At 69.2% G+C, this 57,671-nt stretch carries 46 protein-coding genes and 9 pseudogenes (1 of these 55 running past the window's edge); 20 read left to right on the forward strand and 35 right to left on the reverse strand.

Annotated elements, in window-relative coordinates; all coding sequences use genetic code 11:
* Positions 1 to 439: 439 nt before the first annotated feature.
* Entirely contained in the window at positions 440 to 2,893 is a 2,454-nt protein-coding gene (locus ACWD4G_RS36555) for a Helicase associated domain protein (RefSeq protein WP_451301357.1), read from the reverse strand.
* A gap of 192 nt (positions 2,894 to 3,085) precedes the next feature.
* Between ACWD4G_RS36555 and ACWD4G_RS36560 the strand changes: the two genes are divergently transcribed.
* From ACWD4G_RS36560 to ACWD4G_RS36580, 5 genes and pseudogenes are all read left to right on the forward strand, one after another.
* Positions 3,086 to 3,268 (forward strand): hypothetical protein, encoded by a 183-nt coding sequence (locus ACWD4G_RS36560; protein WP_451301359.1) that lies wholly within the window; start codon positions 3,086 to 3,088, stop codon positions 3,266 to 3,268.
* A 179-nt stretch (positions 3,269 to 3,447) separates the two neighbouring features.
* Positions 3,448 to 4,008 carry a TetR/AcrR family transcriptional regulator gene (locus ACWD4G_RS36565; protein WP_451301361.1) on the forward strand — a complete coding sequence of 187 codons (561 nt, stop codon included), beginning with the start codon at positions 3,448 to 3,450 and terminating at the stop codon, positions 4,006 to 4,008.
* Positions 4,005 to 5,624, forward strand: a complete 1,620-nt coding sequence (locus ACWD4G_RS36570) for a CocE/NonD family hydrolase (RefSeq protein WP_451301363.1) — start codon at positions 4,005 to 4,007, stop codon at positions 5,622 to 5,624. The genes ACWD4G_RS36565 and ACWD4G_RS36570 overlap by 4 nt, the downstream gene beginning before the upstream one ends.
* An 855-nt stretch (positions 5,625 to 6,479) precedes the next feature.
* A pseudogene (locus ACWD4G_RS36575) lies at positions 6,480 to 6,569 on the forward strand (IS3 family transposase); the annotation flags it as partial.
* A 73-nt stretch (positions 6,570 to 6,642) separates the two neighbouring features.
* Positions 6,643 to 6,849 (forward strand): annotated as a pseudogene (locus ACWD4G_RS36580) (IS256 family transposase); the annotation flags it as partial.
* A gap of 238 nt (positions 6,850 to 7,087) precedes the next feature.
* Here ACWD4G_RS36580 and ACWD4G_RS36585 read toward each other — a convergent pair.
* The 17 genes and pseudogenes from ACWD4G_RS36585 to ACWD4G_RS36665 form a co-directional block, all read right to left on the reverse strand.
* Complete coding sequence (locus ACWD4G_RS36585; RefSeq protein WP_451301365.1) at positions 7,088 to 7,768, reverse strand: response regulator; 681 nt, start codon at positions 7,766 to 7,768, stop codon at positions 7,088 to 7,090.
* The gene (locus tag ACWD4G_RS36590) at positions 7,765 to 8,985 is read right to left on the reverse strand and encodes a sensor histidine kinase (RefSeq protein ID WP_451301366.1); all 1,221 of its coding nucleotides are present in this window, start codon (positions 8,983 to 8,985) and stop codon (positions 7,765 to 7,767) included. Before ACWD4G_RS36590 ends, ACWD4G_RS36585 begins: the two co-directional genes overlap by 4 nt.
* Before the next feature lie 129 nt (positions 8,986 to 9,114).
* Positions 9,115 to 11,466 (reverse strand): MMPL family transporter, encoded by a 2,352-nt coding sequence (locus ACWD4G_RS36595; protein WP_451301368.1) that lies wholly within the window; start codon positions 11,464 to 11,466, stop codon positions 9,115 to 9,117.
* Positions 11,467 to 11,747: 281 nt separating this feature from the next.
* Positions 11,748 to 12,720 (reverse strand): annotated as a pseudogene (locus ACWD4G_RS36600) (aldo/keto reductase).
* Entirely contained in the window at positions 12,717 to 13,652 is a 936-nt protein-coding gene (locus ACWD4G_RS36605) for a DedA family protein (RefSeq protein WP_451301370.1), read from the reverse strand. The pseudogene ACWD4G_RS36600 and the gene ACWD4G_RS36605 overlap by 4 nt, the downstream one beginning before the upstream one ends.
* A 64-nt stretch (positions 13,653 to 13,716) precedes the next feature.
* Entirely contained in the window at positions 13,717 to 15,207 is a 1,491-nt protein-coding gene (locus tag ACWD4G_RS36610; RefSeq protein ID WP_451301372.1) for an MFS transporter, read from the reverse strand.
* Between the two features lie 117 nt (positions 15,208 to 15,324).
* Entirely contained in the window at positions 15,325 to 16,509 is a 1,185-nt protein-coding gene (locus ACWD4G_RS36615; RefSeq protein WP_451301374.1) for an NAD(P)/FAD-dependent oxidoreductase, read from the reverse strand.
* The gene (locus ACWD4G_RS36620; protein ID WP_451301376.1) at positions 16,506 to 16,703 is read right to left on the reverse strand and encodes a ferredoxin; all 198 of its coding nucleotides are present in this window, start codon (positions 16,701 to 16,703) and stop codon (positions 16,506 to 16,508) included. Before ACWD4G_RS36620 ends, ACWD4G_RS36615 begins: the two co-directional genes overlap by 4 nt.
* Positions 16,704 to 16,747: 44 nt before the next feature.
* Positions 16,748 to 16,894 carry a hypothetical protein gene (locus tag ACWD4G_RS36625; RefSeq protein ID WP_451301378.1) on the reverse strand — a complete coding sequence of 49 codons (147 nt, stop codon included), beginning with the start codon at positions 16,892 to 16,894 and terminating at the stop codon, positions 16,748 to 16,750.
* A 45-nt stretch (positions 16,895 to 16,939) separates the two neighbouring features.
* Entirely contained in the window at positions 16,940 to 17,212 is a 273-nt protein-coding gene (locus ACWD4G_RS36630) for a cytochrome P450 (RefSeq protein ID WP_451301380.1), read from the reverse strand.
* Positions 17,213 to 17,453: 241 nt separating this feature from the next.
* Positions 17,454 to 18,647, reverse strand: coding sequence for a cytochrome P450 (locus tag ACWD4G_RS36635; protein WP_451301382.1), 1,194 nt, complete (start codon positions 18,645 to 18,647; stop codon positions 17,454 to 17,456).
* A gap of 893 nt (positions 18,648 to 19,540) precedes the next feature.
* A complete protein-coding gene (locus tag ACWD4G_RS36640) occupies positions 19,541 to 20,746 on the reverse strand; it encodes a cytochrome P450 (RefSeq protein WP_451301384.1) in 1,206 nt (401 codons plus the stop codon).
* A 183-nt stretch (positions 20,747 to 20,929) separates the two neighbouring features.
* Complete coding sequence (locus tag ACWD4G_RS36645) at positions 20,930 to 21,937, reverse strand: TIGR03620 family F420-dependent LLM class oxidoreductase (RefSeq protein WP_451301488.1); 1,008 nt, start codon at positions 21,935 to 21,937, stop codon at positions 20,930 to 20,932.
* A 17-nt stretch (positions 21,938 to 21,954) separates the two neighbouring features.
* Positions 21,955 to 22,170 (reverse strand): ferredoxin, encoded by a 216-nt coding sequence (locus tag ACWD4G_RS36650; protein ID WP_451301489.1) that lies wholly within the window; start codon positions 22,168 to 22,170, stop codon positions 21,955 to 21,957.
* A gap of 475 nt (positions 22,171 to 22,645) precedes the next feature.
* A pseudogene (locus ACWD4G_RS36655) lies at positions 22,646 to 22,849 on the reverse strand (cytochrome P450); the annotation flags it as partial.
* Positions 22,850 to 23,878: 1,029 nt separating this feature from the next.
* On the reverse strand, positions 23,879 to 24,001 hold the full coding sequence (locus ACWD4G_RS36660; protein WP_451301386.1) for a hypothetical protein: 123 nt from the start codon (positions 23,999 to 24,001) through the stop codon (positions 23,879 to 23,881).
* A gap of 218 nt (positions 24,002 to 24,219) precedes the next feature.
* Positions 24,220 to 24,699 (reverse strand): nitroreductase/quinone reductase family protein, encoded by a 480-nt coding sequence (locus ACWD4G_RS36665; RefSeq protein WP_451301388.1) that lies wholly within the window; start codon positions 24,697 to 24,699, stop codon positions 24,220 to 24,222.
* A gap of 152 nt (positions 24,700 to 24,851) precedes the next feature.
* Here ACWD4G_RS36665 and ACWD4G_RS36670 point away from each other — a divergent pair.
* The 3 genes and pseudogenes from ACWD4G_RS36670 to ACWD4G_RS36680 form a co-directional block, all read left to right on the forward strand.
* Positions 24,852 to 24,896, forward strand: a pseudogene (locus ACWD4G_RS36670) (hypothetical protein); the annotation flags it as partial.
* Between the two features lie 94 nt (positions 24,897 to 24,990).
* Positions 24,991 to 25,314, forward strand: coding sequence for an alpha/beta fold hydrolase (locus ACWD4G_RS36675; protein ID WP_451301491.1), 324 nt, complete (start codon positions 24,991 to 24,993; stop codon positions 25,312 to 25,314).
* A 40-nt stretch (positions 25,315 to 25,354) separates the two neighbouring features.
* Positions 25,355 to 25,777: an alpha/beta fold hydrolase gene (locus tag ACWD4G_RS36680; protein ID WP_451301390.1), complete on the forward strand. Its 423-nt coding sequence runs from the start codon at positions 25,355 to 25,357 to the stop codon at positions 25,775 to 25,777.
* 59 nt (positions 25,778 to 25,836) lie between these two features.
* Here the strand turns inward: ACWD4G_RS36680 and ACWD4G_RS36685 are convergent, their stop codons facing one another.
* The 10 genes and pseudogenes from ACWD4G_RS36685 to ACWD4G_RS36730 all read right to left on the reverse strand — a co-directional run bounded on the left by ACWD4G_RS36685 (position 25,837) and on the right by ACWD4G_RS36730 (position 38,993).
* The gene (locus ACWD4G_RS36685) at positions 25,837 to 28,029 is read right to left on the reverse strand and encodes an RICIN domain-containing protein (RefSeq protein ID WP_451301392.1); all 2,193 of its coding nucleotides are present in this window, start codon (positions 28,027 to 28,029) and stop codon (positions 25,837 to 25,839) included.
* Between the two features lie 279 nt (positions 28,030 to 28,308).
* A pseudogene (locus tag ACWD4G_RS36690) lies at positions 28,309 to 29,271 on the reverse strand (aldo/keto reductase).
* Positions 29,272 to 29,312: 41 nt separating this feature from the next.
* Positions 29,313 to 29,819 (reverse strand): annotated as a pseudogene (locus ACWD4G_RS36695) (PfkB family carbohydrate kinase); the annotation flags it as partial.
* A 95-nt stretch (positions 29,820 to 29,914) separates the two neighbouring features.
* Positions 29,915 to 30,376, reverse strand: a complete 462-nt coding sequence (locus ACWD4G_RS36700; RefSeq protein ID WP_451301394.1) for a bifunctional 4-hydroxy-2-oxoglutarate aldolase/2-dehydro-3-deoxy-phosphogluconate aldolase — start codon at positions 30,374 to 30,376, stop codon at positions 29,915 to 29,917.
* A gap of 327 nt (positions 30,377 to 30,703) precedes the next feature.
* Positions 30,704 to 32,017 carry an L-fuconate dehydratase gene (locus ACWD4G_RS36705; protein ID WP_451301396.1) on the reverse strand — a complete coding sequence of 438 codons (1,314 nt, stop codon included), beginning with the start codon at positions 32,015 to 32,017 and terminating at the stop codon, positions 30,704 to 30,706.
* Positions 32,018 to 32,031: 14 nt separating this feature from the next.
* Positions 32,032 to 34,347 carry a glycoside hydrolase family 3 N-terminal domain-containing protein gene (locus ACWD4G_RS36710; RefSeq protein WP_451301398.1) on the reverse strand — a complete coding sequence of 772 codons (2,316 nt, stop codon included), beginning with the start codon at positions 34,345 to 34,347 and terminating at the stop codon, positions 32,032 to 32,034.
* Positions 34,348 to 34,579: 232 nt separating this feature from the next.
* The gene (locus ACWD4G_RS36715; protein WP_451301400.1) at positions 34,580 to 35,398 is read right to left on the reverse strand and encodes a carbohydrate ABC transporter permease; all 819 of its coding nucleotides are present in this window, start codon (positions 35,396 to 35,398) and stop codon (positions 34,580 to 34,582) included.
* Positions 35,395 to 36,300 (reverse strand): carbohydrate ABC transporter permease, encoded by a 906-nt coding sequence (locus ACWD4G_RS36720; RefSeq protein ID WP_451301402.1) that lies wholly within the window; start codon positions 36,298 to 36,300, stop codon positions 35,395 to 35,397. The genes ACWD4G_RS36715 and ACWD4G_RS36720 overlap by 4 nt, the downstream gene beginning before the upstream one ends.
* Before the next feature lie 42 nt (positions 36,301 to 36,342).
* Positions 36,343 to 37,623, reverse strand: a complete 1,281-nt coding sequence (locus tag ACWD4G_RS36725; RefSeq protein ID WP_451301404.1) for an ABC transporter substrate-binding protein — start codon at positions 37,621 to 37,623, stop codon at positions 36,343 to 36,345.
* A gap of 323 nt (positions 37,624 to 37,946) precedes the next feature.
* Positions 37,947 to 38,993, reverse strand: a complete 1,047-nt coding sequence (locus ACWD4G_RS36730; protein WP_451301406.1) for a substrate-binding domain-containing protein — start codon at positions 38,991 to 38,993, stop codon at positions 37,947 to 37,949.
* 228 nt (positions 38,994 to 39,221) lie between these two features.
* Here ACWD4G_RS36730 and ACWD4G_RS36735 point away from each other — a divergent pair, with 228 nt between their 5' ends.
* Complete coding sequence (locus ACWD4G_RS36735) at positions 39,222 to 41,489, forward strand: glycosyl hydrolase family 95 catalytic domain-containing protein (protein WP_451301408.1); 2,268 nt, start codon at positions 39,222 to 39,224, stop codon at positions 41,487 to 41,489.
* Between the two features lie 27 nt (positions 41,490 to 41,516).
* Here ACWD4G_RS36735 and ACWD4G_RS36740 read toward each other — a convergent pair whose 3' ends face one another.
* On the reverse strand, positions 41,517 to 42,560 hold the full coding sequence (locus tag ACWD4G_RS36740) for a LacI family DNA-binding transcriptional regulator (protein ID WP_451301411.1): 1,044 nt from the start codon (positions 42,558 to 42,560) through the stop codon (positions 41,517 to 41,519).
* A gap of 527 nt (positions 42,561 to 43,087) precedes the next feature.
* Between ACWD4G_RS36740 and ACWD4G_RS36745 the strand changes: the two genes are divergently transcribed.
* The gene (locus tag ACWD4G_RS36745; protein ID WP_451301413.1) at positions 43,088 to 43,564 is read left to right on the forward strand and encodes a hypothetical protein; all 477 of its coding nucleotides are present in this window, start codon (positions 43,088 to 43,090) and stop codon (positions 43,562 to 43,564) included.
* A gap of 226 nt (positions 43,565 to 43,790) precedes the next feature.
* Here the strand turns inward: ACWD4G_RS36745 and ACWD4G_RS36750 are convergent.
* Positions 43,791 to 44,163: pseudogene (locus tag ACWD4G_RS36750) on the reverse strand (helix-turn-helix domain-containing protein); the annotation flags it as partial.
* On the opposite strand from ACWD4G_RS36750, the gene ACWD4G_RS36755 reads away from it, so the two are divergent.
* Positions 44,090 to 44,311 carry a hypothetical protein gene (locus tag ACWD4G_RS36755; RefSeq protein ID WP_451301415.1) on the forward strand — a complete coding sequence of 74 codons (222 nt, stop codon included), beginning with the start codon at positions 44,090 to 44,092 and terminating at the stop codon, positions 44,309 to 44,311. The pseudogene ACWD4G_RS36750 and the gene ACWD4G_RS36755 sit on opposite strands and share 74 nt — an antisense overlap.
* 131 nt (positions 44,312 to 44,442) lie before the next feature.
* Here the strand turns inward: ACWD4G_RS36755 and ACWD4G_RS36760 are convergent, their stop codons facing one another.
* Entirely contained in the window at positions 44,443 to 45,021 is a 579-nt protein-coding gene (locus ACWD4G_RS36760; RefSeq protein WP_451301417.1) for a TetR/AcrR family transcriptional regulator, read from the reverse strand.
* Positions 45,022 to 45,191: 170 nt separating this feature from the next.
* On the opposite strand from ACWD4G_RS36760, the gene ACWD4G_RS36765 reads away from it, so the two are divergent.
* From ACWD4G_RS36765 to ACWD4G_RS36785, 5 genes are all read left to right on the forward strand, one after another.
* A complete protein-coding gene (locus ACWD4G_RS36765; protein WP_451301419.1) occupies positions 45,192 to 46,421 on the forward strand; it encodes a cytochrome P450 in 1,230 nt (409 codons plus the stop codon).
* Between the two features lie 192 nt (positions 46,422 to 46,613).
* Positions 46,614 to 46,811, forward strand: coding sequence for a ferredoxin (locus ACWD4G_RS36770; RefSeq protein WP_451301421.1), 198 nt, complete (start codon positions 46,614 to 46,616; stop codon positions 46,809 to 46,811).
* Positions 46,812 to 46,945: 134 nt separating this feature from the next.
* Positions 46,946 to 47,914 carry an SDR family NAD(P)-dependent oxidoreductase gene (locus ACWD4G_RS36775; RefSeq protein WP_451301422.1) on the forward strand — a complete coding sequence of 323 codons (969 nt, stop codon included), beginning with the start codon at positions 46,946 to 46,948 and terminating at the stop codon, positions 47,912 to 47,914.
* A gap of 157 nt (positions 47,915 to 48,071) precedes the next feature.
* Complete coding sequence (locus ACWD4G_RS36780; RefSeq protein ID WP_451301424.1) at positions 48,072 to 48,977, forward strand: hypothetical protein; 906 nt, start codon at positions 48,072 to 48,074, stop codon at positions 48,975 to 48,977.
* Between the two features lie 95 nt (positions 48,978 to 49,072).
* Complete coding sequence (locus ACWD4G_RS36785) at positions 49,073 to 50,584, forward strand: MFS transporter (protein ID WP_451301426.1); 1,512 nt, start codon at positions 49,073 to 49,075, stop codon at positions 50,582 to 50,584.
* Positions 50,585 to 50,770: 186 nt separating this feature from the next.
* On the opposite strand, the gene ACWD4G_RS36790 is transcribed toward ACWD4G_RS36785, so the two are convergent.
* Positions 50,771 to 51,460, reverse strand: coding sequence for a TetR/AcrR family transcriptional regulator (locus ACWD4G_RS36790; protein ID WP_451301428.1), 690 nt, complete (start codon positions 51,458 to 51,460; stop codon positions 50,771 to 50,773).
* A 100-nt stretch (positions 51,461 to 51,560) separates the two neighbouring features.
* Here ACWD4G_RS36790 and ACWD4G_RS36795 point away from each other — a divergent pair, with 100 nt between their 5' ends.
* From ACWD4G_RS36795 to ACWD4G_RS36810, 4 genes and pseudogenes are all read left to right on the forward strand, one after another.
* The gene (locus ACWD4G_RS36795) at positions 51,561 to 52,232 is read left to right on the forward strand and encodes an SDR family NAD(P)-dependent oxidoreductase (RefSeq protein ID WP_451301430.1); all 672 of its coding nucleotides are present in this window, start codon (positions 51,561 to 51,563) and stop codon (positions 52,230 to 52,232) included.
* A gap of 801 nt (positions 52,233 to 53,033) precedes the next feature.
* Positions 53,034 to 53,981 (forward strand): annotated as a pseudogene (locus ACWD4G_RS36800) (glycoside hydrolase family 2 protein); the annotation flags it as partial.
* Positions 53,890 to 54,951: a DUF4982 domain-containing protein gene (locus ACWD4G_RS36805; RefSeq protein WP_451301432.1), complete on the forward strand. Its 1,062-nt coding sequence runs from the start codon at positions 53,890 to 53,892 to the stop codon at positions 54,949 to 54,951. The pseudogene ACWD4G_RS36800 and the gene ACWD4G_RS36805, both read left to right, overlap by 92 nt.
* Positions 54,952 to 55,312: 361 nt before the next feature.
* Entirely contained in the window at positions 55,313 to 56,017 is a 705-nt protein-coding gene (locus ACWD4G_RS36810) for an alpha/beta hydrolase (protein WP_451301434.1), read from the forward strand.
* 91 nt (positions 56,018 to 56,108) lie between these two features.
* On the opposite strand, the gene ACWD4G_RS36815 is transcribed toward ACWD4G_RS36810, so the two are convergent.
* The 3 genes from ACWD4G_RS36815 to ACWD4G_RS36825 form a co-directional block, all read right to left on the reverse strand.
* Positions 56,109 to 56,375 (reverse strand): winged helix-turn-helix transcriptional regulator, encoded by a 267-nt coding sequence (locus ACWD4G_RS36815; RefSeq protein WP_451301436.1) that lies wholly within the window; start codon positions 56,373 to 56,375, stop codon positions 56,109 to 56,111.
* A 217-nt stretch (positions 56,376 to 56,592) separates the two neighbouring features.
* Positions 56,593 to 57,165 carry a transcriptional regulator gene (locus ACWD4G_RS36820; protein WP_451301438.1) on the reverse strand — a complete coding sequence of 191 codons (573 nt, stop codon included), beginning with the start codon at positions 57,163 to 57,165 and terminating at the stop codon, positions 56,593 to 56,595.
* A gap of 27 nt (positions 57,166 to 57,192) precedes the next feature.
* Positions 57,193 to 57,671 carry the 3' portion of a helix-turn-helix domain-containing protein gene (locus tag ACWD4G_RS36825; RefSeq protein ID WP_451301439.1) on the reverse strand. It continues 1,087 nt past the right edge of the window, so the window shows 479 of its 1,566 coding nt (coding positions 1,088-1,566); its start codon lies off the right edge, out of view; its stop codon occupies positions 57,193 to 57,195.

Raw genomic sequence — 57,671 nt, forward strand, 5'->3', positions numbered from 1 at the left:
TCCGCCCTCCCGTCCGGGGCGTCCTGCTCCGCAGGAACGACGCGCCGACGCTACGCGTCGGATACCCGTCTCCGCTCCGCGGAGACGCCGGCCCCTCCGGGGCCGTGTGATCCGCTCCGCGGATCACTTGTTGGGTCGTCGGAGCGATGTCCCGCTCGCTCCGCGATCGGGCCTCCGCTCCGACTTCTCTGGGCTTACTCAGTACAAGTGGTTTCTTGCATAGGTGGGTTGAAGAGCCGGATCGCTCCGCGACCGGCTCAGATCAGCCAGCACGGCGGGGTGGGTTTCCGTCCTCTTGACTGTTCGTCAGATGTGATCGGCGCAGCTTGTTGAGGGGGTGTCAGGTTGGCGGGAGGTCGCTCTGCGTGGCTGCCGATGTTCGTGCTCAGCTTACAGGGTTGGCCTGCTTCCTTAGGGAAGAAACTATGGAAGGTTCGAATTAGAGGTCTTCCCTGTTGTTGGCTGAGCGACGGTCTTCTGTTCTGGTTGAGGGCTGGTCGGCTGGGAAGATCCCGTGCCCGCCGAGGGTCTCGGACAACAACTGGGCGTGTTTGCCGGGTAGTTGTCCGGCGTTGAGTTTGGTGCGGGCTTTGGCCAGCCAGGGTCCGATCATGACGCGCTCGCCGTCGACTTCGATCCACTCGCGGGCGCCGGGAGTGCGTCCCCATCGTTCGAGAAACAGGCTGAGGATGTGTGCAGTCTGCGCGAAGGTACGCCTCCGCGGGGTGGCGGCCGCGCCTGTTCCTTCCTGACGGTCTATCGGGATGCAGTCGGGGGTGAGCTCGAGGCAGGTGAGTAGGTCCCGCTGGCCGGGATCGAGTTGGTCCCAGGCCGTGAACTGGCGGTGCAGCCAGGTGCCCGCCTTCACTCCGTGGATCATTGTGTCGCGGGCCAGCGTGCTGGGGTGGTTGCCGGCTTCGATGTGGCGTCGCAGTACGTGGTATTTGCGGTGCCAGTCGGGGCCGTGCGGGAGTTTCCAGTCCGTGTCGAGGGCGGTGAGCCGGGCTTCGCGTTCGGGAGCGAGGCGGCCTTTGCGCGACAGTGCGCGCTGGTCGACGAGGAACTGGCCGCCGGGTTCTTGCGCAGGGATGGCGAGATGGCCCTGCTCAGCGCAGTAGGCCTCGACGGTGGCCATGTGGCCCTGCCAGGCGGCCTCATGCTCGTCCCAGATCATGCCGAGCGCCTGGAGTTCGGCGATCCAGCTCTCGTCCAGGGCGCTGGCCTGGTAGGCGGTGCGCTGGCCGGTGATGTAGGCGCCCAGACGGTAGCCGTAGGCGTCCTCGTAGTCGGATGGCACGCGCAGGTGGCCGTGCTCGGCTCGGTAGCGCAGGGCGGCGGCGAGCCCGGCACGGCGCGGGGCGGACAGGATGGCGCCGCCCGCGGGCCACACCAGCAGGTCCAGGGCGTGGGCGATCGCGGCGGGATCGAGGGTGAAGTCGAAGCGGAAGCGGCGGGTGATGTAGGTGTGGGAGTCCCGGGCGGGGTGGGTGTTCTTACCGCGCGGGGCGCGGGCGGCGATCGTCTGGTCGTGGTGGCGTAGGGCGGCGGTGACCAGCCAGAGCGCTTCGTACGGGGTGCCGAGCAGGTCGGTGGGATCAGCGCCGGGCGGGATGTAGGCGGGGATGACCAGGCTGGCCGTCTTAGCGGCGAGGGTGGGGGGTTTGCGCAGGGCACGGCCCAGGGCCTGGACGATGCGGCGAACGCTGCCGGTGCGGTCGGCGAAGACGACGGCGTCGACGGCCGGGAGGTCGACGCCCTCGCCGAGGACCTTGGCGTTGGCCAGCACGCCCCGCTCGGCGTCGGTGAAGCGGGCGAGGATGTCGGCGCGCTGGTGGGGGTTGTGGGTGCCGTCGATGGACTCAATGCTCAGCTGGTCGGCCCAGTCGGGGCGCTGGTCGTCGGGCAGGGTGCGCAGGGTGTGGCGGAGTTGGCGGGCGAAGTCGGCTGCGTCGGCGATCTGCTGGAAGTACACGAACACGTGCTTCAGGTCCTGCTCTTGCATGGCCTTGAGGATGGCGAGATGCAGGGCTGTGGTGCGGCGCGCGGTGGGCCCGGCTTCCGGATCGGTGAGCGCGGTACGCAGTTCAGTGTCAGTGACGGTGGGGACGACGAGCTGGTAGTCGGCCAGGACACCGTCATCGATGGCGTCGGCGTGGGAGTAGGTGTGCAGGCGGGGGCCGAAGATCTTCGGCTGGTCCATGGTCGCCAGCAGCGTGGGGTCGTCCCAGTGCGGGGCCGTCGCGGTCGTGCGCTTGGGCTGCGGGCCAGTGGTGGGTGGCTCGGCCAGGCGCGGTGCCTCCCACACGTAGGGGGTGGCGGTGAGATAGAGACGGCGGTCGGCCGGGATGCGGCTGTTGTCGTGCAGCACCGTCCAGTTCTTGGTCCAGGTGCCGGCCGTGGCGTGGGCCTCGTCGACGACCAGGAGGTCGAAGACGGGGGCGGGGAAGATGGCGGAGTGCTGGGCTTCCTCGATTTTGGACAGGGAGTCGAAGGTGAAGAACACCGTTGCTCGGGGGTGGCGGGCCAGCCAGTAGGCCAGGTACTCCCCCGCGTTGGTGGAATCGGCCTGGGCTGCGGCCAGGACCGGATGAGAGGCGGCGCGCAGCGACGAGACGGTGATCATCGGATCGCGGCGGAAGTCGGCGCGGGCAGCGGCCGCCCACTGGGCAACCAGGTCCAGGCTCGGCACTGCCACCGCCAGATGCCGCACTCCCAGCTCCTCAGAAGCGCGCAACGCCAGGAGGGTTTTGCCGGTGCCGCAGGCGGAGACGACGTGTCCGCGGGTGTGCGGGCGGCGCAGGTGACGGACCGTGTTGGCGATGCCCTCCTGCTGATCGGTACGCAAGGCCAGGCGGGCGGGGTGCTGGGGGTTTGCGGGGCTGGAGGGCGTCACCTGGGGGTCCTCGGCGTACGGCGCAGGCAGGGCAGGTGGCCATTCTGGCCTGACGGAGTGACTCCGTGCAGCACAACATTCCCGCGCTTGCGGGCGGTTGTCCAAGGCACGAGGTCCTGGATCGGTTTCACCGCAGTGGACACTGGTACGGCTCAACGAGCCTCTCGCCCACCGAGATCGAGCGCCGCAAGGTTGAGGCCGCCCATCCTCGACGCCGCCGCTCCCGGCAGCGTGGATCTTCATGTGGACCCCGAGGGCGTCTTCGACATGCTCCTCGGTGCGGTCCTCATCCACGTCATGCTGCCCAGTGCCAGCTCACGCCGCCGGTCTGTGGAGCACTCCGTGGACATGATCATGAGGCTGCTGCGTCCTTGACGGGGATGACGTCACCGCCCGTGGCAGCCGATCACGGATTGCCCCGCGACAAGAGTCGCCATGGAACAGAAAGAAGAACACTTGCCCATTTAGTAACACGTGTGCAGAATCTCGATATGCACTTGAGGGAGCCTGAGCCGGCGCGTGATCGCCGGGTACGTCGTTCACGTGCCGCCCTCATGCGGGCGGCGTTCGCCCTGGTGACCGAGCAGGGCACGGCGGCGGTCGCGCTCTCCGACATCGCCGAGGCGGCTGACGTAAGCCGCCGGTTGGTGTATGAGCACTTCGGCGACCGGGACACACTGTTGCTGGAGGCAGGCCTCGATCTCGCACGGCGGGAACTGCTGCCACGTCTCCAGGACGGCACCGATCAGCTCACCGCGCGCGAGCAGACGCTCGCGTTGTGCCAGCACTTCGCGGAACACCGGACGTTCTACCGCGCCCTGCTGACCAGCTCCTGCGGGGTCGCACTGAACCGTGGACTGATCAGCCTGTTGGTCCCGGTCAATCGGGAGAGCCTGCGACGGCTGTACGGCAACCGGCTCGCACCGGACACCGTCGACGATCTCGCCACCCTACTGTCCGGTGGCGGATCCGCGTTCTTCACGACCTGGGTGGTCGAAGGGGCCGATCCCCTCGACCCCGAGGCGTTCGCCGACCGGTTGCTGCGGGTGACGTCCGTCCTGATGTCCGACATCGCGCCGACCGCCGGCGCTCCCGACACGGAGAATCGTCCATGAGCCTGATCAGCCGCATCGTCCAGCGCCAACTGAAGCTGTCCCCGCCGGTGACCCGGAACGTCGTGGTCCAACGGGATCTACGGGTGCCGATGCCCGACGGGGCCGAACTCCTGGCCGACCGCTGGACACCACGGACCGGCGGTGAGGGCCTGCCGACCGCGCTGGTCCGCTCCCCGTACGGGCGGCGCGGGCCCATCGCCACGATGATGGCGCGGCCGCTGGCGGAGCGTGGCTACCAGGTCCTGTTCCAGAGCGTGCGCGGCACCTTCGGCTCCGGCGGGACGTTCGACCCGATGCGGCAGGAGGACGCGGACGGCTTGGCGACGCTCGACTGGCTGCTTGAGCAACCCTGGTGCGGCGATGCGCTCGTGCTGTACGGCATGAGCTATCTGGGATACGTGCAGTGGGCGGTCGCCGACCAACTCCCGCCCCAGGTCAAGGCCGTGATCCCGGTCATGAGCGAGTCGGCCCTGTCACTGGAGTTCGTGCGCCCTGACGGCCTGTCGCTGGAAGCGCCGTTCGTCTGGGGCGTGCACATCGGCACGCAGGAACGACTGCCCGTGCCACTGACCGTGCTCCGCCAGTCCGCCCAGGCGAGGAAGACCGCCCGGGCGCTGCGGACACTGCCGCTCGGCGGGGCGGACGTCGCCGCGCTCGGCGAGCGCTCCGCGTACATCCAGGACATCCTCGCCCATGACGCGCACGCCCCGCGCTGGGACGGCTTCGACCACCGTGACCGGGTGGCCAAGGTGACCGCGCCGGTCAGCTCGATCGGCGGCTGGTACGACATCTTCCTCCCCGGCCAACTGCGCGACTTCCGGATCCTCCAGGACGCGGGGCGTCCGGCGCGGCTGACCGTCGGACCTTGGACCCATATGCGGCTCGACAACGGAATGGCCGACGAGGCCATCCAGTTCGGACTCCCCCTCGCCCGCGGCGAACAGCCGCCCGAGCGGGCGCCGGTCCGGCTGTACGTCATGGGCGAGGAAGCCTGGCGCAACTTCGAGTCCTGGCCGCCCGCCGGCTATGAGCCACAACGCTTCCACCTGCACCCCGGCGGCACGCTGTCGAACGAGCAGCCCGCCAAATCCGAGCCCGACCACTACCGCTACGACCCCGCCGACCCCACGCCGGCCGTGGGCGGCGTCCGCATGGTCAAGGACTCCGGCCGCGTCGACAACACCGCGCTGGAGGCTCGCCCGGACGTCCTCACCTACACCACTCCCGCCCTCGACCAGGACGTCGAGGTCGTCGGTGAGGTCAGCGCCGAGATCTGGTTCCGCTCCAGCCTGCGTCACGCCGACGTGTTCGTCCGGCTCTGCGACATCGCCCCCGACGGGCGCTCCTGGAACGTGTGCGACGGCCTCGTCAGCCTGACCGGCGCCGAGCAGGAACAGTGCGCCGACGTCCAACTCTGGCCCACGGCCCATCGTTTCAAGCGCGGTCATCGCATCCGCGTCCAGGTCTCCAGCGGCGCCTTCCCGCGCTACAACCGCAACCCCGGCTCGGGCGAGCCGAGGGCGACGGCGACCGCCCTGATCCCCGCCGACCAACTGGTCTTCCATGACCCGTATCACCCCTCTGCGGTGATCCTGCCGATGCGGCGGGCAGACTGACGTGGCATCAGAAGTTGACGGCGGTCTTGGTCTCCTGCCGGATCTCCGGCACGTCGCCCGGCCAGCAGCCAGCCCCGGCGCTCCAGCCGGTTCGCCTCACGGACGACCCTCTTCACGTACGACGCCTTGCTGCCCTGCAAGAAGGGCTCCCGGTCGTCGGCGCTGCTGGGAAGGCGGCGAGGTTTCGCGCTTCCCGGACCAGTTCTCCAGGCGGGTTCGAGAGGACTGGAAGGTCTGGTTGAAGGAGAAGCGGCCGACGTCGTAGTCGCAGGCGAAGGAACCGGTGGTGAGGAAAGCGTCCGGGGTCTGGCCGTAGGCGCGGGGCGCCCGCGACCTCCCTAGACACTGTAGTAGGGGCCGTCCGGGCGGCGCGGCGGTACTCCTCCTGGGGGCCGGTGAGCAGCACGATGACCGGGACGTCGAGATCGCGGACCCCTCTGGCGCGGGTCGTTTTTCGCGACGGCCGGGGGAGTCAGGTCCGGTTCCTCAGAAGCCGTGCTGACAGCGGAAGGTGCCGCCGGTCATCGCGAAGGCCACTCCCGGTCCGGAGCAGCTCCCGGTGTCGGCGTCGTGGGTCGCGATGGCGCTCACCCCTCACTTTCCACCGTCCCCGCCGAGATCGGAACAGGGCTGGACCGAGACGGCGCCCGAAATGGCACAGACCTCCGCCTAGCCGGACACTGTTGCCGTCTTGGTGCGGCTTTCGTTCCACAGGGCGGCGCAGGTGCTGCCTGTGGTCCAGCCCACGCAGCACTCCGTGAATCTGACAACTCGACTGCTGAGAGCGGGAGTTCAGGCTTCCATGGGATCTCCGTCGGAAACTCGTATGACAACGCCCTCGCGGAGAACCTCTGGATGCTCATCCAAACCGAATGCGTCCGCGGCCGCACCTTCACCACCCGGGCCGAGGCCAACCTCGCGCTCTTCGAGTACATCGACGGCTTCTACAACAGCCGGCGCATCCAGAAGCGGCTCGGCTACCTCAGCCGCGTCGAGTTCCAGGAGAGAGCCTGTACGCGAGAGCATCAACGCGCGGAGCCGCAAGGCCGTCCGGGCCCGGGGGCGCTTCCCCACCGACCAGGCCGCCCTCAAGTGCGTCTGTCTGGCCGTCATGAGCCTGGACCAGACCGGCACCGGATGCAAACGCTGGATCATGCGCTGCAAGGCCGCACTCCAAGCCTTCGGCATCGCCTTCGAGGGCTGGCTCATCGCCGGACGCCTCTGAACGAAACCCACTGGGTTTACCGTTCACTACACAGACCCAGCCTTTGCTGCTCTGGCGTCGGACGTGCACTGGCACTGCGCGTTTCCCAGCTGGCCGGCCCCCATGCGTCCCCCAAGAGCCTGCTGATGTATCAGCAACATCGAAGCATGCATGTCACCACACTTGCGGGAGCACAGAGCAGGCGCGCCATCAAAGCGGCTGCTCTGTTGCGTGCTTCGCTGACCGCACTGTGTCGTGGTCAGAAACTGGATGATTCCGGGCGTACGAGTCCGGTCTGGTAGGCGATGACCACGAGTTGGGCCCGGTCGCGGGCGCCGAGCTTGGCCAGGGAACGCTGGATGTGCGTGCGGACGGTGAGGACGCTCAGGACGAGTTCGGCGGCGATCTCGTCGTTGGACATGCCCTGGGCGGCCAGCGCGGTGACTTCCCGTTCGCGGGGTGTGAGGTCGCTCAGGCGCTCCGGGGGCGCGAGGAAAGCGCCCTGGACCGGGGTGGCGAGAAAGCGGTTGACGAGGGCTCGTGTCGCCCCCGGCGACAGCAGGGCCTCACCGGAGGCGACCGTGCGGATTCCATCGAGAAGTGCGTCTGTGGTGACGTATTTGCCAAGGAAGCCGCTGGCGCCCACGCGCAGCGCCTTGGCGACGTACTCCTCGGTCTCGAACATGGTCAGTACGAGGACCCGGGTCCCGGTGAGGTCGGGGTCGTCGCAGATGGTGGCGGTGGCGGCCAGTCCGTCCGTCCCGGGCATGCGGATGTCCATGAGCACCACGTCGGGGCGGTGGGTGCGGGCGAGGTGCACCGCTTGCTCACCGTTGGCGGCCTCGCCGACCACCTCCATGTCGGCGCAGGAGTCGATCAGGAGCCGGAAAGTGCCGCGCAACAGGGCTTGGTCGTCGGCGAGCAGGACGCGGGTGGTCACTGGGGGGCCTCTTGTGGTTGTGCCAGGGTCTCTTCCTGGGCGTGGGTGTGGAGCGGCAGTGCGGTGGTGACTTCGAAGCCGCCTTGGGGGCGGGGGCCGGCGCGCAGTTCGCCGCCGACGGAGTGGGCGCGTTCGCGCATGCCCATCAGGCCGTAGCCGCCGCCCGGGACCGCCGGAGCCACGGCGGTCCCGTCGTTGGTGACCGTGATGAGCAGGCGGGAGCCCGAGTAGGTGAGACGGACCTGGGCCGCGCGGTCAGCGGCGTGTTTGGTGGCGTTGGTGAGGGCCTCCTGGATGATCCGGTACGCCGTCAGGTCGACACCAGGTGACAGTGGCTGCGGTTCGCCTTCTGTGGTGACGGTGACGGCGAGGCCGGCCGACTCGCACGCGGAGATGAGCTCGGGGAGGCGGTGCAGGCCGGGGGCCGGTTCCAGGCAGTCGGATTCGGGGTCGTCGGCCTGGCGCAGGACACCGACCGTGGCGCGGAGTTCGAGCAGCGCGGACGATGTGGTGCGGGCCAGGTCGGCGAGGATCTTCTGGGCCTGCTCGGGGTGGGTGGGGGCGAGGTGGGCGGCGGTGCCGGCCTGGGCGTTGGCCACGGCCATGTGGTGGGCGACGACGTCGTGGAGTTCGCGGGCGATGCGCATGCGTTCCTCTGCTACGCGCAGGCGGGCCTCCTCCTCGCGGGTGCGCTCGGCGTGCGCGGCGCGCGCCTGGACGGACTCCGTGTAGGCGTGCCGCAGGCGAGACCTGCCGCCGCCGACCATGGGCAGGAGCAGCCACAGGACGGGGCCGAGGGTGCGGAGCAGGAGCATGTCGGTCGTGGGTTTGTCGAGCAGTGTCGTGATCACCACCATGGCCATGACCGTCACGCCGTACATGCGCGTGGTCCTGGGATCGGTGCTGAGAGCCAGCCAGTACAGCGCCATCATCAGGGGCGCCAGCAGCAGAGGGGTGAGCAGGTAGCCCAGGGCGCCGGTGGCCACCGTGCAGGTCGTGGCCACGGCGAGGGCGCTGCGCGGGTGGATGCGTGCCTTCAGCAGCCCGAGGCAGGAGATCCCGGCCAGGAGTACGGCAGGCCAGTCCTTCTTCGGCAGGTCCATCCCGGGGAAATCGAGCGAGGCGCCAAGGGCCACGCAGCCGAACAGTGCCAGGTACATCACCGTGTCCACGACGCGCGGACGACGTTCCGAGTGACGCTCGAGGTTGCTCGTCATCGTGTCTCTCCCTGCACGGATTCTCCCGGTGGGGGTGCTAGGTCCATGATCGCCGACTTCCCGGGACGACGGTCCCCGGGCCGCCCGAGGTACTTGCCTCGGGCGGCCCGGGGACGCGTGGATGCCGGGTCAGACACCCGCACCGACCGGCTCGTCCGGCGTCGGGTCCAGGTCCGGGGCAGGGCTCTGGGCGTCGGCCGGTCGGCGGCTGAGGGCCTCACCCTCCACATCGACGTGGGGCAGCACGCGGTCCAGCCGCTTAGGCAGCCACCACGCCTTGTCGCCGAGCAGCGCGAGCACGGCGGGCACGATCGCCATCCGGACGACGAACGCGTCGAGCAGGACGGCGGAGGCGAGCCCGAACCCGATCATCTTGATCATGGAGTCGCTCTCGCCGACGAACCCGGCGAACACCGCGATCATGATCAGCGCTGCGGCCGCCACCACCCGGGCGCTGTGGCGGAACCCGGACACCACTGCCTGACTGGCCGTCTCGCCGTGGGTGTACGCCTCCCGCATACGCGAGACGAGGAAGACCTCGTAGTCCATCGCCAAGCCGAAGACGATGCCTACCAGGAAGATCGGCATCATGCTCATGATCGGGCCGGTGGTCTCCGCACCCAACAGTTCCGCACCGTGCCCTTGCTGGAAGACCAGGACGACCACACCGATGGACGCCAGCACCGACAGCAGGAAACCCAGGGCCGCCTTCAGTGGGACGAGCACCGACCGGAAGACCACCAACAGCAGCACGACCGCGAGACCGACCACCACGATCAGGTACGGGACCAGCGCCGCCTGGACCTTCTCGGCGATGTCGATGTTCAGCGCGGTGGTACCGGTGACCTCGAAGGAGGCGTCCGTCGCCGACTCGACGGCGGGACGTTCGTCACGGATGGTCGTGACCAGGGTCTTGGTCTTCTCGTCGGTCGGGCTGGTGGACGGGGTGGCCATGAACACCGCGGTGTCACCGGCCTCGTTGAAGCGCGCCTGCGAGACGGAAACGATCCCCTTCGTGGCGCCGATCTCCTCGCCGATCGTGCTCACGGCGGCCTTCGGGTCCTCGGCTCCCCTGGCGTCCACGACGATGGTCAACGGTCCGTTGAAGCCGGGGCCGAAGCCCTCGGCGAGTGCGTTGTAGGCGCGGCGCTCGGTGGTGGAGGTGGACTTGGCCTCGTCGCCTGGCATGCCCAGCTGCAGACCCGTCGCCGGAAGGGCGAGGCCACCGAGTCCCACGACACCGAGGATCAGCACGGGAAGCGGGCGGCGCAGGACGAAGCGGGCCCAGCGGGTACCCAGGTTGTCCCGCTGCTTCTTGTCCGTCTCCCCGCCCCTGAGGGCCACGACGGCGTCGTCTCCGGAGTTGCTGGGGGCCACGGCCTGCTTCTTTCGCCGCAGGGGCCTCCTGCCGCGCAGGGTCCTCCCGCGCGTTTCGGCCTTGTCGTCCGGCTCGGTTCCCTTGCGTGTACGACGTGACATCACCGCGTTCGGCCAGAACCCCAGGAATGCCGGGACGAGGGTCAGGGCGATCAGCACGGCGACGACCACCGCGCCCGCCGCGGCCAGGCCCATCTTCGCCAGCATCGGAATGCCGACCACCGAGAGGCCCGCCAGCGCGATGACCACGGTCAGTCCGGCGAAGACGACCGCCGACCCGGCGGTGCCCACGGCCAGCCCGGCCGCCTCCTCGGGCGTACGGCCCCGGTCGCGCTCCTCGCGGTAGCGGGAGACGACGAACAGCGCGTAGTCGATACCGACCGCCAGGCCCAGCATCATCGCCAAGGTGCCGGTGCTGGTGGAAAGCCCGAGCGGGTCGGCCAGGGTCAGGATCGCGAACAAGCTGATACCGACGCCGACGATCGCGGTCAGCAACGGCAGCCCGGCGGCGGCAAGTGACCCGAAGGTGAGCAGCAGCACGAGAGCGGCCACCGAGATGCCGATGATCTCGGCCACCCCGCCGGGGCCCTCGCCGCTGTCCATCGCGGACCCGCCCGCCTCGACGGTCAGGCCGGCCTCCCGCGCCTGGTCGGCGGCCTTCTCCACCGCCGTGCGGCTGGCGTCGGTGACACCGTCCGACGTCACCTTGTAGGTAACGGTCGCGTACGCCGTCGAGCCGTCCTCGCTGACCGCCCGCGACTCGAACGGGTCCGCCACATCGGCGACCTGCGCGCCGCTGGCCAGGGAGTCCATCGTCTCCTCGACGGCCTTCCTGTTGTCGGTGGCGGTCACCTTCTGCCCGTCGGGGGCGACGAAGACGACCCGCGCGGTGGCGCCGTCGGCCGCCGCTCCGGGGAAACGCTCCTCCATGAGGTCGAACGCCTTCTGGGATTCGATCCCCGGCATCGAGAACTCCTCGTCGGAGCCTCCCGGCGCCTGCAGCGCGCTCAACCCGACGGCGGCCAGGACGGCCACCCACATCAAAACGGCGTAGCCGCGCCGCCGGAAGGCCAGACGGCCCAGCCGATAGAGAAAAGTAGCCACGTCGGGAACTCCACATCCTTCTCGATTGCCCGCCCAGGCTGTCTTGTCAGTGCCGGTCCCGTCGTCGTGCGGCTGTTGGCACTGCCGCCTACCGAAATCGGACGACCTAGTACTGAAATTGCAGTACGCGTGCAGGCCAGGGTGGAGGTGTCGACGTGACGAAGCCGACTGTCCCGCGGCTTTGTGCCTGTGCCGTGCGGCAAGGGCTCGTGTCCCGCGCCACCGCCGACGACGGGCACCGCCCACGTCGGCTTGCAGCGAGGTGCACGGCAGACGTGGCCTCACCGCACGCGCTCGCCCGCCTCCGCCAGCCGCTCGAGCTCCTTCTCGGTGAGCGTCAGGGCCATCGCGGCGGCGGCTTCCTCGGCCTGGCGTGGCCGGGAGGCGCCGGGGATCGCGACGACCGTGTCGCCGTAGTAGGTGATCAGCCAGTTCAGAGCGATCTGGGCGACGCTCGCGCCGTGGGCGTGCGCGATCGCGCGCATCTCGTCGATCAGCGGCGCGGTCCGGGCCAGGTCATGTCCTCGCAGATGAGGGTTGCGTCGGCGCCGACTGCTCGACTGCGTTCGCAGCCGTTCCGGGTCCTCGTGGAGCTTTCCGGTGAGCACGCCGCGGCACAGTGGCGAGTAGGCGATCAGGGTGATGCCGAGGTCACGGGCGGCCCGCAGGACGCCGTTGTGCTCGATGTCGCGGTCCAACAGGCTGATCCGGGTCTGGTTGGCGGCGAGGGTGACGCCTTCCTGGCGGAGGATCTCGGCGGCCTCGCGCAGCTGCGGTGCCGAGAAGTCGCTGACCCCGATCGCCCCGATGCGGTGCTTCCGGGCGAGCCGGGCCATAGCCTGTAGCTGCGCCCGCATCGATGGCAGGCTGCCGCGGGGGCCGTGGATCTGGTGAAGGCCGATCGGGTAGCCCTGCAGCGCCTGGAACCGGTCGGCGAGCGTGCGCTCGATGCTGGCCCCCCCGCCCCCAGGGGGCCCACTTCGTGGCGACCAGGACCTCCCCCGGCTCCACCCCGTTGTCGCGGAGCCCTGCGGTCAGGGCCTGTTCGGATGCGCCGCGGCCGTACATCTCGGCGGTGTCGAACCAGTTCACCCCGTCGGCGAGTGCGGCGCCGACGATCCCGGCGGTGGTCGCCGGGTCCAGCGGGGAGAAGATCCGGCCCGCCACGCCCTGGCCTTGAGCGAACTGCAGACAGCCCAGTCCTATGGGGCTGATCTCGTGGTCGGTCGAACCGAGTCTGCGCCCGTTCCTCACGGCTGGGTCACCTCGGCGGGCTCACGGTCGGCCTCCGCGGCCGCGGCCTCCTGCTTGCGGCGGCCGAAGCGCCTGACCAGAGGGAGGCCGACGATCGCGGCGGCGGCCCGCTGCTTACGACGGCTGCGTCGCCGTGCGGGAGAGGACTCCACGACCCCAGCCACGGCCCCCTGCCTGCGGCGGCCAAGACGCTTGACCGGGGAGAAACCGGCGATCGCGGCCGCGGCCCGCTGCCTGCGACCACCACGGCGCCCACTGGAAGAAGACTCGACGACCTCCGCCACGGCCTGCTCCATCCCGCCTCGGCCGCGGCGCTTGATGACGTAGCGCACCGCGAACAGCACGAGCGCGACGCCCAGGACATAGGGGATGTAGCTGAGCGCGTCGGTCACCCTGTGCCAGTTCTCACCGAGCAGGTATCCGCAGAGAAGCAACACGGAGTTCCACATCAGACCACCCAGCGCGCTGAGCGCCACGTACTTCGGCAGCGGCATCCGCTCCACTCCGGCTGGTATGGAAATGAAGCAACGGACACCAGGCATCATCCGCCCGAAAATCACCGCCTTCGCACCGTGACGGGCGAACCACGCCTCGGCGCGGTCGACTGCTTCCGCCTTGATGCCCGGGATCTTCGTGACCAATACGCGTGCACGCTCGCGGCCGAGTCGCGCCCCGACGAGGTACAGGCCGAGATAACCCACAGCCGATCCCATGGTGGCGGCGGCAATGGCGGCACCGATGTGCATTCCGCCCTGGGTGGCGGAGTACCCGACCAGCGGGAGCAACATGTCGACGGGCAGGATCGAGGTCATGCTGTCCAGGGCGGTGAGCAGGAAGAGTCCCAGCGCGCCGACCGAATCGATCAGGTCGAGGGCCCAGCCGGCCACACCGCCTGTCGGTTCGTTCGCGGCCTGGGCAAGGAAGAACTGCATGCTTCTCCTCCGGGAGACGTTCGGGTCAGGTGTGGGGGCCGCGTGAGGGGGGGCTTCGCGGCACCTAATCGGCGTCGGCGGCGCGCTTGGCGGCCGCCGCTGTCTCCGCGAGCGCGGAAGGTTCTTCGAGAGGGGCGGCCGGACTCCGGCGGGGGATGCAGACCGCAACGGCGAACGCGACGGCGGCGCCGCTGGCACCGATGGCCAGGACGGCACGCAGGCCGTCCTCGGAAGGCAGGACGGCATCGCCGGATCCGACGGTCATGTGGGCGAGGACCACACCCACCACTGCGCTGGAGACGGTGTTGCCCATGGAGCGCATCAGGGCGTTGAGGCTGTTGGCGGAGGCGGTCTCGGCCACCGGTACGACGTCCATGAGGAGCCCGGGCAGCGCGCCGAGGGCGAAGGCGAGCCCCATGGCAACGACACAGGAGGCCACAATCAGCTGCCAGGCCTCGGACATCATCACCATGACCAGCAGATATCCGGCCCCCGTGATCACGGCACCGGCCATGAGGGTGACCTTCGGCCCCCTCGCCCCGATGAGCCGGGCGGACAGCGGAGAGGCCGCCATCATGACCAGGCCCTGCGGAGCCATGATCAGGCCGGCGACGACCAGGGACGCGCCCAGCCCGTATCCGGTGGACTTCGGCGCCTGGAGCAGCTGCGGCAGGACCAGGCTCAGCACGAACAGCACGAATCCGAGTGCCAGCGAGGCGAGGTGGGTGAGCAGGACCGGGGGGCGAGCGGTCGTGCGCAGTTCCACCAGAGGCTGTGGGGAACGTAGTTGGGACCAGCCCCACACCGGCAGGACGAGCGCTGCCGCCCCGAACAGGCCGAGGGTGCTGCCACTGGCCCATCCCCAGTCCTCGCCTTTGGAGACCGCGATCAGCAGGCAGACCAGGCCGGCCCCCAGACCGACGGCACCGGTGAGATCGAAGTGTCCGCCCGTGCGTACCCTCGACTCGGGCACCAGCAGCACCACAAGCACGGTGACGACGGCACCGAACGCGGCGGCGGCCCAGAACAGCACATGCCAGTCGAAGTTGTCGACGATCAGCGCGGAGACGGGCAGGCCCACGGCACCGCCGACACCGAGCGAGCCGGACATGACGGCGCCGGCTCCCGGGGCCCGCTCGGCGGGCAGCAGGTCACGCATGGTGCTGATGCCGAGCGGGACGACCCCGGCCGCCGCGCCCTGCAGCGCGCGGCCGACGATCAGCAGGGCCAGGGAACCGCTCAGCGCGCATACCACCGACCCGGCCACCAGCAGAACCATCCCGAGCAGGAGCAGGCGCCGCTTGCCGTACATGTCGGCCAGACGGCCCATCACCGGCGTGGCGACGGCGCCGCACAGCAGTGTGGCGGTGATCGCCCACGCGGTGTCCGCCGGAGCCGCGTCCAGCAGCCCAGGCAGCAGAGGAACGATCGGGAACACCATGCTCTGCGTGAACGCGACCGCGATCCCGGCAAGCGTCAGGAGGAAGACGACGAGACCCGGCCGCGGGAGGCGGGAGTTCTCGGCGTCGGGCGTGGGCGGAGGTGTCGGATGCATGACCGGTCTCTTTGTGGGGCGGCCGGTGACGACGGCTGCGGGGGAAACGGACGGCCGCGGGCCGTAGGGGGCTGCAAGGCGCCTGGACGCCTTGCAGCTGTGCGTGAGCGTGGCGGCTCAGCCGGCCGCTACCGACCAGCCCGGTACGGCATCGCGCCAGGCCGCGCGTACGGCGATGGTCTGACGCCACTGCCGGATGGCCTTGGGCGGCATGCCGACCGCCAGGACGCCGGTGAGCCGGTCGCCGGTGCGATAGACGGCCAGGAACCGGCGGTCCGCCAAGTCGCCTTCCACCACGGCGACTTCGTCGTGACCACGGAGGTAGCCGTACGCCTGGATTTTCATGTCGTACTGGTCGGACCAGAAGTACGGCACCGGCGCGAAGGGCTTGCGTGCCTCGGGCGCCGCCAGCAGGTTGCGGGCGACGGCCATACCCTGTTCGGCGGCATTGGTACGGTGCTCGATGCGCATCTGGGTGCCGAAGAGGGGATTGTGCCAGCGGGCAACGTCCCCGGCGGCGTACACCCCCGGTGCGGCCTGGCAGTACTCGTCGCAGACCACGCCGTCACCGACGGTCAAGCCGCTGCCCTCCAGCCACTCGGTGTTGGGCAGCGAGCCGACGGCTACCAACACCCCGTCGGCGGCGATGAGTTCGCCGTTGGAGAGCCGTACGCCGCGCTCGGTCACCTTGGTGACCGTGACCCCGCAGCGCAGGCTCACGCCGTGCTCCAGGTGGGCACGCGTCAGCACCCGGCCGACCTCGTCGCCGACGGCGTGCGCCAGCGGCACGGGGGCCGGTTCGAGAAGGGTCACCGCGCAGCCGCGCTGGATCGCGACCGCGGCGACCTCGGCACCCAGGAATCCGGCGCCGACCACGACCAGCCGCCGGCCCGGCTTGAGCACGTCACGCAGGGCGAGGGCGTCGTCCAGGGTGCGCAGGATGTGCGCGCCCTCGCCGGGCAGGCGGCGCGGGCGTACGCCGGTGGCGATGACCAGTCCGTCGTATGACACCGTCGAGCCGTCCGCCAGCGCCACGGTGCGCTGCGCGGGGTCGAGGCCGGTGGCCGCCGCGCCCAGGAGCAGGTCGAGGTGGAGAGCGTTGATGTCGTCGGGGGTGCGGAGGGTGAGCCGGTCCGCGTCCCAGGCTCCGGTCAGGAGTTGCTTGGACAGAGGCGGGCGGTCGTAGGGCAGGTATGGTTCGTCGCCGATCAGGGTGAGTGTGCCGCCGAAGCCCTCCCGGCGGAGCGTCTCGGCCGCGGCGAGTCCGGCGGCCGAGGCACCGACGATGACGACGCGCCTCACCGCTCGACCAGGTGGATCGCGGCGGCGGGGCAGATCGCGGCTGCCTCCCGCACGCCCTCGTGCAGTTCCGCACTGGGGTGAGCCTCCAGCAGGATCGCGACACCGTCGTCCTCGCGCTGGTCGAACACGTCGGGGGCGACCATGACGCACTGCCCGGCGGCGACGCACTTGGGCTCGTCCAGTTCCACATGCATGGTTGTTGTCCTCAGATCCTCTGTATGTGTAGGGGGAAGGGGAGTTACCAGGTAACGGGCAACGCGTACAGGCCGTAGACGCTCATGTCGTTGCGGAAGCTCAGTTCCTCGGCCGGCACCGCCAGACGCAACTCCGGCAGCCGGCGCAGCAAGGTGGGCAGGGCGATCTGCAGTTCCGCCCGCGCCGACATCCGGCCCAGGCGCTGGTGGGTGCCGTGGCCGAAGACGATGCGGCCTCATGTGTCACGGTCCAGGTCGAAGGTGCCGGGATCCTCGGTGTAGGCCGGGTCCCAGTTGCCGGCGGGCAGGTTCATCGTCACGACCTCGCCGGCCCTGATCCGCTGCCCGCCAAGGGTGAGGTCCTCTGTGGCGACCCGGTGCACGATGGAGTGCACGATCGTCAGGTAGCGCAGCAGTTCCTCGACCGCGTTCGCCACCAGCGCGGGATCGTCGGCGTCGCGTATCCGGGCGAGGTGGCCGGGATGCCGGAGCAGGGCCAGCGTGCTCAACGTACCGGCTCACCACCCACACCGGGGGGGTGCCATCGGCCAGCACGGCCCGCTGCATGCCCTCCTTTGCCGACCACTCGGCGTAGCCGGGACCCGGCTGCAGCAGACGGTCCGCGGGGCGGGCAAGAGAGAATACGGGAGGCAGTATCTCTGCGGCAGGAGACATGGTCATGCTTGCTCCTCGGGGCGTGGGGGGCCGCCGTGTCAGGCGAACGTGGGGCTTGTGGCACCAGCGACGCGCTCACCACACAACGGGGATACGGCCCACACCGCCGCTCGTCCTCTGGTCGTGGAGGACCTCGATCTCGTCGAGGTCGGTGGCCAGCCGCAGGGTGGGGAAGCGGCGCAGCAACGCTGGGAAGACGACGCGTAGTTCGGTTCGGGCCAGGCTGGAGCCGATGCAGACACGCGGCCCGTATCCGAAGGTGAGGTGCGCGTTCGGCCGACGGTCCGGCTGAAACTCGTCGGGGCCGGTGAACTGGCGGGTGTCCCGGTTGGCCGCGTCATTGGAGATGAGGACCGCGTCGCCGCGGGCGATGGTGACGCCCGCGATCTCGACGTCGTCGTGCGCGTAGCGCAGGATGCCGAAGCCGCCCGGAGCGGCCATCCGCAGGATCTCCTCGACCGTCGACTGCACCCGGGCATCCGGGTCGGCCGCCAGCCAGTCCCGCCGACTGGGGTCGGACAGCAGCCACAGCGTGCCGAACCCGATCCGGCCCGCGGTCGTCTCGTGCCCGGCCAGCAGCAGAACCGCGGCCACCTTCATCACGTCCTGATCGGTGAAGGTGGAATCCACCGCCTGCATGGCCAGGATGTCGGAGATGACATCCGTGCCCGGGTTCTCGCGCCGCAGGGCGGCCAGTTGGCCCGTGTAGGCCATGAACTCCCCCATCGCCGCCCCCGCGTCCTCGCCGCCGTGCACGGAGCTGATCCGGTCGGACCATCCCCGCAAAAGCTCCCGGTCTTCCACAGGCGCCCCGAGTAGCTCGCAGATCACCAGCGCGGGGAGGGAGAAGGCCAGCAGGTCGTTCAGGTCGACGGGCTCGTCGGGACGGGCCTTGCGGGCCGCCTCCATCTCGTCCAGGCAGCCTTCGGTCAGCTCCAGGAGCCGGTCGGTGAGCCGCCGCATGCGGGGCGCCGAGAAGGCCGGCACCAGCATCTTGCGCAGGCGCTCGTGCTCGTGCTCCTCGCGGCCGTAGTTGTTCGTCGGGCCCGCCATCAGCGCGGCACGGGTGATCCGGGACGCGGTCTCGGGCGCGAAGTGCGACCGCCGGAAGCCCTCTGCGTCCTCGTAGATCCTGCGGGCCTCCTCATACCCGGTCACCAGCCAGGCGGGGTCACCGACGGGAGTCGTCACACGCGTCACCGGGCACTTGCCGCGAAGTTCCGCGTACATCGGCCCCGGGTCGAGGGCACCGGTGCGTTCGAAAGGCATGGCAGGGGCGGTGTGCTCCGTATGGGCCATGAGTGTTCCTCACAGGTCGTGGGGGGGGAGCCGCCGGGTCCGGCGGACGTGGGGATCGGAACGACCCGAGCCGGGGAAGGCGACGAGCCGAAGGGCGTCTGTCGCCCCGGCAAGGGACTCGGTGTCCGGTCCCGCTCACGTCCTCAGACTTTCGCGAATCCCGCTCGCGGTCGTCCTGCTGTTGCGGTCAGTCGGCACTACTGCAACCACAGCAGCTTCTACTGAAACTGCGGTACGGCATCACTGCAGACGCTGCGAGAGGTGATCGCCCGCCGCCACTGGCAGCTGGACTCGGGGCGGCATGCCGCTGGCCACGGCGCGCCGGTGAGCCGGTGGCCGATCGCCCGGTACGGCAGACAGTCCGTGACCGGCGACCCGCCAAGTACCCCTCCGCCACAACCAGTTCGTCGTGGCGTCGCAGGCAGCCATACGTCTGGATCCTCATGTCGTACCGGTCGGCCGGCGGCCCCTTCACGAGCATCGCATCGACCGGTTCGCCGGCGATCTGCTGCGCGCGGGCCCGTAGTGCTTCGACGCGGCGAATGGTGAACGCCTGTGCCACCAGCCTGCGCAGCCGACTGTGCGCGGGCTGGTCGTAGCTCATTATCGTGCTCGGTCCGGCCTGATACGTCCGGGTGCGGGGTTCGTCCCGGCCTGCGGCGGCGGCCCGGCTGAACCTCGGGTCGGCGAGAACGGTCCTCATGTCCTCGTAGCGCGTGGCCGGCCAGGCAGCTTCGCCGTACGGGAGTTGGACCCGGCGCAGCGGCCCTTTACGCAGCTGGACATACGCCGGGTCGACGGTCAGCTACTGGGCAGCGAACGGGGACTTGATCGTGTCGGTCATCAATTCCCCTTGAGCTGTTTCACCAGGTGACGGGCAGTTCGTGGACGCCGTAGATGTTCATGTCGTGCCGGAAGTTCAGCTCCTCGAACGGGACGGCGAGCCGCAGTTCGGGCAGCCGGCGCAGCAGCACGGGTAGCGCGACCTCCATTTCGGCGCGGGCGAGGGATTGACCGAGGCACTGGTGGATGCCGTAGCCGAACCCAAGGTGGCCTCGGGCATTACGGTCGAGGCCGAGGGTGTCGGGGTCGCTGGCGAACGCCGAGTCGCGGTTGCCGGCGGGCAGGTTCATCAGCAGAATCTCGCCGGCGCGGACGAGTTGGCCGGCGATCTCGACGTCCGCTTTGGCCACGCGGGCGACCAGGGCGTGCACGATGGTCAGGTACCGAAAGAGTTCCTCGACCGCAGCGGCGATCACGGCAGGGTCGCCGCTGTCGCGGATCCGGGCGGCCTGGTCAGGATTGCGGAGCAGGGCGAGGGTGCCGAGGGCGATCGCGTTGGCAGTGGTCTCGTGCCCGGCGAACAGCAGGATGATGCTGTTCATCACCAGGGTCATGCGGTCGAGCTCACCGGTGTCCACGTGCTCGCGCAGGACGCGGCTGATCAGGTCGTCGCCCGGTTCGGCTTCCTTGCGAGCCACCAGCTCCTGCAGGTAGCCGAACAGCGCGAGCGTGGCCTTGGCCTTCTCCTCCTGAGAGGCATTGATCGTGGACATGGTCGTGCTGTGCCGCTGGAAGAACTCGTGGTCGACGTAGGGCACGCCGAGCATCAGCGAGATCACCAGCGAGGGAATGGGCAACGCGTACGCGCGCACGAGGTCGGCAGACTGTCCGCCCGCGATCATCTCGTCGATGAACTCGTTCGCCAGGTTCTCGATCTCGGGGCGCATCGCGTTGATCCGCCTGACCGTGAAGTCCTTGGTGAGCATGCGGCGCAGCCGGGCGTGCTCCGGGTCGTCCATACGCGGGAAATTCGGGGGCGGGCTGTCGAACCCGCCGAACGTCTGGAGCTCGCCCATGTCGGCGCTGATCCGCGGGTCGGCCAGCGCGGTCCTGATGTCCTCGTACCGGCTGACGACCCAGACCGCGCGGTCCTTCCACACAGCCCGCCGCAACCCGGTCGACTCTCGCCACTGCGTGTACTCGGCTGGTGGATCGAACGGGCAGCGGGTGTTGTGGTTCCCAGGGAACGAAGGCAGCCCTGCCGTGTCTTTGGTCACGGTACTCATCGAATTGAACCTCCGGCAGTGGTAAACGAATGTTGAGATCTTCGAGGCCAGGGAGCATCAGCCCCCTTTGTGAACAGTTGCTTATATGACTCTCAGCGAGGAGGCGGAGGGGAGGCGCTTGCGGGCAGGCTCTGTCGCTCGGTATCAGCACTGCCCGTTTCGGCTGATGGAGGGCCGCCCCTGTCACAGGATGGCGGCGAGGCGCCGCCACTGCGCACGCGGAAAGGCCATCATCCCCTCGGCCGTGAGCAGTTGCAGCGCGACATGGTCGGCGCCGGCGGCGACGTGCTCGTCCACCCGGCGCCTGATCGCCTCCTCATCACCCCAGGCGATCAGTGCGTCGAACAGCCGGTCACTCACCCCGGTGATGTCGTCGGCGGTGAAGCCGAGGCGCCGTACGCTGTTGGCGTAGTTGGGCAGAGCGAGGTACCCCCGCAACCAGTCCTCGCCGATCGCGCGCGCCTCCTCCCTGTTCACACAGAGGATGACCGTCTGCTCCGGAAGCACGAGCCCATCGCCCACTGCGTCGCGGGCATCCCGAGTGTGTTCCGGCGTGACGAGGTAGGGGTGGACGCCGCAGGCCCGCTTGGCCGCAATTTCGAGCATTCTGGGACCGAGCGCGGCGAGAACACGACCGCCGACGGGCACTGGCGGCTCCACCGCGTCCAAGCCGTCGAGGAACGTCGCCATCGCCGTGAGCGGCCTGCGGTAGCGCCCGGTCTCGGTGGCGTCCACCACTTGGGCATGGCTCACCCCGATACCCAGCAGGAACCGGTCGGAGTACGCCGCGGACAGCGACGCGTACGCCGCGGCGGTATCCGTCGGCGTATGCCGCCACAAGCTCAGCACACCCGTCGCGACGATCATCCGGCGGGTTGCCGCCAGCAGCCGGTCGACCGCCTCGAACAGCGGCCCACCGCCGTCCGGGATCCATACCGCGCTGAACCCCAACTCCTCGAGTTCCGCCGCCGCTTCGGCTGCCTCATTCGGGGCCCGGTAGCCGCCCAGCGGGACGCTCCATACACCGACACCGGAAAGATCCATGACTTTTCCTCCCCATCTTCGGACGGTGACCAGGTCCTCGTCCTCGTTACGCCGTTCCACACGCAGCAACCCGGCACGCTTCGCCCACCCAACGACGAGGCAGACCACAGCCAAGACGACGGCACCGCAGACCACGTGGACGAACACACCGTCGAAGTCGGCCGTCAGGTGCCGATTCGCTCGTCCAGCCCGACCAGGTGGATCGCGGCGGCGGGGCAGATCGCGGCTGCCTCCCGCACGCCCTCGTGCAGTTCCGCACTGGGGTGAGCCTCCAGCAGGATCGCGACACCGTCGTCCTCGCGCTGGTCGAACACGTCGGGGGCGACCATGACGCACTGCCCGGCGGCGACGCACTTGGGCTCGTCCAGTTCCACATGCATGGTTGTTGTCCGGCCGGCACCGCCAGACGCAACTCCGGCAGCCGGCGCAGCAAGGTGGGCAGGGCGATCTGCGGCGAGCGCCTCCTTGATGCCGGCGTACGGGCTCACGCTCCACACGGGCGGGCCGTCGGCCGGCACGGCCCGCTGCAAGCCCTCCTGCGCGGACCACTCGGCGTAGTCCGGAGCCGGCTGCGGCGGACAGCCCGCAGGGCGGGCGGGCGAGAATGCGGGAGGTAACGTCTCCGCGGCAGGAGACATGGTCATGGGTGCTCCTCGGAACGTGGGGGGCTGAGACGCACACGGTCGTAGGACCTGCTATGCACTCACGACGGGGAAACGGCCCACGTCGCCGCTCACGTTCGGAGAAGACCTCGATCTCATCGATGTCGGTGGCCAAACGCAGGGTGGGTAAGCAGCGCAGCAGGGCCGGGAACACGACGCGCAGTTCGGTGCGGGCCAGGCTGGAGCCGATACAGACACGCGGCCCGTAACCGAAGGAGATGTGCGCGTTCTGCCGATGGTCCTGCTGGAACTCGTCGAGACCGGTGAACTGGCGGGCGTTCCGGTTGGCCGCGTCGTTGGCCACGGGCACCGCGTCGCCGCGGGCGATGGTGACGCCCGCGATCTCGACGTCGTCGTGCGCGCAGCACAGGATGCCGAAGCCGCCCGGAGCGGCCATCCGCAGGATCTCCTCGACCGTCGACTGCACCCGGGCATCCGGGTCGGCCGCCAGCCAGTCCCGCCGACTGGGGTCGGACAGCAGCCACAGCGTGCCGAACCCGATCCGGCCCGCGGTCGTCTCGTGCCCGGCCAGCAGTGGACCATGTGTGTTCCTCACGGTCGTGGGGGGCCGCCGTGTCCGGCGGACGTGGGGATCGAACGACGCGAGCCGGGGAAGGCGACCGAGCCGAAGGGCGCCTGTCGCCACGACAAGGGACTCCTTGTCCGGTCCCGCGTACGTCCTCAGACTTTCGCGGAACCCTCCTCGCAGTCGTCCTACTGGTGCGGTCAGTCGGCACTACAGCAACCGCAGGAGCTTGTACTGAAACTGCGGTACGGCATCGCGCCAGGCGGCGCGAAAGGCGACCGTCTCACGCCGCCGGCGGATGATGTCCCGCCAAGTGGTGTAGCGGCGATCACCGCGAAAGTGCAGGTGGTAGGCCAGATGGAGGCAATCACCAATCGACAGATCTGACGCTATGTCAGTTGTTGCCGTCTATGGCACGGCGCCGCGGACCTTGACGCGTCCTTCTCCGAGACCACGGCCCTCCGGTGACGATCGCGACGTCATCTCCTTTTCCTGATCCATCCCTGTGCCGCTGGTCCAAACTCGTCTCGAACGAGTGCGTCTCTCTCCAGATGGACGAGGAGCGCTGCGAGCCGGTGCGTGCGCACAGCCACCGCGCTTCGACACAGCGCGGCGGCGCAGCGCAGCACCCGGCGCTCCTCGTCGATCTTGTGTACGGCCCCAGCCCGTCCTGCGAGGGTCGCCCACCTTCATCCTGCCGCTGCCTGTTCCGCGTACTGAAACCGCAGGATCCGGTGCCGCGTTCGCCGTGCGCGCGAAACCCGGCTGTCGTCGGGGCGTCCGGCAACCTGCAGGTACGTTCCGTCGACTGCGCTCGCCCGGTGCCCGCAGTGCACGGGGTCGCTCGGGCGGCAGCCGGGTGGGCTCGGACCGGTACACACTCAGAGCCGCTGTAAGGCATCACGGCGCGGGAGTTGCGGGCTCGGCGGCAAGCTGGGACGTCAGGTAGGCGAACCAGGCCGCGCTGTGCTCGGCCGCAGGGCAGGCGAAGGCGGCCAGTTCTTCGGGGCCGCGTATCGGCACCACACAGCTGTCGCGGTGACCGAATCGTGGCCCACGGGTGTCGCAGGCCACCAGGGCAGGGGCAGGCCGGAGAATCAGCGACGCATCCGCTGGTTCCGGGCGGATCGGTAAGTGACTCCAACTGGGCGATCCGGCTGGGGAGGACCTGGTCCCGCGCTGCGCCCTCCCGCAGGGCTTGCAGGTTCGGATGAGCCGAGCAGACGCCGGTGCCCTGTCGCTCACTGAGCCAGACGAAAGATGACCAGACGGGTCCTCAGACTGGCCTCGTGCAGTTCCTCCGGCGTGGGTTGACGATCGCCGGGCAGATCGAGCATCAGCGCCTTGGCCGCCTTCGGGCCCTTGCGGCGGGCGAACTCGGCAAGCAGACCGGCGATCGCGGCGCGGTCTTCGAACACCGTGGGGACCGCGTCGAGTTCACGCCCGCGGATACGCAACCGCACGGTAGGGCCGGTGCGTAGGTTCGGGATCCAGCTCAGCACACTCGACATGGCCAGGACGGTCCCGGGATCCCACTCAAAATAGGCGATCGGGACGGTGATGTGGCGTCCGGTCTTCCTCCCGGTGTAACTCAGCAGCATCGTGCGTCCACTGAGCAAGCGGTGCAGACGCGAGGCGAGCAGCGGGCGTATCACGCGGTTCAACACCCGGACGATGCGAAGGGAGGGGAGATTGGGATTCGTGCTCTTGGTCTGGCTCACCGTACCTCCGAATGTGAGGGGAGCCTCATGTTGGGCCGAACAGTACCACTGAACATGAGGATGCCCTCCGGTTGGCCGGTCCGCCGTACATCTCCGTGACGACCGGATCGCGGAACGCTCGGCGTCTGCCGTGATCCACGTCAAGGAGCTCGTTGCCCTACTGGCGCCATGCCTACGACTGGTGGGCGCAGGAGAAGCTGCTCACCTCCTTCCCGCAGTTCACCACGGAGATCGACGGACAGAAACGTCCACTTCCTGCATGTCCGATCCGCGAATCCGGACGCGCTGCCGTTGATCATCACGCACGGCTGGCCCGGGTCCTTCGCGGAGTTCCTGAAGATCATCGAGCCGCTGAGTGAGGACTTCCATCCAGCCATCCCCTCCCTGCCGGGTTTCGGCTTCTCCGGTCCCACCCGGGAGCGCGGGTGGAACTCCCAACGCATCGCCCGCGCATGGGCGGAGCTGATGCGCGGGCTCGGATACGAGCGCTGCGGAGCGCACTGCAGCGACTTCGGATCGGCCCTCTCCCGCGAACTGGGCAGGATCGACAGCGAGCACATCATCGGGGTGCACCTGGTCAACATCTACGCGATACCGCCCAGAACGCCGTCCTGACCGACGAGGAGAAGGAGATGCTGCAACGACAGCGGCAGCCATGGCATTGTGGGGCTGCTATCAGGCCATCCAGAGCACACGGCCGCAGACCATTGCCTACGGGCTCGTCGACTCGCCGGTCGGGCAACTTGCCTGGATCGTCGAGACGTTCAAGGATTGGATGGACTGCGCCGAGGCGCCCGAAGGAGGCGGTGGACCGGGACCAGATGCTGACCAACGTGATGCTGTACTGGCTCACGGGGACGGCGGGTTCGGCGGCGCGGCTCTACCGCGAGGGCCCCAGCCCCGAAGGACCGAATCAACCGTCGACGACGTCGGCTTCCGGGCACCCCGGCGGTACGCCGAAATCCTGAACAACATCACAGTCTGGTCAGAGTTCGACCGCGGCGGCCACTTCCCCGCCATGGAGGAGCCGGACCTGCTCAGCGCCGACATCGGCGGGTTCTTCAAGCGACTCGCGTAGCTCCTGAACCGCGTTCAGCGGGGTGCGGTCCCCCTCCGACCGCACCCCGCTGAGGCGGACTAGGCCCGGCTCCACCTCTGGGTGGCGTTGCCGAGAGCCGTCCACAGTTGCACCTTCGACCCGTTGGCGGTCCCCCAGTTGGTGACGTCGATCGCCAGGCCGTTGGAGCGGTTGATGACGGAGCCGTCCAGACGGAACCACCACTTCTGGCTGGACTTGCCGTTGCAGGTCCACAGGATCACCTGGGTGCCCGCGGTGGTGCCGTCACCGGCGGCGGCCAGGCACTTGCCGGCGACGCGGAGTTCGCCCGCGGTGGTCTGCGTGATGGTCTGGTTCGCGTTGCCCGAGCAGTCCCAGATCTGGACCTGCACGCCCGTCTGGCCGTTGGGGACATCGAGGCAGCGGCCGGAGTTGGCGCCCTTGAGGGTGAAGGTGCCGTCCGTCGGCAGCGGGTCCTGGACCAGCTGCCACTCCTGCGAGTCGTCGGCCACGGCGTTCGTCGAGGCGTCGATCGCCGTGCCCAGGGTGACGGAGCCGCCCGCCGTCGCGCCCGTCATGAAGAGACTCGTGTTACGGACCGACCGGAGCTTGTAGTAGCCGTCGGTCGAGGCCACGAGGGTCCACTGCTTGTCGGTGGCGCCGTCGTCGACCCACTGGGCGAGCTTCTGTCCGGCTGTCGCGCTGCCGGTCCAGATGGCGACCGAGCGGCCACCGGCCTTGTTGAGCAGGGTGACGTTGCCGCCCTTGGCCGTGGTGTGCCAGCGCTGCAGGTCGTCGGCCGTGTTCCGGTCCTTCAGGACGAGGTCGGGGACGTCTCCGGTGAGGTTCGCGTCCTGCGTCTTGCCGGCGTCGGGGCTGAGGGCCTGACCGGTGGCGCGGTTGACGAGGGTGTAGTAGGCGGACTGGGTGGACCGCCCGAGGTCGACCTCGCCGTAACGGATGGGCCCGTAGCCGGTACTGAAGTCGGCCTGGAGGATGAGGACGCGTCCCGTGCCCTCCACGTACTGGAGATTGCGGCTGTAACCATTGGTGACCGGCGTCTGGTACTCCTTCCAGGTGCCGTCGCTCTTACCGGACTCGTTCACCCAGACACTGCCCCTGCCGTTGGCGTTGTAGGCGATCCGTCCGTCCGGGAGCTGGACGAGCACCGGGCTGCCGCCCGTCGACAGCGTGCGTCCCCCGGAGGGCACGGGCAGATTGGTGACCGGCTGGTCCGTCACAGTGTTCGGATAGAACTTCAGCGGGTCGTCCGCAAGCCGGTACCGGGTGTCCGTTCCACCGCCCCAGTACTCGTAGGTGAGCAGCCATTTCCCGTCGGTCGTCTCGGCGATCGTCGTCATGCCCGGACGTCCGTTGCCGATCAGCGTCTTGCCACCCACGGTCGCGGTCGTGCCCGGGACGTCGACGACCGGCTGGGTCCAGGATGTGCTGCCGCCGTCCCAGGTCCGGTGCACGAGGATCTGGAACCCGGGGTCCGTGGCCGTGTCGTCATCAGGGTCACGGTTCGGTACGCCGGTGGTGGCGTCGAAGCCGAGGTACTCCTGCTCGTCGGAGTAGTAGGCGACGAGCTTTCCGTTGCGGGCCACCAGGTACGGCTCCCAGACAGGGTCCCTCTGCCGGTTCGTGTTGGCGCTCGAGGGGTTGATGCCCTGCCAGCCGCCGGTGGCGATGATGTTCTGGAAGTCCCACGTCGCACCGTCGTCCGTGCTGGAGTACAGGGCGATCGCGATGTCCTTGCGGTCACCGTCGGCGGTGGGCGTCCAGTTCGGGTCGGCGGCCTTGCGCTCCTTGTAGTAGTAGTCGTCCCCCGAGACGGCGCTCGCGAGAAGCAGCGTGCCGGCCTGCAGCGTTCCGACGTCCTGCGGGAGCACATAGAGGTAGGGGTTGGTCCAGTTGCTGGTGTACTTCGCGTACTGCGAGTCACTGGACAGATACGCGGGAGCCTTGACATCGGACAGCTTCTGCCACGTCGTACCGTCGTCGTCACTCTTGTAGACCGGCAGCGTCTGGCCCACCGGGTCGCCCTTGCTGTTCTCGAACGACGCGACGATCCGGCCGCTCGGCAGCTGAGCCGTCTTCGGGTACAGAACACAGGGCTTCTTGTTGCACGTGGCGGAATCCTGCGACACGTACAGGTTCGTCTGGCTCGGCTGATACGCCGACGCGCTGCCCGTGGAGGCGAGGGCGAGTCCCACGCCGACGCCGAAGGCTGTCGCTGTCGCGAGAACCCTCCGTGCCCATGTTTGTCTCACTGCGGCTCCTCTGAACGTACGGGGTGGCGGCCACGGCAATGGAGAGGACAAACTCCGTGACCGACGGGGAATGACCGCAGAGCCGGACGTGAATACCGAACTGTCGACTGCGGCATGCGGCCCGCGGCGATACCCATCGATGCATTCCGGTCGATGAGACGTAAGCCGGGTGGGGAAAAGTATTGGGACGGGATACCGCTTTGTCACCGGTACGTTTCCGAAAGTGTTTCGCACGCTGCCCCTCATTCGATATTGACAGGGCGGAATCACGAGCACTATTCAGTAGCCGGGAGATGCGGGGGGGTGGCCGGCAGGCACGCCGGTTCTGTTCAGACCTCGGCCGCGCAGGTCGTGCCAGAGATCTTCCGGGAGTTCGCATACCGAGGGTGACGTTGATGACGCTGGGGTGGGTGAAGGGGAAGGCGATCGCCGCGGCGGGCAGGGTCGTGCCGTGCCGTTCACAGACATCGGCGATGGCCCGGGCACGGGCGACGAGTTCCAGCGGTGCGTCCCAGTAGTCGTACCTCATGCCGTGTGCGGGCCGGTCCCCGGAGAGCAGACCTGAGTTGAACACCCCGGCCGCCACGACGCTCTTGCCGAGCACAAGTGCGGTGGGGAGGACGTCGTCCAGCGCCGACTGATCCAGCAGGGTGCAGCGTCCGGCCACCATCACCACATCGGCGGATATCTCCCGGAGGAAACTGGCGAGCATGGCGGCCTGGTTCATGCCCGCGCCGATGGCCCCGACGACCCCCTGGTCGCGAAGTTCCGCCAAGGCGGGCATGGCTTCCGCCGCGGCCTGACGCCCATGGTCGCCGGAGTCGTGCAGGTACACGATGTCCAGGCGGTCCAGGCCCCGTGCGCTCCAGTGTGTCCTCGATGGAGCGGAGCACGCCGTCGCGGCTGAAGTCCCATCTCCTACGCAGGTCGTCGCGTACGACGAAGCCCTCGCCGTCGACTCCACGTGGCCACTCGTGGGGAACGAGCAGCCGGCCCACCTTCGAGGAGACGACGCACTGCTGCGTGGACGGTCCCTCAGGGCCGCTCCCAGGCGGCGCTCGGACAGCCCGAGGCGTAGTGCGGGGCGGTGTCGAAGTACCGGATACCGGCCTCCCAGGCCGCCTCGACGGCCGCCGTCGCTTCATCGGCGGGTGTGACCTGGTAGAGATTGCCAATGGCCGAGGCTCCGAAGCCGAGTTCGGTGAGCTCGGCCGGGGTGTTCGCGATCTTCCGGCGGCGCAAGGCCCCTCCTCGGGGAAGTGATGGGTCCGGGCGGGGCCCGGTCAGCGTCTGACATGGGGCGAACCGCCCGCCGTGAGCGCCTCGACCTCGGCGAGCGAGGCCATGGAGACGTCGCCGGGCGTGGTCATGGTGAGCGCGCCGTGGGCCGTGCCGTAGGCGAGCGCGCGTTCCAAGCGGGTGCCGGTCAGCAGGCCGTGGATCACGCCGACGGCGAAGGCGTCGCCGGAGCCGATGCGGTCCATGACGTGCAGGCCGGGCATCCGCGGGCCTGTGACGAAGCCGCTCTCGGGCAACCAGGCCGCCGAGGACCAGTCGTTCAGCCCTGCCGAGGGCACGGCGCGCACGGTGGTCGCCGGTACCCTGGCCTGCGGCACCCGGCTAGCCACCTCGGCGAGCGCGTCCGGCACCCCGTCCGCGTCGATGTGCGCCGCCCCGGGGCGGTCACCGGCCAGGGCCAGGGCGCCCACGACGACGTCGGCATGCCTGGCGAGCCGGAGGTCGACCTCGCGTGCCCTTTTGGCGCCGCCCCGGCCAGCCCACAGGCTGGGGCCGCAGACCTGGAAAGTGCGGGCGGTGCTAATGCGTCCCTCGCCCAGGTCGAAGCGCAGCATCACTTCACCAAGAGCGATCACCTCGGGCCCGGTCACCGTGTGCTCCTCGCCACGGCCTCGGCGGTCAGCCGTCGGATGTCCGCGTACGCGTCGCGCTCCGGATGACCGGCGGTCGCCATCCAGCTGCCGCCCACGGCGAGGACCGCCGGGTGGGACAGGTGGTCGGGCAGGAGGGCGGGGCCGATGCCGCCGGCCGGCACGAATCGGGCCTGCGGGAAGGGAGCGCTCAGCGCCCGAAGCATTCCGACGCCGCCGAGAGGTTCGGCCGGGAACAGCTTGGCCGTGTCGAGGCCCGCCCGCAGCGCCCGCATCAGCTCGGTCGCGGTGGCGACACCCGGCACGACGGGTACCCCCAGCCCCCGGCACCTCGCGATGACCGTCGCGTCGAATCCGGGTGACACGACGAAGCGGGCCCCCGCCGCCACGGCACGCTCCGCCTGCTCGGCGGTAAGCACAGTGCCCGCGCCGAAAGCCAACCCGCCGTGCGCCGCCATCGCCGGACCCGCTCGACCTCCGGGGTACGGAAGGTGGCCTCGGCGCATCGCGCACCACCCGCCGCGAGCGCCTCGGCCAGTTGCGAGGCCGAGTCCGGGGAGGGCACGGTCAGTACGGGCAGTATCCGGGTGCCGGACAGGGCGAAGGCGAGATCGGTGGCATCTGCCGAGCCATCCGCCGTCGACCGGAAGGATCGTGCCGTGGACGTAGGCGGCGGCCGAGGCCAGGTACGGCGGATCGGTTCATGGCCGGGCTCGTCCATCCAGGTCTGGGAACGGTGGTCGAGGTCCCACACATGGTGGTGGGCATCCACCAGTTCGAGACGGTCAGACACGCGCGGTCCAGACCGGGCCGTCGGGGTAGGCGTACTTCTTCAGGGACTCCGGGTGCATCTGCGCGCTCAGCCCCGGCACGGTCGGCGCGAGGTAGTGGCCGTCGGCGATGCGTACCGGGTCGACGAAGTGCTCGTGCAGGTGGTCGACGTACTCGATGACGCGGTCCTCGACGGTGCCGGAGACGGCGACGTAGTCGAACATCGACAGGTGCTGCACCATCTCGCACAGGCCCACGCCGCCCGCGTGCGGGCAGACCGGCACGCCGAACTTCGCGGCGAGCAGCAGGATCGCGATGTTCTCGTTGACGCCGCCGACCCGCGCGGAGTCGATCTGCGCGATGTCGATCGCGCCCGCCTGCAACAGCTGTTTGAAGACGACCCGGTTGGCGATGTGCTCGCCGGTGGCGACCTTGATGGGCGTGACGGCCTTGCGGACGGCGGCGTGGCCGAGGATGTCGTCCGGGGAGGTGGGCTCCTCGATCCAGTAGGGGTCGTAGGGGGCCAGTGCGCGCATCCAGTCGATGGCGGGCTGGACGTCCCATCTCTGGTTGGCGTCGACGGCGATACGGATGGAGTCGCCGACCGTCGCGCGGGCGGTGCGCATGCGCCGTACGTCGTCCTCCAGATCGGCGCCGACCTTCAGCTTGATCTGGGTGAACCCGTCGGCGACGGCTTCCCGGGCCAGGCGGGCCAGCTTCTCGTCGGAGTAGCCGAGCCAGCCGGGAGTGGTGGTGTAGGCCGGGTAGCCGCGCTCCAGGAGACGGGCGATGCGCTCCTCGCGGCCGGGCTCGGCGCGGCGGAGGATCTGAAGCGCGTCCTCGGGGGTGAGGGCGTCGCTGAGCCAGCGGAAGTCGACCTGGGCGACCAGCTCCTCCGGGGACATCTCGGCCAGGAAGCGCCAGACGGGCTTGCCCGCGCGCTTGGCGGCCAGGTCCCAGGCGGCGTTGACGACCGCGCCGGTGGCCATGTGGATGGCGCCCTTCTCCGGTCCCAGCCAGCGCAGTTGGGGGTCGTGGACCAGGGAACGGGAGAAGGCGCCGAGGTCGCCGCAGACCTCCTCGACGGACCGGCCCACCACGTACGGGGCGAGCGTGGCGATGGCGGCGGCCTGGGCGTCGTTGCCGCGTCCGGTGGTGAAGGCCAGGGCGTGGCCCTCCAGTTCGTCGCCGGCGTCGGTGCGCAGGACCACGTAGGCGGCCGAGTAGTCGGGCTCGGGGTTCATCGCGTCCGACCCGTCCAGGTGCTCGGAGGTCGGGAACCGCACGTCCAGGACGTCCAGGGCGGTGATGCGGGCGGATGCGGGCATGGCGGCGGTCCAGCTCAGCTCGGGAGGATCGTGACTTCTGTGGTCATGGTCCGGGTGTGGTCGACGATGCGGGTGCCACCGTGCAGTACCACCTCCACGGACCGGCCCGGATCTCCCGCCGACTGCGCGACGGTCAGCACGACTTGGCCAGGCTCGACACGGCGGCGTAGGTCCTGCCCGGTGAAGCTGGTCAGATCCGCGTGGAGCTCGAACTGAACGGTGCGGGTCTCACCGGCGGCCAGCTCGATGCGGGTGAAGCCGATCAGCTGGCGAACGGGCCGGGTGACGGAGGCGACCGGGTCGGTGAGGTACAGCTGGGGGACCGAAGTGCCCGCCCGGGGGCCGGTGTTGGTGATCGTGGCCTGTACGGTCACCGTCCCGTCGACCGCGATGGTCTCCGCATCGGCGCGCACGTCCTCGATGGTGAAGTCGGTGTAGGACAGGCCGTGGCCGAAGGGGAACGCCGGGGTGGGGTCGATGTTGCTCACTCCGTCGCTCTTGAGGGCGAGCGGGGGCGCGAGGTAGGTGCCCGGCTGGCCGGCCGTGTCGCCGGGGATCTGCACGGGCAGGTGTCCGGAGGGGTTGATCCGGCCGGAGAGGACGCCGGCGATCGCCGCCGATCCTTCCTCGCCGGGGAAGAAGGCCTGGAGGGTCGCGTCCGCCGCCTGGGCGTGCCGGCCGATCGCGTACGGGCGGCCCGAGACGAGGACGAGGACGGTCTGGTTCGCCGCGTCGAGGACGGCGTCCACCAGGTCCTCCTGCCCTCCGGGGAGCGTCAGCGTGCCGACGTCACAGCCTTCGCCGGAGGTGCCCTCACCGAACATGCCGGAGCGGTCGCCGACGACGAGGATCGTCAGGTCGGCCGCCGAGGCAGCCGCCACCGCGGCTTCGATGCCGCCGCGGTCGTCCCCGGTGAAGGAGCAGCCGGTCTCGTGGTGCACCGAGGCGTCGGGGAACTCCTGTCGGATGGCGTCGAGGACCGTCGGCGCCTCGACGCCCAGCGGGGTCTCGGGGTGGTGGGGCAGGACGTGGTTGGGGAAGGAGTAGCAGCCGAACAGGCAGCGGGCATCGTCGGCGGCGGGGCCGATCACAGCGATGGAGCGCGGGGCGGCGAGCGGCAGTGCGCCGGAGGGGTTGTCGAGGAGCACGACGGACTGTTCGGCCAGGTCGCGGGCGATGCCGCGGTTGCGGGGCGAGTCGAGGTCCGCCGGGGCGGTGTACTGCCCCGGCTTCCAGTCGGGGTCGAGCAGACCGAGTTCGGCCTTCTGCGTCAGGACCCGCAGCACCGCGCGGTCGAGGAGGTCCGTGGGGACACCGTCGTTCAGGAGCGCTTCCCCGTAGCCGGAGGTGTGCGGCAGTTCGACGTCGATACCGGCCCGGAGTGCGACGCGGGCCGCGCCCGTGACATCGTTCGCCACGTGATGCATGGAGGCGAGGAACGCGACGGCCCAGTAGTCAGAGACCACCGTGCCCTCGAAGCCCCAGGTGTCACGCAGAAGCCCGGTGAGCAGGGCCTCGTCCGCGCCGCAGGGCACGCCGTCGATGTCGTTGTAGGCGTTCATCACCGACCGGACGCCGCCGGCGACCACGGCCTTCTCGAAGGGCACGAGGATCACGTCGGCGAGTTCGCGGGGGCCGAGGACGGCCGGAGCGTGGTTGCGGGCAGCGCGGGAGGCGGAGTAGCCCGCGAAGTGCTTCAGCGTGGCGACCACACCGGCCGACTCCAGGCCCCGCACATAGGACAGTCCGAGCTCCGAGACGAGGTAGGGGTCCTCGCCGAGGGTCTCCTCCACCCGGCCCCACCGGTAGTCGCGTACAACGTCCAGGACGGGGGCCAGGCCTTGGTGGACGCCGACAGCCGCCATGTCCGAGCCGATGGCCTCGGCCATCCGCCCGACGAGGTCGGGATTGAAGGTGGCCGCCCAGGCCAGCGGTGTCGGGTAGACGGTGGCCTGCCAGGTGAAGAATCCGGTCAGGCATTCCTCGTGGGCGACGGCGGGGATGCCGAACCGGTTCGCCGCCACGACCTGCTCCTGCAGCGCCGTCAGCCGCCTGCGGCCGGCCTCCGGATCGATCGGGGCCGTGCCGAACACCCGGGTCAGCTGTCCCAGGCCGTCGACGATGGCCTCCTCGAAGCGGTCGGCGCCGCGGAAGGTCTCCTGCATGGGTGCCACGTCGCCGCCGTCGTCGTGATCCGGCCAGGTGCTGCCGAGTTGCGCGATCTTCTCGGCGTCGGTCATCACGTCCAGCAGGGCCCGCGCGCGGACAGGCGCCGGCAGGGCGGGGTCGTTCCACAGCCCGGTCGTCGGGCGCTCGTCGCTGATCGTCAAGGTCTTGTCCGTTTCTGTCTTCGGGCGCGCGAGAGCCGCGCGAGTGGTCCAGGAAGTCGAGGAAGCACGCCGACGGGGGCGGGCAGCCGGGCCCGGGCACCGGTCCGGCTATCGCGGGGAGGCAGACAGACCGGACGGCATCATGGGGAGGTGGTGATCGACGCTTGTCGGTGCACGGGCCCCGAATCGGGCGGCGTCCTGCCTCATCCGCCCTGGCAGGAAGCCGGTATTGTCACTTGCCGCCGGCTCCCATGAGGCCGGCGACAAGGGCCCGGCGGGCGAAGAGGTAGACGACGAGGATGGGGACCGCGGACAGCAGTACCGCGGCCAGCAGGGCCGGCACGTTCGCCGAGTACTCGGAGACGAAGTTGTACAGGCCTGGCGTGACCAGCTTGGTGTCCTCGGACTGGGTCATGATCAGCGGGAACAGGAAGCCGTTCCACGCCTGCAGGGCCGTGAAGACGGAGGTGGTCGCGATGGCGGACTTCGACATCGGGACGACCAGCGTCAGCAGGGTTCGGGCCGGGCTCGCGCCGTCCAGCGCCATCGCCTCGTACAGCTCGCTGGAGATGTCCCGCATCCCGCCGCTGAGGACCAGCACGCTCACCGGCAGCGCGAACGCGGCGGTGGGCAGGATGACCCCCCACAGGGTGTCGTAGAAACCGAGATCGTTCATCATGAGGAACAGAGGGATGATCACGGCCTGCGACGGGATCGCCAGCCCCAGGAGGAACAGACGGAACACGCCCTTGGCCATCCAGCCCCGGCCGCGGATGACGGCGTAACTGACCGGGATCGCGAGCGCCAGCACGATGGCGACGGTGGCCACCGCCACGACGAGGGTGTTCCAGATGTACTGCGGGAAGCCGCTGTCCAAAACCGTGCGGAAGTTGTCCATCGTCACGGTGTCGGGGATCGAGACCGGTCCCTTGTCGGTGTACGCCGTCTGCGGTTGCACCGCCGTGTTCACCAGCGCGTACAGCGGAATCCCGATGATCAGGAGCCAGACGAAGGCCGCGGCACCGGCCGCGTAGTTGGGGCGGGTTCTCACACTCCCTCCAGGGTGCTCGTCATCTTGTCGTAGCCACTCAGCTTCGTGAGGAGGACCGAGGCCGCGGTGGCGAGCAGGAGCAGGAAGCTCGCGATGGCGCTGGCGTAGCCGTAGTCGTAGGTGCGGAACGCGGTCTGGTACATGGAGAAGGGCAGGATCGAGGTGTCGGTGCCGGGGCCGCCGTTGGTCAGCAACAGGACGATGTCGAAGGCCGTGAGCCCGCCGACGACCATGAAGATCGTCGAGGTGATCATGGTGTTGCGCAGCTGCGGCAGCGTGATGTGGAAGAACTGCCGCACCCTCCCCGCCCCGTCGATCGAGGCCGCCTGATACAGCGTGTGCGGGATGGCACGGGCGGCCCCCTGGTAGAGCAGGCTGTGGAAGGGGACGAACTGCCAGCTGGTCACCAGGACCAGACAGGCGATCGCGCCGCTCTGGGTGCCGAGCGGATTGGCGCCGAAGAGCCACTCGACCTTCGACGGCAGGCCGAAGTTCGGGTCGAGCAGTTGGCGCCACATGATGGCCGTGGCGGCCGTGGACAGCAGCAGCGGCAGGAAGAAGATCGCCGACAGTACAGCCCGGTTGCGCTGAGGGCCGGCCGACCAGACGCCCAGCAGGATGCTGACCGGCGCCTGGACCGCGATGTTCCCCACCAGCAGAACGCCGGTGACCAGGGTGGACTGCCAGACCTGGCTGTCTCCGAAGAACCGCGACCAGTTCTCCAGGCCGGTGAACTGCGGGGTGTTGAGACCGTCCCATTGGGTGAAGGACAAGTAGAGCACCCCCGCCATCGGCGCGACGGCGAAGACGAGGAAGAACAGCAGGCCTGGGACCGCCCAGGCCACGCCCGGCCGCTCCAGGGTGGGAGGAGCGGCCCGGTCGCGGACGGGGTGCCTGCTCACGGACCGCGAAGTCGTTGCGGAGACCACGTGGACGAGCCCTTCCTACTTCTTGATCGCCAGCACCGAGCTGACGAACTGCTCCGGCGAGCTCTGCCCGTTGAACAGCTTCTGGATCTCGGTCAGCAGCGGGGTACCCAGGGTGAGGCCGAGCGCCTGGTCCCAGGACTGGGTGAAGTAGGGAGCCTGCTGCACCAGGTCGAACTGGAACTTCGCGTACGCCGGGTCGGCCGCCTTGGCGAGGAACTGCTCGGCGTTCGACGTGACCGGTACCTCGCCCTTCTCGACCAGTCCCTGCACGTAGGCGTCGCTGTAGGTGGTCTTGAGGAACTCCGCCGCGGTCTTTGCCGGAGCGGCGGTGGTCACCGAGATGTAGTTGGTGGGGTTGCCCACCACGTTCTTCGGGTCACCCTTGCCTCCCTCCACCGAGGGGAAGGCCACGTAGCCGAGGTCGTTCTTGGCGAAGTCCCGGTCCTCGCCCTGCTGGACGGCGTACTCCCACGAGCCCATCAGCACCATCGCGGCTTTGCCCTTGTTGAGCAGGGTGGAGGTGCCGCCGGCGCCGTAGTTGACCGATCCGAAGCTCTTGCCGAAGGCGCCGTCGTCCACGAGGTCCTTGATCATCTGCGCGGTCTTGAGAACCGCCGGGTCCCCCCACTTCTCCCAGTCGCCGTCCTGGATCCTCTGGAAGAGTCCTTCGCCCGCGAGGCGGTCGACGAGGTACTCGACCCACATCAGCTCGGTCCACGAGAAGCTGGCGTTGCCCGCGAGCGCGAACGGCGTGATGCCCTTGCCCTTGAACACCTTCACGAGCTTCGTCAGGTCGTCCCAGGTCTTCGGCGGCTCGACGCCGGCGTCGGCGAAGACCTTCTTGTTGTAGAAGAGGAACACCGGCTGGGTGCCGCGGCACGGAACGCCGACCAGCTTGCCGTCGACCTTGCCGGCCTCCAGCGCGGAGGGCAGGTAGTGCGTCTCCAGCATCTTGTCGAGTTCGACCAGCTTGCCCGCCTTGACGTAGTCGTCGAGGCTGCCGCCGCCCCAGTTGAAGAACATCCCGGGCATCTTCGAGGAGCCCATCCCGGTGCGCAGCTTGTCCTTGTACCCGTCCGAGGCGATGACGGTCATGCTGACCTTGCCCTTGCCGGTGGAGTTGAACTCCTCCACCGCCGCCTTCTGGACCGGGTTGGTCGGGTCCTGCAGCGTCCAGAAGTCCGCGTTGCCCGTGGGCGAGGCCGCAGTGTCGGACTTGCCGCAGCCGACCACAGTGACACCCAGCGTGGTCGCAGCCGTCGCGGTGAGGAACCACCGTCGGGACACTCTGTTCATCGTTGAACACCTTTCGAGTCGGCAGTATCCCTTTCGCGGGTGGGCTTCACCGCACAGGCCGTCCCGGGCCCGTCCGCGCTGAGGGATGTGAGTCGATGGCCACGGCCGTCAGGTGCTGTCGCGCAAGGTTTGCGTCCCGTTGCTCCTGCGGTTGAGCTGGCGTCGGTCACGCTAAGCGGCGGAATTCGGCCACGGCAATATCGGAGAGGAATCACTTCCGAAAGACTTTCGCAGTCCGAGGGCTTGCGGAATCGAAGTCAAGGGCGGCCGGCTCTCCCGGGCACTGTCGGCATGCACACGATCAATTCGGTACGGAAACGCGGTCACGCGCGCTCGTCTTTCCCGGCTCCGGGCGGCGCTGTCGACATACGCATGACCAATTCCGTCGCGAGTTCCCTGCGGATCGTCGCGGGAGGCCGGCCGTCGGCGAGGTGCAGCAGGACACGCGTTGCCTCCTGACCGAGCTCACGGAACGGCTGCCGTACGGCGCTCAGCGGCGGCGAGGCCATGGCGGCGACCAGGGTGTCGTCGAACGACATCACCGACAGCTCGCTCGGCACCGCGATGCCGAGCTGCCGCGCGGCTTCCAGGGCGCCGAGGGCCTGGGCGTCGCTCGCAGCGAACAGAGCCGACGGCCGTTCGCACCGGCCCAGGATGCCGCGGGCGGCGCACAGGGCCTCGCCGTAGTCGAAGTCCGTCGACCGGACGAGCGCCGGGTCGTACGGGATCCCGGCCTCCGCCAGAGCGGCACGGTAGCCGTGCAGACGTGCCGCCCCGGCCAGCGAGTGCGAACGGCCGGCCAGCATGCCGATGCGGCGGTGCCCGAGCTCGATCAGGTGCTGGACGGCGGTCGTCGCACCGTGCCAGTTCGTCACCCCGACGCTCGGGATGTCCACGGACGGCGCGTTCAGGGGATCGACGAGCACCACCGGCAGCCGCTGGTCCACGATCCGGTGCTGGTCCTGCTCGGCGAGAGCGGAGATCACGATGACGACCCCCACGGCGCCCAGCGCACCGGACTCCTGAAGCCACTGGGCGATCGAGCGCCGGCTCGTCGTGCCGACGGTCGTGTGGACTCCCATCCCGGCCGCCGACTCCACGATGCCGCGCACCACTTCCAGGGTGTACGGGCCGGCCAGGTCCCGGAACACGGCCAGGATCTGCCGCGGCCGGCGCGCGTCGCCCTCCCAGGCACGGACGTAGCCGCGCTCGGCCAGCAGCGCCTCGATACGTGTCCGCGTCGCCTCCGACACGTCGCGCCGCCGGTGGACGACTTTCGAAACGGTCGCGAGCGAGACACCGACCTCGCTGGCTATGGACGTGAGAAGCCCGTACTGGGCGTTCCCGCGCGATCTCGCTGAGCCCTTCACTTCCGCGTGGACCTCCCCGTCGACCTCCGCTGACCGTGCGCGCAGTGAAGGTACCTGCCAGTTCGATGACCGACGCGGCGGCAAAGGGGGCGACAACCCCTTTCACCTGCGGAGATTCGATGACCTTCAGCCTGCGAAAGTCTTTCGCGATCCGAGTGGCGAACTCTTGTAGGCTCCCGGCACCCTGTTCGGGCCAGTCGGACACATCACTTTCGGGGAGGCCGGGAAATGCCGGCGCACAGCATCCACGACACCCAGCCCGCCGACCGCTGGGAGGACGCTTTCCTCTCCGGCAACGGCGAGTACGGGATCATGGTGTTCGGGCATCCCCACCGGGAGCGGATCGTTCACAACCACCACCGTTACGTCCTCCCCAACGGCTCCCTCGCGATGCGCCCGCCGGTCGTCGCCGACCGTCTGGAGCACGTCCGCGATCTGATCCTGGCCGGAGACCGGGAACGGGCTCAGCGCGAGTTCTCCGACGGCAGGGCGATGGCCTGGACCCAGTCCTTCCACCCCGGGCACGTGCTCCACCTGGACGCCCAAGCGGAGGCGGGCCCGGTGGATGGTTACCGCCGCGTCACGGACTTCACCACCGGCGAGGTACGGGTCACCTGGTCCGACGGGGACCGGGTATGGCAGCGGCGTGCGTTCGTCTCGCGGACCGACGCCGTCGCGGTCGTCGAGATCACCGGTCCGCGGCTCGACCTGGTCGTCCGGCTCTCCGGAGAGCTTCCCGCCCGCCCGCCCGAGGTCACCTTCTCGTCGTCCGCCGAGGTCACCGGATACGGTGAGGCGTGCCTCGCCGTGGTGGGGGCGTATCCGCCCGGACCCGGTGCAGCGGAGTTCGCCGGCGTGGCCCGGGCCGTGGTCACCGGCGGCAGTGTCACCGCGGAGGGGGACGCGGCCCGCGTCGAGGGAGCGACGCGCGTGGTGGTGCTGACCCGGATGGACCGGTCGCCTACTCCGGTGGACATCACGGGGCTACGCACGGCCCTGCTCGAACTACCCGCCGACTACGACGAGTTGCTTACCCGGCACGCTCCCGTTCACGGCGAGCTCTACGGCCGGGCCGAACTGGACCTGGGCGTGTCCGACAGCGACAGGCAGCTGCCTGTGGGCGAACTGCTCGCCCGCAACGACCCCGACACGCTGGACCCCGCCCTGGTCGAAACACTGTTCCACTCCGGCCGCTACCTCCTGCTCAGCTCCAGCGGAGTCCTCCCGCCCCGGCTGACCGGACTGTGGCTGGGGGCCTGGGGCGCCGCCTGGTCCGGCGACTACACCACCGACGCCAACATCAACCTCCAGATGGCCGGGGCGGTCCTCACCGGCATGCCCGAGCTGATCGCGCCGTACGCCGCGTTGATCGGAGCGCAGATCGAGGACTGGCGCACCAACGCCCGCACGATCTACGGTGCCCGCGGCATCCTCGCGCCCAGCCGGACCGACGGCGAGCACGGACTGCTGTTCCATCTCGACGACGACTGGCCCTGGACGATGTGGCTGGCGGGCGCGGACTGGCTGCTGTACCCGCTGTACGAGTACTGGCAGGCGACCGGCGACGACGTCTTCCTCGCCGACACGCTCGCACCGTGGCTCGTCGAGGCCGCCGTCTTCTTCGAGGACTTCCTCACCCGCGAGGACGACGACGGGCATGTCGTCCTCGTCCCGTCCTACTCCCCCGAGGTCGGCCCGAAGCACGGACCGGGCGTGGCCGGAGTCAACGCGACCATGGATGTCGCCGCGGCCCGGCACGCGCTCACCACCGCCGCCGACGTCTGCGCGCATCTCGGCGTCGAGCAGGAAGCGGCCGACCGCTGGCGCGCACTGGCCGAACGGCTGCCGCCGTACCGCGTCGACGACCACGGGGCACTCGCCGAGTGGGCGTGGCCCCGACTGGCGACCGCCGACGATCACCGGCACATCAGCCACCTCTACCCGGTGTGGCCCCTACACGACATCTCCCCGGACGACAGCCCCGATCTGGCCGCAGCCGCCCGCGAAGCGCTGCTGCGGCGCGGCGACGAGAACATGTCCGCGCACGGCAGCCTGCACCGCGCCCTGGTCGCCGCGCGGCTGAAGGACGGCGGGACGGCGAAGGCCAACGTCCTCAAGATCCTTGGGCGGAACATGGTCTTCCGGTCCCTGATGACCTCGCACAACCCCGATCTGGAGATCTACAACGCGGACGCCGCCCACTGTCTGCCCGCCGTCGTCACGGAGATGCTGGTGGACTCCAGGCCGGGGATCGTCGAGGTGCTTCCGGCGCTGCCCCCGGAATGGCCAAGCGGCAGTCTGCGCGGTATCGAGACCCGGGCCGGGGTGCGCGTCGAGGAGCTGAGCTGGGACGTACGGGAGGGCCTCGTCCGGATGGTGCTGGCATCGCCGCGCGAGCGGGATGTCGCCCTCGTGTGCCGTGGTGCCGTGGACCGGCGACGGACCCTGCGCCTGCTCCCCCACTCCCCCACCAGGGTGGTCGTCCCGCTCGCCTGACAGAGCGGGGGCGAGCACCTGTCAGCGTCACGGGGTGGCGACGACCCGCCAACGTACGGATGTCGAGGTGCGCAGGACGAGTTCCGTCGCGAGCTCGATCCGCGACGACGCCGGCGGCGTGCCCTCGGCGAGCCGCATCAGCACACGGGTCGCCTCACTGCCCAGTTCCTCGAAGGGCTGACGTACCGCACTCAGCGGCGGGCAGGCCATGGCCGCCACGTGCGTGTCGTCGAAGGACATGACCGCCAGATCATCGGGGACGGCGAACCCCGCTTGACGGGCGGCTTCCAGGACACCGAGCGCCTGGGCGTCGCTGGCCGCGAAGACCGCCGTGGGCGGGTCGGCCGAGCGCAGGATCTGCAGGCTGGCGGCGAGGGACTCGCCGTAGTCGAAGTCGGTCGAGCGCACGAGCGCGGGGTCGTAGGGGATACCGGCCTCCTCCAGCGCGGCCCGGTAGCCATGCAGACGCGCAGACCCGGCCAGCGAGTGCGAGCGGCCCGCGACCATGCCGATCCGGGTGTGCCCGAGCCCCAGCAGGTGCTGCACCGCGTCCTTCGCCCCACTCCAGTTCGTGACCCCGATGCTCGGAATGTCCTGGCTCGGCGCGCTGAGCGGATCGATCAGCACCACCGGCAGGCGCTGTTCGACAATGCGGCGCTGGTCGTCCTCAGCCAGCATCGAGATCACGATGATCATCCCGGCCGCGCCGAGCGCCACGCACTCCTGAAGCCACTGGGAGATCGAGCGATGGGCGGTCGTTCCCGTCACCACGTCGATGCCGAGATCGTCCGCCGCGTCCACGATCCCGCGGACGACCTCCAGGGTGTACGGCCCGGACAGGTCACGGAACACCGCGAAGATCTGGCGCGGCACCGCAGGGTCCGGCTCTCCCGGGCGGACGTACCCATACCGCGTCAGCAGCTCCTCGACCCGAGTGCGGGTCGCGACACCGACGTCAGGACGCCGGTGCACCACCTTGGACACCGTGCTGAGTGACACCCCGGCCTCGCCGGCGATGCTGGTCAGCAGGCCGTACTGCGCCTCCCGGTGTGTCCTGCCCTGACCTGCCACTGGTACGCCTCGCCTCGAGCTGTCCTCCGATACCCGCCGCAAGCTAACGGGACGAGTCACCCGGGGACAAGGCCGTGGTGCGGCTCCCGCACACCATGACAGAGGCGAGGGCACGGGCCGGGCGGTGCGCTGATCGCGGACAGGGTGGGGCGGGACCAGGCCCATGCCGCCGGCGGAGATCAATGTCGAGTACGGCCAAGTCCGCCATCAGGTGAGGCGCCCTGACCGTGTCCGATACTCCGCCGTGCTGCGGTTGCAGTAATCGCCCCTCCGGTTTCAGTATCCCGAACTCATCCAACCGCACGACGACTTGGCAACACTGCGCGGTCGGCCTGAGCACCCCCCTCGCCGCGAGCACCCAGGTCTCCGAGGCCGCACGGCATCTCCCAGCAGATCTACGTCCAGGTCAACGGTCTGCTGCAGTGGGGACACGGCGGAGCCATGGGGGTCGTCCTGCTCGGTGTGACGCTCGCTCTTCTCGCACTCGCCGCGCTGACCCTGCGCCGGACCGGAAAGCAGGTGCTGTCATGAGCGGTATGAAGAGCGGCAGGCTCGGCCGTGTCGCCCTGTGGGGATTCTGCGCGCTGGTGGGCGCCTGGCTGATCGCTCCGGCGCTCATCGTGGTGCCCCTGTCCTTCACCGGCGAGGCGTCCCTGGTCTTTCCGCCCCGTAGCTGGTCGACCCGCTGGTACGCCAACTTCTTCACCGACCCGGACTGGACGAACGCGCTGCTGAACTCCCTTCAGATCGGCCTCATCGTCACCGTCGTCGCCACCGTTCTCGCCGCCGCCGGCCTGCACTGCGCCCTGGTGCCGGAGCGCTTCGCCCGCGCTACGGTCCGCAGTGGCCGGCTCGCTCTTGCCCACAACCGGCTCGTCCCGATGCGCCAGGCGCACTACCTTCTGCGCAGCGAAGACACACCACAACTGTTCCCCGAGGCCCGGGCGTTCACGCAGTGGTTGATCCAGAAGGACATCGAGGACGGGCCTCTCGGCTCCCCCTGAGGTCCGAACACTTCGGGCGGCCCGCACACGCTCGCGCAGGTGCGGGCCGCCCTCCGTTACCAGTGGGCCCAAGGCCAGAGCCGAGGCTCAGCAGTAGCTTCCAACAGCCGTTCCGCCGACGTGACCGTCGAAGAGGTTCTCGCGAGCCTTTGTCAGGCGGGCCGGGTTGCTGGTCTGCTGACTGTCGAAATCTCGGTTCAGTTCCATCTCCTCGCTGAGTCGGACGTCAGGCTGCCGCCCGCGTCTCGCGCATCCGGTACCCGCTCGGACTGACTCCGTGTCGCCCTTTGAACGCGGCTCTGAGGGCGAGGCGTTGGCGAATCCGACGCGGTCCGTCACCACTGCGAGCGTGGCGTCGGGCTGGTGCAGCAGGTCGGCGGCCAGGGCGAGTCGTCGTTCCCGTAGGCAGGTCATGGGTGGCCGGCCGACGAGCGTGGTGAAGCGCCGGGCCAGGCTGCCCGGGACACGCCGGTCTTCGCCGCCAGGACCGGCAGGGTCCATGGGTGGGGGGGGTCGGTTTGCAGCGTGCGCAGGGCAGGGCCGACCACGGGGGCGCTGGGGGCCCGGTACCAGGCGGGGACCTGGCTCGCCGCCCGCGCCCTCGGCTACCGCCTTGTCTTCGACTACCGCCGAGACCAGCTCAGCATCCAGGCCGGCACCGCCGGAGCCCAGCTCACCGAAGGCACCTGGTACTGCCCCCGTCCTCCCCTCAGCTCTGATCACCGCCACCAGCGACCTCCACCGTGAGGCCATCGACCGGGAGACATGGGCCCGCCGGATCGCCGCCCGCCCCCATGCCGACGCGGGGAGCACCCAGCGTCATTCCTGCCGGTACGGTACTTCTCGGTGAAACCGAGCGCGTCACGATAGAGCCCGACCTACTCGAAACTCTCATGGAGGACGGCAACAGCCTGGTGGATGAGCGCCGTGGTGTCCTGCTCGGGATCCACGGTGAACCTGTGCAGCACCACGCGCAGGGTGGCGAGGAACGCCGTGGCCAGGACCTGGGTCCGCAGGGGCCGGTCTGCCGACGCCGGCAGACGCTCCTCCAGTGCAGCGGCAAGGTCCTGTTCGGCGGCTGAGTAGACCGCGTTGAATTCGCGGGCCAACGCGGGGTGCGTGCGCAGGTCTCGGTAGCGCGCGTGCTCGGCCGGGTCACTGAACATCGCGCCGAGCTGGGAGGCGGCGTTGACGAGGGCCACGCCAGGAGGCTCCTCGGGCGGGCGGGCGCGCACCAGGTTGACCAGGTGCGCCACATGTGTCCGGTCGTGGTACAGGAGCGCTTGCTCCTTGCCCGTGAAGTAGTTGGAGAAGGTGCGCCGGGAGACCATGGCCGCCTCGGAGATGGCCTCGACAGTGACGCCCTCGACACCGTGCTCCAGGGCGAGGCGCACAGCAGCGTGGTGCAGCGCCTGTCGAGTTGCCTCCTTCTTGCGTTCACGCAGGTCACTTGTCATGGCCGATGAGCATACGGGATGTTGGCAAAAATTCCCCCCGAGAAAGTTTGCCCATCGCGAATGTTTTCTGCAAGTCTTGAACGCACCGGATCCCGGATCTGGAGCCCCGGGCGACGCCATGTCCGGGACGAGCACGGAACAGCACGAAACGAGCACGGAAAGAGACGAGGATGACCAGTACGGACACGCGGACCCACCAGGACAGTGCTCGGGTGCCCGACTACCCGATGGCCAGGGCGGAGGGCTGCCCGTTCGACCCGCCACCGGGTCTGCGGCCGTTACAGCAGGAAGGGCCGCTGGCGCGGGTCCGGATATGGGACGGAAGCACCCCGTGGGTGGTGACCCGCTACGCCGATCAGCGAGCCCTGCTGGCCGACCCCAGGGTCAGCGCCGACCACACCCGCCCGGGATTCCCGAACAACGGCCCGAGCGGCGAGACCGCCCAGTCCTTCCTCCGCATGGACGACCCCGAGCACAGCAGGTTCCGCCGCATGGTGCAGTCCGCGTTCACCATGAAACGGGTCGCGGCCATGCGGCCGCTCGTCCAGCGGATGGTCGACGGGCTCATCGACGACCTGCTGGCCGGTCCCAAGCCGGCCGACCTGGTGACGGCGCTCGCGCTGCCCGTCCCCTCGCAGGTCATCTGTCTGCTGCTGGGCGTGCCCTATGAGGACCGCGCCTTCTTCCAGGACAACGCCACACTGCTGGTCTCCCGGGAGACCACACGGGAGGACGGTGCGGCGGCCTACGGCCGACTCCAGGACTATCTCCGCGGGCTCATCGACGCGAAGACGACCGACCCCGACGATGCGGTGCTGTCCACCCTGGCGGCGCGGGTCGCGGCAGGCGACATCACTCGCGACGAAGCCGTCCTGATGGGCATCCTGCTGCTGATCGCCGGATTCGAGACCACCGCCAACATGATCGCCCTGGGCACCATGGCTCTGCTGGAACACCCCGACCAGCTCACCAGGATGCGCGCCGCCGACGACGCTCCCGAGAAGGTCGCTGCGGCCGTGGACGAGCTGCTGCGCTTTCTGACGGTCAACCACGTCGGACTGCGCCGTGTCGCGGCGGAGGACATCGAGTACGGCGGCCATACGATCCGATCCGGTGAGGGCGTCATCCTCCTCAACGACATCGGCAATCGCGAACCCGACGTCTTCACCGGCGACCCCGACCAGCTCGATCTGAGCCGTGACGCCCGCCGTCACATCGCGTTCGGCTACGGAATCCACCAGTGCCTGGGCCAGGGACTGGCCCGGATGGAACTCCAGGTCGTGTATCCCACACTGTTGCGCCGCGTGCCCACGTTGAAGCTCGCCGCCGCGGCGGACGACATCCCGCTCAAGCACAAGGCGATCTTCTACGGCACCTACGAGCTGCCCGTGACCTGGTGAGGCGGCAGGCTCGGCACCCAGGCCAAGCGGTGTCCCGGACGCACCGAGAGCTCGCCCCCGGAAGCCACGCGGGTACGCGGAAGCGCCCGTGCCAGGGCTGCACACCTGTTTGGCAGGAGTCGGCCCGCCGCCTGATGACGGCGAACCGTACGACGGACAGAGACAAGAACGCTCAAGAAGGAGGAGAAGATCTTGCGTATCGAGCTGGATGAGCCGAAGTGCGTGGCGTCGGGACAGTGTGTCGTCGCCGCCCCCGAGGTGTTCGACCAGCGGGACGAGGATGGCATCGCGCTCCTGCTGGACAACCAGCCGACGGCTGAACTCCTCGACAGGGTGCGAGAGGCCGCCGCGGTCTGCCCGGCGGCCGCGATCCGGATGGTGCAGACGTGAAACGCATCGTCGGCGCCCCGTTATCCGGACTCGCGGCGGCCGAACCGCTGCGCCCCGAGGGCTGACGGCTCAGTCACCCTCCCCTTCCCCCTCCGCCGCCCGCATCGGGCGACCAGCACAAGCAAGGAAAGAACATGAGTGACGTACGGTTCGACGGTCAGGTCGTCATCGTGACGGGCGCCGGACGCGGCCTGGGCCGCGCCTACGCCCTGCTGCTCGCCGAGCGCGGTGCCACCGTCGTCGTCAACGACCTCGGCGGCGGCCTGCACGGCGGCGGAGCCGACGCGAGTCCGGCCGAGCAGGTCGTCGACGAGATCCGCAAGGCCGGCGGTACCGCCCTGGCCAACACCCAGGACGTCAGCACCTCCCGTGGCTGCAACGCCCTGGTCTCCGCCGCGGTCGCCGAGTTCGGCCGCGTGGACGGCATCATCCACAGCGCCGGCCATTCGGGCTTCACCCCGATCCCCGAACTCCACGACGGCGCCTGGGAGGCCATGCTCGCCGTCCACCTCGACGCGGCTTTCCACCTCACCCGTGCCGCCTGGCCGCACTTCGTCCGCCAGGGCGGCGGCAATCTCCTCTACATCACCTCCAGCGGCGGGCTGTTCGGCTCGAAGGGCCTCGCCCACTACGGAACCGCCAAGACCGGCCTGCTCGGCCTGGCGCGCGTGGTCTCGGTGGACGGCGCGGAGCACCACATCCGCGCCAACGTGCTCGCCGTCGAGGCGTACACACGGCTCACCGCCGACGCCCTCCGCGACACCCCGAACCTGGCGAAGTTCTTCGCCGACAACTTCAAGGCCGAACACGTCAGCCCCGCCGCAGCCTGGCTTCTGCACCCCACCTGCCCGGCCAACGGCCACTTCTTCCACTCGCAGGGCGCCCGCTTCGCCCGCATCGCCGTCGTCGAAGCCCACGGTTACTGGAAACTCGACCCGACCATCGAGGACTTGCGGGACAACTTCGCCACCGTCGCGGACTTCGGCGACCTCGGCGACAGCCGGATCTTCGAGAGCATCGAGGAGTACTCCGCCTACGCGGCCGGCGTCCAACTCGGCCTGGGAGCCACGCCACCCGAGCCGGACACCGTCCTCCCGGCCTGACACCCCCGCACACAATCCGCTGAACTCCCGCACCAGGATTCAGCGCCGCTTCTTCTCCACCCGACGGACGGTCGCCGGGCTTCGACTCGCCCGGTCCATCGCCCCTCAGGTTGCCTGAGGCGACCACCGTGTTTACCCCCCACGAAGGATGGTTGACATGCAAGACCGTATCGATGCCGAAAAGCTGCTGACGACTTCCGATCTGCACATACGCGCGGGACAGGCCGCGTGGCGGCACCTGCACGCCGAATACCGTGACGTCGTCGACGAGATCCTGGACACGCTTGCCCCCAGCGGGCCCTACGCGTACACCCTCTCCCCGGTCACCGAGGAGAACAGGGCGGTCCCGGTCCAGCGGATCACCACGACCTACGACGGGATCGCCCAGACCTACCGCGACGTGCACCGCTTCGCCGCGGTGGTCGGACTGCGCCCGCTGACGGAGATCACGGGCTCTTGGTACACCTTCGTCTACGGCGCTGCCCTGGGACGGGCCAAGGAGGTCGACGGCCAGCGGCCGGTCGCCGTTCTGGACGGTGAGAGCGAGGTCATCGTCCTGTTCCCGACCATGGGTTCCGAGGGCATCACCGGCGAGCTGTACTGGGCCCGGACCAAGGGGCAGGAGGCTCTGACCGGTAACCCGGCCGACGGCCCACGGGCGAGCCGGCACGCCGTGGAGCAGGTGCACGCGGGCCTCGTCGAGGCCCACCGCAAGGGGGACATCGACACGCTCATCGAGATGGCCCACCCCGAGACGCAGACAGCGCTGAGGGACTACGTGGGCCAGACCGGCACCCTCGTCGAACTCGACGGCCGGAACGAACTGCGGGAGTTCCTCCGAGACTTCCACGCGCAGTACACCGTCCGGGACATCGAGATCGTCCACCGCCACTTCGACGACTGGTTCTTCTTCCACGAGCTGCGCTGGACGCTGGAAGTACGGCGCGGACCGGACTCGGGCAGCATCCTGCGCCACCACACCGCCGAGTACGGCGAGGTCGCGGAGCCCGGCGTCGTCGTCTCCCGCATCGGCCACGGCACGGACCAGATCAAGATCGGCTGAGCCGAGGAGGGGCTGCCGCCTCCCGGCGGCAGCCCCTCCGTCCCACCGACGTCCTCCTCCTGCCCACCCCTCCCACTCGGAGGAGATCCCTCCAGATGCCCGATGTATCCGCCGCCCGCCCGAATGACGACGACACCGGCGCTTCCTCCCCGTCGCGGCCCAACGCGATCGTGGCCGTGCTGGCCTTCGCCGGCATCACCGTCGCACTGATGCAGACGCTGGTGCTTCCGATCGTCCCGACCCTGCCCCGGCTGCTGAACGCCTCGGCCTCGGACACCACCTGGGCCGTCACCGCCACCCTGCTCGCCGGAGCCGTCGCCACCCCGGTGGCAGGGCGCCTGGGCGACATGTACGGCAAACGCCGAGCGCTGCTGACCAGCCTGACCGTCATGTGCGCCGGATCGGTGCTGTGCGCCCTCAGTGACACCCTCGCCCCGTTGATCGTGGGGCGGGCGCTGCAGGGACTCGCGGCCGGAGTGATCCCGCTCGGCATCAGCATCATGCGCGACGAGTTGCCCGCCGAACGCCTCACCTCCGCCACCGCCATGATGAGCGCTTCCCTCGGCGTCGGCGTCGCCCTCGGCCTGCCCGCCGCCGCGCTCATCGCGGACAACGCCTCCTGGCACGCCCTCTTCTGGACCGCGGCCACGATCTGTGCCGTCGTCACCGTGCTCGTTCTGCTGTTCGTCCCCGCGTCGCAGGTGCGCACGGGCGGCCGGTTCGACACGCCCGGCGCTCTCGGTCTCTCCACGGCTCTGGTGTGCCTGCTCCTTGCGGTCTCCAAGGGCGCCTTCTGGGGCTGGAGCAGCGCCACGACGCTCGGCTTGTTCGCCGCCGGCACCGTCGTCCTGCTGCTGTGGGGCCGGTACGAACTTCGAGCCGCCCAGCCACTGGTGGATCTGCGCGCCACGGCGCGCCGTCAGGTACTGCTGGCCAATGTCACCGCGCTGGTCTTCGGATTCTCGCTGTACGCGATGATGCTGGTCATCCCCCAGCTGATGCAGCTACCCGCCGCCACCGGATACGGCATGGGCGAGTCGCTGCTGGTCGTAGGTCTGGTCATGGCTCCGCAGGGCCTGGTGATGATGGTGGTGTCAGGGGCGTCGGCCCGCGTGTCCAGCAGATGGGGACCGAAGGCCACACTGATGCTGGGCGCCTTCGTCGTCGCCACCAGCTACGCGCTCAACCTCGTGCTGATGTCCGAGATCTGGCACCTGGTACTGGTCTCCTGCGTCGTCGGTGCCGGCGTCGGCTTCGCCTACGGCTCGATACCCTCCCTGATCATGGCCGCGGTGCCACCGTCCCAGACCGCCGCGGCCAACAGTCTCAACACCCTCGCCCGGACCATCGGCTCATCCCTCTCAAGCGCTGTGGCGGGGGTGATCTTCTCTCAAATGACGACCCCGCTCGGCCCCACCGCCGTGCCGTCCGAAAGCGCCTTCAGGACCGTCATGGCCATCGGCTGTGGCGCAGCGCTCTTCGCCGTCGCCCTCGCGGCGCTCATCCCCCGGCCATCCAGGCCAACAGGTACAGAGGTACCAGCAACCGCACATGCGGCCGGGGGGAGCAGCACGGGTGTCACCGCAGTGGACAGGCGCCCGCCATGACGGCCGCTGTCACCACTCATCAGAGCTTCCTGCTCATGGGCACGTTGTCACAGGCGACCGGAGAGTACCGAAGCGGACTCCTGCTGCCGAATACAGACCGGAAGCCGGAGGTTCCCCTGTGCTGCGAGGGGGACGGCGAGCAGGGTTCGTCCCGGCGCCTTCCGCCCTGCGCACGGTGGCTCGCTGTCAGGGAGTGCGGCCCATCAGATCACCCGGGCGCGCCATGGCCTCGTACAACTGCTCCGGAGTCAGTGACGGTACGGGCAGTGGATGGACGCGTCCGGCGCGGAACCCCTCGAGCAGCAAGTACAGATGGCGTCGCCACACCTCCGGGGCCACGTCCTGGGTCGCCTCGGAGACCCGGCCCACGGACCAGATCACGAAGGCCACATCCTCGGGTGTGACGTCCGGGCGCAGCGTGCCCTGCTCCTGGGCGCGCTCGACGATGCGGATACCGAGCTCATGGATGCGGGTCTGGGTTCCGGCCAGGCAGGCGACCTCCGGCAGCCGGGTTCCTGCCAGGCCGCTGAACCCCCGGTCGCCCGACTGGAGTTCGCACATCGTCTCCAGGAAGAAGCAGAAGCCCTCCCAGGTGTCGTCCATGACGACGGCCCGCTCCGCCGCCCCGTACCAGACGCCGAGCTTGTCGGCGAAGACCGCCTGGACCAGATCGAGCCGGGTGGGGAAGTGTCGGTACAGCGTGCCGATGGCCAGCCCGGCCTGTTTCGCCACCTGTTCCAGGGACGCCCCCAGCCCCTCCTCCGCGAAGGCGCGACGAGCCGCCGCGAGGAGGGTGTCGCGGTTGCGCTGGGCGTCGCGTCGCAACGGCCGGGCGGGCGGGGGCCCCGCGGTGACGGAGGGCGGATCGGTGGCCATATCCGCAGCCTATCAACGTGAGGGGGTTCTCATGTTACCGTTGACCCCGGAACATGAGGGACCCCTCCTTTTTTCTTCACTGTTGACAGGAGTGCTGTTCATGCCAGTGATCGCCATCGTCGGAGCCGGCCCTGGAATGGGTCTGGCCATCGCACGCCGCTTCGGATCCGAGGGGTTCCAGGTCGCCCTCCTCGCCCGCTCCCAGGACAAGCTCGACGACCTTGTCGCGCGGCTTGCCGACGAAGGCATTCAGGCGGCCGGTTTCACCGCGGACGTGACCCGCCCGGACACTCTGCGCGAGGCGCTGGCCGCCACCGAGAGCCGTTTCGGACCGATCGACGTCCTGGAGTACTCCCCGGCCAACCACGCCCTCGGCGGCGTCAGCGTCCTGGAGACCGCCCGCGAGGACCTTCAGCCGCAGTTCGAGCACTACGTCTACGGCGCCCTCGCCGCCGTCGGCCAGGTACTGCCCGGCATGCTCAGCCGTGGCAGCGGCACACTCATGCTGACCACTGGGGCGTCGTCGGTCCGGCCGCTGGGCGGGACATTCGGCTCCATCGGAATCGCCGCGGCGGCACTGCGTAACTACGCCCTGGCACTCAATATCGATCTGGCCGAACACGGTGTCCACGCCACCCATGTGGCCATCGGCGTCATGATCGGTTCGGGCCCCGGCACGGAGGCGGCCACCATCGCCGAGCACTACTGGCAGGCGCACACCAAGCGCGACCAGGCGGAGATCGTGCACGCGATGCCGGGCGGGCCATGGTGAGCGCATGTGCGCGGATCATGGCCTGATCGCCACGAGCCGGAGAATGCGAGGAGCCCCGGGGCCGAAGCCCCGGGGCTCCTCGCAAGCACATGCCGAAATCGAACGACATCCTGCTGGTACGGCGGCACATGCCGGACCGTCCGCCGGCTGTCCCGGCACCTTCGTTCAGACCATGGCAGCACACACCACGATGCCGCGGCCGATCCGGTGATCCCGGCCGCTGGCGGGCCACCACCCCATGAGTCCGGACGGTCCCCCGCCCAGACGGATGAAGGAGACAGCATGCACCAGGGCCATCAACAAGGAACCCGGTCAACAGGGCCAGAACAAAGAGCCCTGCCGGCGACGCGCCATGCGAGTGACCGGCCAACCGCGTGACGGTCACCAACACGTTCGCGCTCCGCCTCCACTCGAAGCCCGACCAAGGGCGCCGCGCCGGGCGGGCCGCCCCTCCCGACTCCCGTCCGCCCGACCACTGGCCGCGCCACCGGGATGCTGCGGCCTTGATCTCGAAACCGTGCACGGACTCGGGCTGCGCCCGGGCGAGCACATGAGCGCTGCGCCGCCGGTCGGACGCTGTGAGCACAGGTCGCCCGCGGACGTGGTTGATGATCAGGTCCGCATTCATCAGAAGGCGGCCCTCGTTCGGCACCGAGAACACCATCCGGGTCGAGGCCCGTGCGCACCGCGACTCCCGGTGGTACACCGGCCTGGGCATCCACCGGAACGTCTGGCTGCACTGTGGTCCACGCGTTCACGTGCCGGTCGACGGGGTGCGCGTGACGACCCCCGGAAGTCGACAGTTCCGCTTCCCTCGTGGAAGTGGAGGCAAAGGTCCGCAACGCGTCCCTGCACACGCGGACGGTCGCGGTCTCGGTGGTGATCTGCGAACCGGACGGAACAACCCTGGCCCAGGAGCAGGTGCCCATAAGCCTGATCGCGGGTGAGACGGGAGTGGTCCGAAGGCGCCTGTATGTGGAGAACGCCGCGCTGTGGAGCACGGACCAGCCGAACCTGCACAACGTCCGGGTCACCGTCGAGGACGGCGGGACCACCGACGAGCATACGGTGACGTTCGGAATCCGCCGGCTCCAGCTGGACCCCCGCCACGGACTGCGCATCAACGGCGAATCTGTCAAGCTCCGTGGCGCGTGCGTCCACCACGACAACGGTGTGATCGGCTCGCGCTCGATCGCCAGGGCCGAGGAACGGCGTGTCGAACTGCTCAAGTCGGCCGGTTTCAACGCCATCAGGAGCGCACACAACACGATGAGCCCGGAACTGCTCGATGCGTGTGACCGGCTCGGCATGCTCGTGATGGACGAGGCCTTCGACGTGTGGACGGAGTCGAAGACACCGTTCGACTACTCGATCGCCTTCCCCGAGTGGTGGGAGCGGGACCTGGAGGAAATGGTCGCGAAGGACTTCAACCACCCCTCCGTCGTCTTCTACTCGATCGGCAACGAGATTCCCGAGACCGCGCGCAGCCTGGGCGCGCGCATCGGCCGCCCTGCTCGCGCAGAAACTGCACGACCTCGATCCCACCCGGTTCACGACCAACAGCGTGAACCCTCTGTTCGCCGTCATGGACCAGCTCCCGCCGATGGATCCCGCTCAGGCACAGGACGGCAACGGCGCGCTGGCGGAGATGGTTGCCATGCTCGACCACGTCTCGGCCTCCGATCTGGTCAGCACACGCACCGCGGAGACGTTCGGGTCGGTGGACGTTGCGGGGCTGAACTACGGTGACGGCCGCTACGCCATGGAGCGCACCGAGTTCCCGAACCGCGTCATCGTCGGCACGGAGACCTTCAGCACCCGGATCGACGTGAACTGGCCGAAGGTGCTGGAGAACGATCACGTGATCGGCGACTTCACCTGGACAGGCTGGGACTACCTGGGTGAAGCGGGAATCGGCCGGACCGAGTACAGCGGCGAAGCTGTCTTCCCGGGAAGCAGCGGCGCCTTTCCATGGATGCTCGCCTCGGTCGGCGGCATCGACATCACGGGCTTCCGCCGCCCGGCCTCCTACTTCCGGGAAATTGTCTTCGGACTGCGCCGCAACCCCTATATCGCGGTACACCGTCCACACCCTCCGGAGCTGCGGCCGGTGGGCGGACCGTGGTCGTGGGAGGACGTGGTCTCGTCGTGGTCCTGGGACCTTCCGCCGGGGCACCCCCTCAAGGTCACCGTCTACAGCGGAGCCGACGAAGTCGAGCTGAGCCTGAACGGCCGCTGTCTCGGGACGTCCCCGGCAGGCCCTGCCCACCGATGCCGCGCCACGTTCGCAGTGCCCTTCGAGCCGGGAGAACTCATTGCCACGGCCCGGTCAGACGGGAAGGAGGTCGGCCAAGAGGTCCTGCGATCGGCCGAAGGTCCCGTCCGCGTCGCCGTGGCTTCGGACCGTACGACGATTCGCGCGACCGCTGACGACCTGGCGTTCATCACGATCCGCCTGGAAGGCGGCAACGGTGTGACCCGTCTTGGAACCGACCGTCCCTTCACCGTCGATGTGAACGGACCCGGAACCGTCCTCGGAGTAGGCACGGCTCGACCGGCAACGGAGGAGACGTTCTCCGCCAAGGGGGCACACACGACCTTTGGCGGACGGGCCCTCGCGGTGATCCGCCCCACGGGCGCCGGAGAGATCGTGGTGACCGTCAGCGCGGAGGACTGCCCGACCGCTCAGGTCCGGCTGAACGCCGAGCCTCCGGCCTGACGACGAGGTCTGCGGGAGGGCCACCCTCGGGGGCCCTCCCGCAGGCCGACGCAGACCAACCACCACGCACGCTTCTGGGAAGGGACCACGTGGATGCAACGCCCACCGTACGACCGTGAACTGCTCGCCGCGCTGGACCTGATCGGCCTCCCTGGCCCGTCCGTCACCATGGACATGATCCCCGCGCTGCGGGCCGATCCCCTCGCCACGCTGACCGACCACGACTTCTCGACCGCGCGGGTGGAGCGCCGGGACGTTCACCTCACCAGTTTCGACGGCGCGACCATAGTGATGTCGGTCCTGCGGCCCGAGGGGCACAAAGGCACCGGTCCGGGCTTGTACCACATCCACGGCGGCGGAAATGATCAGCGGCGACCGCTGGCTCGGCACTCCCATGCTCTTCGACTGGCTGCATCGCTTCAACGCGGTGGCGGTCACCGTGGAATACCGGCTGGCGCCGGAGAACCCTGACCCGACGCCCGTCGAGGACTGTTTCGCCGGTCTGAAGTGGACGGCTGCCCACGCACGCGAACTGAACATCGATCCGAGCCAGTTGATCATTGTCGGTGGCAGCGCGGGAGGGGGACTCGCGGCAGGGGTGACACTGCTCGCTCGCGACAGGAACGGGCCGCCGGTACGCGGACAGATGCTCATGTATCCGATGCTCGACGACCGCGACCAGACCGTCTCCGCCAGGCAGTTCGAGGACACGGGACTATGGGATCGCCGGAGCAACGAAACCGGTTGGACGGCGCTGCTGGGAGAGCGCAGGGGCACAGCGGACGTCTCTCCCTATGCGGCACCGGCTCGCGCGGAGGACCTTTCCGGACTGCCCCCGACGTTCATCGACTGCGGCAGCTCGGAAGTGTTCCGCGACGAAGACGTGGCCTTCGCGAGCGCGCTCTGGGCAGCTGGCGGAGAGGCCGAACTGCACGTCTGGCCAGGCGGATACCACTCGTTCGAGTGGATAGCGCCGAAGGCCGACATCTCGCACGACATGATCGCAGCTCGCGAAAACTGGTTGACACGGATCCTCGGCCAGCGTGGGCGTCAGCGGGCGTCGTAGTGACGGCGGGTAGCTTCGATCTCGTCGTTGTGGCCGGTGACCCACTGGGCGTTGGGCACGGATGTTTCACGCAGGTTCTCCCCGAGCGCGGTCAGCGCGTATTCGACACGTGGGGGACCTCGGCGTGGGCGGTGCGGGAGACGATGCCGTCACGTTCCAGGTGGCGCAGCGTGAGGGTGAGCATCCGCTGGGAGACGCCCGGTACCCGTTGGTGCAGGGCGCCGAAGCGGAGCGGGCCATGGCTGAGGATACCGATGACCAGGACCGACCACGTGTCACCGATCCGATCGAGGGTTTCTCGGAATCCGCGTCCGCCGTCCGGCCAGGACTCGCACGGACTTGGGACGTCACCGGCCATGTGGTCAGACTCCCGGGCAGGAGGTGGCAGGCCGGCCGAGTCGGCGGGCGAGATGTGCATGGTGACCGCGGAGTGACTCGCCCACCGGGTCGTCGAGTGTGACGGCGTCGCGGTTCGCCATCGTGCTGCGCCTCTCATGGTGTACGGGGAAGCCAGTCGACCGGGGCAATGCCACTCGCTGCCGGAGGGGACACGCGACATACGAACTTACAGGAGGTCAGGCAGCGAAGCCGATGTTGGTGACGTACTCGTACTGGCCCCATTGCGATCCGAGGTCGACGATCTGCTCGATCCAGGCGTCATCCAGGGCCCGGTCGTCGCCGGTGGACCAGGCCGCGACGAGAGCGTCCCAGCGGCGGATGTTGAGGGTGCGGAATTCCACGACCCGCTGGTGGGAGGGACGCACGCCGGACTGGTTGAGCGGGTGGATCTCGACATGGGTGCCCCGGCCGGCGCGGTTGAGGCGGGCCAAGAGGTAGCGGGCGACATTGCGGCGGCGGACGGTGCGGTAGGCGTCGTCGATCCGGGCGAGGTTCTGCTTCGTCGGGCTGCGGGTGCCGGCCAGCCATGCCTTCAGGGTGCGGCCGGTGACGGTCAGGCCCGCGTCGTAGGCGGCGACGCGGGCGTGGGCGGTGCGGGTCAGATAGTGCAGGCGGGCCATTAGGCCCCGCCGGGTGGTGACAGGGGTGGTGATGAAGTCGGCGAGGGCGTCGAGCCGGCGTGCGATGGCCTCGTGGCCCTTGATTCCGCTGGCGCCGTACTTGCCGAACTCCGCTGTGCGCTCGGGCACTTGAAGGTCCTTCTTCTCTGTCGGTTCTCAGTCCGCGGCTTCGTGGGCGGCGGCCGGGTCTGCGGGTGCGGCGCCGACGGTGTAGACGTCCTTGACCTTCACCTCGAAGACCCCGCGGCCCTCGGGGAAGACCGTCCTCCAGGTGCCGATGACGTGGAGTTCGTCGGTGCCCATCGCGCGGACGACCGTCAGGCCCTCGTCGTGCGCCTTGTGCGCTTTCATCCAGAGGTTGGCGAAGGCCTGGGAGCGGATGAGGTGCATCCAGTCGGGGCGGTACAGCTCCCGGTTGTAGTTCGACTCCCCCATCGTGGAGACGAACTTGGAGTACATCGCCTTCACATACTCCAGCGTCACCTCGTCGCCCTCGGCGAGCGCCCGTTCCCGGGCGTCCTTCAGCGCGATACGGAACTTCTCCAGCAGGCTCTCGGTCGCGCCCGAGGTGAACGACTCGTGGATCTGCGGCGGTTCACACAGACCGTACCTGGGGCCGGACAGGCGCAGCAGCA

It is taken from the genome of Streptomyces sp. NPDC002643 (genome assembly GCF_053592555.1).

Excerpts from the sequence above, each read along its gene's own strand:
- ACWD4G_RS36565 (WP_451301361.1), top strand. The coding sequence starts at position 3,448 with ATGCGGGCGGCGTTCGCCCTGGTGACCGAGCAGGGCACGGCGGCGGTC.
- ACWD4G_RS36570 (WP_451301363.1), top strand. The coding sequence starts at position 4,005 with ATGAGCCTGATCAGCCGCATCGTCCAGCGCCAACTGAAGCTGTCCCCG.
- ACWD4G_RS36590 (WP_451301366.1), bottom strand. The coding sequence starts at position 8,985 with ATGACGAGCAACCTCGAGCGTCACTCGGAACGTCGTCCGCGCGTCGTG.
- ACWD4G_RS36605 (WP_451301370.1), bottom strand. The coding sequence starts at position 13,652 with ATGCAGTTCTTCCTTGCCCAGGCCGCGAACGAACCGACAGGCGGTGTG.
- ACWD4G_RS36610 (WP_451301372.1), bottom strand. The coding sequence starts at position 15,207 with ATGCATCCGACACCTCCGCCCACGCCCGACGCCGAGAACTCCCGCCTC.
- ACWD4G_RS36620 (WP_451301376.1), bottom strand. The coding sequence starts at position 16,703 with ATGCATGTGGAACTGGACGAGCCCAAGTGCGTCGCCGCCGGGCAGTGC.
- ACWD4G_RS36625 (WP_451301378.1), bottom strand. The coding sequence starts at position 16,894 with ATGTCGGCGCGGGCGGAACTGCAGATCGCCCTGCCCACCTTGCTGCGC.
- ACWD4G_RS36635 (WP_451301382.1), bottom strand. The coding sequence starts at position 18,647 with ATGCCTTTCGAACGCACCGGTGCCCTCGACCCGGGGCCGATGTACGCG.
- ACWD4G_RS36640 (WP_451301384.1), bottom strand. The coding sequence starts at position 20,746 with ATGAGTACCGTGACCAAAGACACGGCAGGGCTGCCTTCGTTCCCTGGG.
- ACWD4G_RS36650 (WP_451301489.1), bottom strand. The coding sequence starts at position 22,170 with ATGCATGTGGAACTGGACGAGCCCAAGTGCGTCGCCGCCGGGCAGTGC.
- ACWD4G_RS36680 (WP_451301390.1), top strand. The coding sequence starts at position 25,355 with ATGGCATTGTGGGGCTGCTATCAGGCCATCCAGAGCACACGGCCGCAG.
- ACWD4G_RS36700 (WP_451301394.1), bottom strand. The coding sequence starts at position 30,376 with ATGGCGGCGCACGGCGGGTTGGCTTTCGGCGCGGGCACTGTGCTTACC.
- ACWD4G_RS36705 (WP_451301396.1), bottom strand. The coding sequence starts at position 32,017 with ATGCCCGCATCCGCCCGCATCACCGCCCTGGACGTCCTGGACGTGCGG.
- ACWD4G_RS36725 (WP_451301404.1), bottom strand. The coding sequence starts at position 37,623 with ATGAACAGAGTGTCCCGACGGTGGTTCCTCACCGCGACGGCTGCGACC.
- ACWD4G_RS36735 (WP_451301408.1), top strand. The coding sequence starts at position 39,222 with ATGCCGGCGCACAGCATCCACGACACCCAGCCCGCCGACCGCTGGGAG.
- ACWD4G_RS36745 (WP_451301413.1), top strand. The coding sequence starts at position 43,088 with ATGAGCGGTATGAAGAGCGGCAGGCTCGGCCGTGTCGCCCTGTGGGGA.
- ACWD4G_RS36760 (WP_451301417.1), bottom strand. The coding sequence starts at position 45,021 with ATGACAAGTGACCTGCGTGAACGCAAGAAGGAGGCAACTCGACAGGCG.
- ACWD4G_RS36765 (WP_451301419.1), top strand. The coding sequence starts at position 45,192 with ATGACCAGTACGGACACGCGGACCCACCAGGACAGTGCTCGGGTGCCC.
- ACWD4G_RS36775 (WP_451301422.1), top strand. The coding sequence starts at position 46,946 with ATGAGTGACGTACGGTTCGACGGTCAGGTCGTCATCGTGACGGGCGCC.
- ACWD4G_RS36780 (WP_451301424.1), top strand. The coding sequence starts at position 48,072 with ATGCAAGACCGTATCGATGCCGAAAAGCTGCTGACGACTTCCGATCTG.
- ACWD4G_RS36785 (WP_451301426.1), top strand. The coding sequence starts at position 49,073 with ATGCCCGATGTATCCGCCGCCCGCCCGAATGACGACGACACCGGCGCT.
- ACWD4G_RS36790 (WP_451301428.1), bottom strand. The coding sequence starts at position 51,460 with ATGGCCACCGATCCGCCCTCCGTCACCGCGGGGCCCCCGCCCGCCCGG.
- ACWD4G_RS36795 (WP_451301430.1), top strand. The coding sequence starts at position 51,561 with ATGCCAGTGATCGCCATCGTCGGAGCCGGCCCTGGAATGGGTCTGGCC.
- ACWD4G_RS36805 (WP_451301432.1), top strand. The coding sequence starts at position 53,890 with ATGCTCGACCACGTCTCGGCCTCCGATCTGGTCAGCACACGCACCGCG.
- ACWD4G_RS36810 (WP_451301434.1), top strand. The coding sequence starts at position 55,313 with ATGATCAGCGGCGACCGCTGGCTCGGCACTCCCATGCTCTTCGACTGG.
- ACWD4G_RS36815 (WP_451301436.1), bottom strand. The coding sequence starts at position 56,375 with ATGGCCGGTGACGTCCCAAGTCCGTGCGAGTCCTGGCCGGACGGCGGA.